This window comes from Amphritea pacifica (assembly GCF_016924145.1).
Lineage (GTDB): Bacteria > Pseudomonadota > Gammaproteobacteria > Pseudomonadales > Balneatricaceae > Amphritea > Amphritea pacifica.
The window spans coordinates 1-56,140 of the sequence record NZ_JAFFZO010000011.1; the positions used below are offsets into that span (position 1 = coordinate 1).

General features: G+C 53.2%; 58 protein-coding genes (1 of these 58 cut by a window edge). 31 read left to right on the top strand and 27 right to left on the bottom strand.

Going from position 1 to position 56,140, the window contains the following annotated elements; translation table 11 throughout:
* Positions 1–723 precede the first annotated feature (723 nt).
* Genes nfsA through JW499_RS07455 form a run of 4 tightly spaced genes read right to left on the bottom strand, consistent with a single transcriptional unit; the run spans position 724 to position 4,488 of the window.
* On the bottom strand, positions 724–1,461 hold the full coding sequence (nfsA, locus tag JW499_RS07440) for an oxygen-insensitive NADPH nitroreductase (protein ID WP_205210013.1): 738 nt from the start codon (positions 1,459–1,461) through the stop codon (positions 724–726).
* Between the two features lie 3 nt (positions 1,462–1,464).
* Positions 1,465–2,067, bottom strand: coding sequence for an alpha-ketoglutarate-dependent dioxygenase AlkB family protein (locus JW499_RS07445; protein ID WP_205210014.1), 603 nt, complete (start codon positions 2,065–2,067; stop codon positions 1,465–1,467).
* Entirely contained in the window at positions 2,064–2,948 is an 885-nt protein-coding gene (locus JW499_RS07450) for a ribose-phosphate diphosphokinase (protein WP_205210015.1), read from the bottom strand. Before JW499_RS07450 ends, JW499_RS07445 begins: the two co-directional genes overlap by 4 nt.
* Positions 2,929–4,488, bottom strand: coding sequence for a thymidine phosphorylase family protein (locus JW499_RS07455; protein ID WP_205210016.1), 1,560 nt, complete (start codon positions 4,486–4,488; stop codon positions 2,929–2,931). The genes JW499_RS07450 and JW499_RS07455 overlap by 20 nt, the downstream gene beginning before the upstream one ends.
* Before the next feature lie 223 nt (positions 4,489–4,711).
* Here JW499_RS07455 and purU point away from each other — a divergent pair, with 223 nt between their 5' ends.
* From purU to JW499_RS07475, 4 genes are all read left to right on the top strand, one after another.
* Positions 4,712–5,566: a formyltetrahydrofolate deformylase gene (gene purU / locus JW499_RS07460; RefSeq protein ID WP_205210120.1), complete on the top strand. Its 855-nt coding sequence runs from the start codon at positions 4,712–4,714 to the stop codon at positions 5,564–5,566.
* Positions 5,567–5,747: 181 nt separating this feature from the next.
* Complete coding sequence (locus JW499_RS07465) at positions 5,748–6,155, top strand: CBS domain-containing protein (RefSeq protein WP_205210017.1); 408 nt, start codon at positions 5,748–5,750, stop codon at positions 6,153–6,155.
* A 191-nt stretch (positions 6,156–6,346) separates the two neighbouring features.
* Positions 6,347–7,252, top strand: coding sequence for a DnaT-like ssDNA-binding domain-containing protein (locus JW499_RS07470; protein ID WP_205210018.1), 906 nt, complete (start codon positions 6,347–6,349; stop codon positions 7,250–7,252).
* Positions 7,170–7,970, top strand: a complete 801-nt coding sequence (locus tag JW499_RS07475) for a replication protein P (protein WP_232846277.1) — start codon at positions 7,170–7,172, stop codon at positions 7,968–7,970. The genes JW499_RS07470 and JW499_RS07475 overlap by 83 nt, the downstream gene beginning before the upstream one ends.
* 50 nt (positions 7,971–8,020) lie before the next feature.
* Here the strand turns inward: JW499_RS07475 and JW499_RS07480 are convergent, their stop codons facing one another.
* Positions 8,021–9,706: a sensor domain-containing protein gene (locus tag JW499_RS07480; RefSeq protein ID WP_205210019.1), complete on the bottom strand. Its 1,686-nt coding sequence runs from the start codon at positions 9,704–9,706 to the stop codon at positions 8,021–8,023.
* 285 nt (positions 9,707–9,991) lie between these two features.
* Between JW499_RS07480 and JW499_RS07485 the strand changes: the two genes are divergently transcribed.
* The 3 genes from JW499_RS07485 to JW499_RS07495 all read left to right on the top strand — a co-directional run bounded on the left by JW499_RS07485 (position 9,992) and on the right by JW499_RS07495 (position 11,321).
* Positions 9,992–10,294: a hypothetical protein gene (locus JW499_RS07485; protein ID WP_205210020.1), complete on the top strand. Its 303-nt coding sequence runs from the start codon at positions 9,992–9,994 to the stop codon at positions 10,292–10,294.
* Positions 10,295–10,384: 90 nt separating this feature from the next.
* Positions 10,385–10,771 (top strand): VOC family protein, encoded by a 387-nt coding sequence (locus JW499_RS07490; RefSeq protein ID WP_205210021.1) that lies wholly within the window; start codon positions 10,385–10,387, stop codon positions 10,769–10,771.
* Between the two features lie 55 nt (positions 10,772–10,826).
* The gene (locus JW499_RS07495; protein WP_205210022.1) at positions 10,827–11,321 is read left to right on the top strand and encodes a hypothetical protein; all 495 of its coding nucleotides are present in this window, start codon (positions 10,827–10,829) and stop codon (positions 11,319–11,321) included.
* A gap of 76 nt (positions 11,322–11,397) precedes the next feature.
* Here the strand turns inward: JW499_RS07495 and JW499_RS07500 are convergent, their stop codons facing one another.
* A complete protein-coding gene (locus tag JW499_RS07500; protein ID WP_205210023.1) occupies positions 11,398–12,468 on the bottom strand; it encodes a DUF3549 family protein in 1,071 nt (356 codons plus the stop codon).
* Between the two features lie 280 nt (positions 12,469–12,748).
* On the opposite strand from JW499_RS07500, the gene JW499_RS07505 reads away from it, so the two are divergent.
* From JW499_RS07505 to JW499_RS07520, 4 genes are read left to right on the top strand one after another with little or no spacing between them, the layout of a single operon-like run.
* A complete protein-coding gene (locus JW499_RS07505) occupies positions 12,749–13,450 on the top strand; it encodes a DUF1538 family protein (protein ID WP_205210122.1) in 702 nt (233 codons plus the stop codon).
* The gene (locus JW499_RS07510; protein ID WP_205210024.1) at positions 13,450–14,256 is read left to right on the top strand and encodes a DUF1538 domain-containing protein; all 807 of its coding nucleotides are present in this window, start codon (positions 13,450–13,452) and stop codon (positions 14,254–14,256) included. Before JW499_RS07505 ends, JW499_RS07510 begins: the two co-directional genes overlap by 1 nt.
* 9 nt (positions 14,257–14,265) lie before the next feature.
* The gene (locus JW499_RS07515; protein ID WP_205210025.1) at positions 14,266–14,616 is read left to right on the top strand and encodes a P-II family nitrogen regulator; all 351 of its coding nucleotides are present in this window, start codon (positions 14,266–14,268) and stop codon (positions 14,614–14,616) included.
* Positions 14,613–15,014, top strand: a complete 402-nt coding sequence (locus JW499_RS07520) for a CBS domain-containing protein (RefSeq protein ID WP_205210026.1) — start codon at positions 14,613–14,615, stop codon at positions 15,012–15,014. Before JW499_RS07515 ends, JW499_RS07520 begins: the two co-directional genes overlap by 4 nt.
* A gap of 27 nt (positions 15,015–15,041) precedes the next feature.
* Here JW499_RS07520 and JW499_RS07525 read toward each other — a convergent pair whose 3' ends face one another.
* The gene (locus JW499_RS07525) at positions 15,042–15,368 is read right to left on the bottom strand and encodes a YqcC family protein (protein WP_205210027.1); all 327 of its coding nucleotides are present in this window, start codon (positions 15,366–15,368) and stop codon (positions 15,042–15,044) included.
* Positions 15,368–16,720, bottom strand: a complete 1,353-nt coding sequence (locus tag JW499_RS07530) for a class II 3-deoxy-7-phosphoheptulonate synthase (RefSeq protein WP_091357498.1) — start codon at positions 16,718–16,720, stop codon at positions 15,368–15,370. The genes JW499_RS07525 and JW499_RS07530 overlap by 1 nt, the downstream gene beginning before the upstream one ends.
* Positions 16,721–16,953: 233 nt before the next feature.
* Between JW499_RS07530 and JW499_RS07535 the strand changes: the two genes are divergently transcribed.
* Positions 16,954–17,298, top strand: coding sequence for a carboxymuconolactone decarboxylase family protein (locus tag JW499_RS07535; protein WP_332874022.1), 345 nt, complete (start codon positions 16,954–16,956; stop codon positions 17,296–17,298).
* Positions 17,299–17,305: 7 nt separating this feature from the next.
* On the opposite strand, the gene JW499_RS07540 is transcribed toward JW499_RS07535, so the two are convergent.
* The 4 genes from JW499_RS07540 to JW499_RS07555 form a co-directional block, all read right to left on the bottom strand.
* Positions 17,306–17,755: a DUF6942 family protein gene (locus JW499_RS07540; protein ID WP_205210030.1), complete on the bottom strand. Its 450-nt coding sequence runs from the start codon at positions 17,753–17,755 to the stop codon at positions 17,306–17,308.
* Entirely contained in the window at positions 17,755–18,669 is a 915-nt protein-coding gene (locus JW499_RS07545; protein WP_205210031.1) for a LysR family transcriptional regulator, read from the bottom strand. Before JW499_RS07545 ends, JW499_RS07540 begins: the two co-directional genes overlap by 1 nt.
* A 125-nt stretch (positions 18,670–18,794) precedes the next feature.
* Positions 18,795–19,712, bottom strand: coding sequence for an ornithine carbamoyltransferase (gene argF / locus JW499_RS07550; RefSeq protein WP_205210032.1), 918 nt, complete (start codon positions 19,710–19,712; stop codon positions 18,795–18,797).
* A gap of 42 nt (positions 19,713–19,754) precedes the next feature.
* Positions 19,755–20,939: an aspartate aminotransferase family protein gene (locus JW499_RS07555; RefSeq protein WP_205210033.1), complete on the bottom strand. Its 1,185-nt coding sequence runs from the start codon at positions 20,937–20,939 to the stop codon at positions 19,755–19,757.
* A gap of 315 nt (positions 20,940–21,254) precedes the next feature.
* Between JW499_RS07555 and grxD the strand changes: the two genes are divergently transcribed.
* Both grxD and JW499_RS07565 read left to right on the top strand, forming a co-directional pair.
* On the top strand, positions 21,255–21,590 hold the full coding sequence (gene grxD / locus JW499_RS07560) for a Grx4 family monothiol glutaredoxin (protein WP_091357483.1): 336 nt from the start codon (positions 21,255–21,257) through the stop codon (positions 21,588–21,590).
* A 192-nt stretch (positions 21,591–21,782) separates the two neighbouring features.
* On the top strand, positions 21,783–22,385 hold the full coding sequence (locus JW499_RS07565; protein WP_205210034.1) for a peroxiredoxin: 603 nt from the start codon (positions 21,783–21,785) through the stop codon (positions 22,383–22,385).
* A 54-nt stretch (positions 22,386–22,439) separates the two neighbouring features.
* On the opposite strand, the gene JW499_RS07570 is transcribed toward JW499_RS07565, so the two are convergent.
* Positions 22,440–23,096 (bottom strand): GGDEF domain-containing protein, encoded by a 657-nt coding sequence (locus JW499_RS07570; protein WP_205210035.1) that lies wholly within the window; start codon positions 23,094–23,096, stop codon positions 22,440–22,442.
* A gap of 134 nt (positions 23,097–23,230) precedes the next feature.
* Here JW499_RS07570 and JW499_RS07575 point away from each other — a divergent pair, with 134 nt between their 5' ends.
* Both JW499_RS07575 and JW499_RS07580 read left to right on the top strand, forming a co-directional pair.
* Positions 23,231–24,673: an ATP-binding protein gene (locus tag JW499_RS07575; protein ID WP_205210036.1), complete on the top strand. Its 1,443-nt coding sequence runs from the start codon at positions 23,231–23,233 to the stop codon at positions 24,671–24,673.
* A 61-nt stretch (positions 24,674–24,734) separates the two neighbouring features.
* Complete coding sequence (locus JW499_RS07580; protein ID WP_332874023.1) at positions 24,735–25,418, top strand: response regulator; 684 nt, start codon at positions 24,735–24,737, stop codon at positions 25,416–25,418.
* On the opposite strand, the gene JW499_RS07585 is transcribed toward JW499_RS07580, so the two are convergent.
* The 3 genes from JW499_RS07585 to rnt form a co-directional block, all read right to left on the bottom strand.
* The gene (locus JW499_RS07585) at positions 25,419–26,945 is read right to left on the bottom strand and encodes an Lcl domain-containing protein (RefSeq protein WP_205210038.1); all 1,527 of its coding nucleotides are present in this window, start codon (positions 26,943–26,945) and stop codon (positions 25,419–25,421) included. It lies immediately after the preceding gene.
* A gap of 67 nt (positions 26,946–27,012) precedes the next feature.
* Entirely contained in the window at positions 27,013–27,441 is a 429-nt protein-coding gene (locus JW499_RS07590) for a hypothetical protein (protein ID WP_205210132.1), read from the bottom strand.
* A 170-nt stretch (positions 27,442–27,611) separates the two neighbouring features.
* Entirely contained in the window at positions 27,612–28,238 is a 627-nt protein-coding gene (gene rnt, locus JW499_RS07595) for a ribonuclease T (RefSeq protein WP_205210123.1), read from the bottom strand.
* Positions 28,239–28,386: 148 nt separating this feature from the next.
* Here rnt and JW499_RS07600 point away from each other — a divergent pair, with 148 nt between their 5' ends.
* From JW499_RS07600 to JW499_RS07610, 3 genes are all read left to right on the top strand, one after another.
* The gene (locus JW499_RS07600; protein WP_332874416.1) at positions 28,387–29,319 is read left to right on the top strand and encodes an OmpA family protein; all 933 of its coding nucleotides are present in this window, start codon (positions 28,387–28,389) and stop codon (positions 29,317–29,319) included.
* A gap of 144 nt (positions 29,320–29,463) precedes the next feature.
* Complete coding sequence (locus tag JW499_RS07605; RefSeq protein ID WP_091357461.1) at positions 29,464–30,690, top strand: argininosuccinate synthase; 1,227 nt, start codon at positions 29,464–29,466, stop codon at positions 30,688–30,690.
* Positions 30,691–30,811: 121 nt separating this feature from the next.
* Entirely contained in the window at positions 30,812–32,410 is a 1,599-nt protein-coding gene (locus JW499_RS07610) for a tetratricopeptide repeat protein (RefSeq protein WP_205210039.1), read from the top strand.
* A gap of 46 nt (positions 32,411–32,456) precedes the next feature.
* On the opposite strand, the gene JW499_RS07615 is transcribed toward JW499_RS07610, so the two are convergent.
* Positions 32,457–32,819: a hypothetical protein gene (locus JW499_RS07615; protein ID WP_205210040.1), complete on the bottom strand. Its 363-nt coding sequence runs from the start codon at positions 32,817–32,819 to the stop codon at positions 32,457–32,459.
* Positions 32,820–33,082: 263 nt separating this feature from the next.
* Between JW499_RS07615 and JW499_RS07620 the strand changes: the two genes are divergently transcribed.
* From JW499_RS07620 to JW499_RS07650, 7 genes are read left to right on the top strand one after another with little or no spacing between them, the layout of a single operon-like run.
* Complete coding sequence (locus JW499_RS07620) at positions 33,083–34,120, top strand: hydroxymethylglutaryl-CoA reductase (RefSeq protein ID WP_205210041.1); 1,038 nt, start codon at positions 33,083–33,085, stop codon at positions 34,118–34,120.
* Positions 34,120–35,151, top strand: coding sequence for a type 2 isopentenyl-diphosphate Delta-isomerase (gene fni / locus JW499_RS07625; protein WP_205210042.1), 1,032 nt, complete (start codon positions 34,120–34,122; stop codon positions 35,149–35,151). The genes JW499_RS07620 and fni overlap by 1 nt, the downstream gene beginning before the upstream one ends.
* Before the next feature lie 15 nt (positions 35,152–35,166).
* Complete coding sequence (locus JW499_RS07630; protein ID WP_091357446.1) at positions 35,167–36,333, top strand: hydroxymethylglutaryl-CoA synthase; 1,167 nt, start codon at positions 35,167–35,169, stop codon at positions 36,331–36,333.
* A 27-nt stretch (positions 36,334–36,360) separates the two neighbouring features.
* Positions 36,361–37,362 carry a mevalonate kinase family protein gene (locus JW499_RS07635; RefSeq protein ID WP_205210043.1) on the top strand — a complete coding sequence of 334 codons (1,002 nt, stop codon included), beginning with the start codon at positions 36,361–36,363 and terminating at the stop codon, positions 37,360–37,362.
* Positions 37,352–38,293 carry a mevalonate kinase family protein gene (locus JW499_RS07640; protein WP_232846278.1) on the top strand — a complete coding sequence of 314 codons (942 nt, stop codon included), beginning with the start codon at positions 37,352–37,354 and terminating at the stop codon, positions 38,291–38,293. Before JW499_RS07635 ends, JW499_RS07640 begins: the two co-directional genes overlap by 11 nt.
* The gene (gene mvaD, locus JW499_RS07645; RefSeq protein WP_332874417.1) at positions 38,280–39,287 is read left to right on the top strand and encodes a diphosphomevalonate decarboxylase; all 1,008 of its coding nucleotides are present in this window, start codon (positions 38,280–38,282) and stop codon (positions 39,285–39,287) included. Before JW499_RS07640 ends, mvaD begins: the two co-directional genes overlap by 14 nt.
* Before the next feature lie 4 nt (positions 39,288–39,291).
* Positions 39,292–41,685, top strand: coding sequence for a DNA polymerase II (locus tag JW499_RS07650; RefSeq protein ID WP_205210044.1), 2,394 nt, complete (start codon positions 39,292–39,294; stop codon positions 41,683–41,685).
* 2 nt (positions 41,686–41,687) lie between these two features.
* On the opposite strand, the gene JW499_RS07655 is transcribed toward JW499_RS07650, so the two are convergent.
* The 8 genes from JW499_RS07655 to JW499_RS07690 all read right to left on the bottom strand — a co-directional run bounded on the left by JW499_RS07655 (position 41,688) and on the right by JW499_RS07690 (position 49,426).
* Positions 41,688–42,686 (bottom strand): extracellular solute-binding protein, encoded by a 999-nt coding sequence (locus JW499_RS07655; protein WP_205210045.1) that lies wholly within the window; start codon positions 42,684–42,686, stop codon positions 41,688–41,690.
* A gap of 29 nt (positions 42,687–42,715) precedes the next feature.
* Positions 42,716–43,402, bottom strand: coding sequence for a Fe2+-dependent dioxygenase (locus tag JW499_RS07660; RefSeq protein ID WP_205210046.1), 687 nt, complete (start codon positions 43,400–43,402; stop codon positions 42,716–42,718).
* Between the two features lie 10 nt (positions 43,403–43,412).
* The gene (locus JW499_RS07665; protein ID WP_205210047.1) at positions 43,413–44,531 is read right to left on the bottom strand and encodes an alpha-hydroxy acid oxidase; all 1,119 of its coding nucleotides are present in this window, start codon (positions 44,529–44,531) and stop codon (positions 43,413–43,415) included.
* A 66-nt stretch (positions 44,532–44,597) separates the two neighbouring features.
* Positions 44,598–46,955 carry a TonB-dependent receptor gene (locus JW499_RS07670; RefSeq protein WP_205210048.1) on the bottom strand — a complete coding sequence of 786 codons (2,358 nt, stop codon included), beginning with the start codon at positions 46,953–46,955 and terminating at the stop codon, positions 44,598–44,600.
* A gap of 9 nt (positions 46,956–46,964) precedes the next feature.
* On the bottom strand, positions 46,965–47,780 hold the full coding sequence (locus JW499_RS07675; protein WP_205210049.1) for an energy transducer TonB: 816 nt from the start codon (positions 47,778–47,780) through the stop codon (positions 46,965–46,967).
* On the bottom strand, positions 47,777–48,184 hold the full coding sequence (locus JW499_RS07680; protein WP_205210050.1) for an ExbD/TolR family protein: 408 nt from the start codon (positions 48,182–48,184) through the stop codon (positions 47,777–47,779). Before JW499_RS07680 ends, JW499_RS07675 begins: the two co-directional genes overlap by 4 nt.
* Complete coding sequence (locus tag JW499_RS07685) at positions 48,181–48,579, bottom strand: ExbD/TolR family protein (protein ID WP_205210051.1); 399 nt, start codon at positions 48,577–48,579, stop codon at positions 48,181–48,183. The genes JW499_RS07680 and JW499_RS07685 overlap by 4 nt, the downstream gene beginning before the upstream one ends.
* Positions 48,569–49,426, bottom strand: coding sequence for a MotA/TolQ/ExbB proton channel family protein (locus tag JW499_RS07690; RefSeq protein ID WP_232846279.1), 858 nt, complete (start codon positions 49,424–49,426; stop codon positions 48,569–48,571). The genes JW499_RS07685 and JW499_RS07690 overlap by 11 nt, the downstream gene beginning before the upstream one ends.
* A gap of 355 nt (positions 49,427–49,781) precedes the next feature.
* Between JW499_RS07690 and JW499_RS07695 the strand changes: the two genes are divergently transcribed.
* Positions 49,782–50,915: a 2-aminoethylphosphonate--pyruvate transaminase gene (locus tag JW499_RS07695; RefSeq protein ID WP_205210052.1), complete on the top strand. Its 1,134-nt coding sequence runs from the start codon at positions 49,782–49,784 to the stop codon at positions 50,913–50,915.
* A 39-nt stretch (positions 50,916–50,954) separates the two neighbouring features.
* Positions 50,955–51,794 carry a phosphonoacetaldehyde hydrolase gene (gene phnX / locus JW499_RS07700; protein WP_205210053.1) on the top strand — a complete coding sequence of 280 codons (840 nt, stop codon included), beginning with the start codon at positions 50,955–50,957 and terminating at the stop codon, positions 51,792–51,794.
* Positions 51,795–51,962: 168 nt separating this feature from the next.
* Here the strand turns inward: phnX and JW499_RS07705 are convergent, their stop codons facing one another.
* On the bottom strand, positions 51,963–52,673 hold the full coding sequence (locus JW499_RS07705) for a DUF4386 domain-containing protein (protein ID WP_205210054.1): 711 nt from the start codon (positions 52,671–52,673) through the stop codon (positions 51,963–51,965).
* A gap of 128 nt (positions 52,674–52,801) precedes the next feature.
* Here JW499_RS07705 and JW499_RS07710 point away from each other — a divergent pair, with 128 nt between their 5' ends.
* Complete coding sequence (locus tag JW499_RS07710) at positions 52,802–53,698, top strand: LysR family transcriptional regulator (RefSeq protein ID WP_205210055.1); 897 nt, start codon at positions 52,802–52,804, stop codon at positions 53,696–53,698.
* A gap of 281 nt (positions 53,699–53,979) precedes the next feature.
* A complete protein-coding gene (locus tag JW499_RS07715) occupies positions 53,980–54,363 on the top strand; it encodes a hypothetical protein (protein ID WP_205210056.1) in 384 nt (127 codons plus the stop codon).
* 50 nt (positions 54,364–54,413) lie between these two features.
* Here the strand turns inward: JW499_RS07715 and chrA are convergent, their stop codons facing one another.
* Positions 54,414–55,604, bottom strand: coding sequence for a chromate efflux transporter (gene chrA / locus JW499_RS07720; RefSeq protein ID WP_416135402.1), 1,191 nt, complete (start codon positions 55,602–55,604; stop codon positions 54,414–54,416).
* Between the two features lie 289 nt (positions 55,605–55,893).
* Between chrA and JW499_RS07725 the strand changes: the two genes are divergently transcribed.
* Positions 55,894–56,140 carry the 5' portion of a ketosteroid isomerase-related protein gene (locus JW499_RS07725; protein WP_205210057.1) on the top strand. The gene runs 161 nt beyond the window's last position, so the window shows 247 of its 408 coding nt (coding positions 1–247); the start codon lies at positions 55,894–55,896; its stop codon lies beyond the right edge, outside the window.

A 56,140-nucleotide genomic window follows, 5' to 3' on the forward strand; every position in this document is an offset into this window, starting at 1 on the left:
GTGAGATCAGGCATTAAGTGGCAGTATATGCCTGAAATCGAGGCTGTATTGCGTTGAAACATTATACAGAGCGTGTTTGAACTGGAGGAATAATCATTATTACTTCCAGGCAAAACGTTAAAACGAACAGGTGAAGGCTGCGGTAGATGGATATTATTATGTCAAAATGTCTAATCCGACAGTCTCGTTATGCGCACAAGGTTTTGGGGTTGGGGTTCTCTAGCGTTAAAAGAAAAACCTGATAACGTTATGTGTGTAAAAAATAGTAAGGGATAATTTATGCGGAAAAGTCAGCTTGTATTTTTGCCTATAATATTTGTTGGAATTCTTGGTGTGATTGGAATTTTTGAAGATATATCAATATTCATAGGTCACGAGCAGTGGGAATTGAACAAAATTTACCTTAAGTATTATACTGCCACTCTGGGCGTAATAAGTTATACAACTGTTCAATATATAAACAACAAGAATAGTAAAAACACATAACAAAGCCAGCCAGCGTCGCTCCCGTTGGTCGCTGGACCTCGTTACAATCGGCCGTTGCTGGAGGCGTTATTTTGGGGCCGCGTACCTAAACGTACACCCGCCCAATACTTTTTCTGGCAAGTCACGAAGTGGCGTCTGGCAACTAGCGAGCTGCGAAGCAGCGTTCTGTTTTTTCCAAGCGGCGCAGCCGCGTTCTAGCCACTGGCCGCTGCAAAACCAGGGCTTAGCAGGCCCTAATTACTTCAATAAAAATCCCCGGTCTTTGAGGTACTGCAACATATGCGGCCGCGCTTCTTTCACCAGCATGCCGGACATCTGTTCGCTCCAGGTCATCTCTTTATTGCCGCCGGTACGGGTTTGGTAGTATTCCCGTACGGCTTGGTCATACTCGGCGATAGTTTCCTGATCGCCACTGTCGCTATAACTGTCCTGTTTCAGCACCACCTCGACCGGCAGGCGGGGTTTCACTTCCGGGTTCTGATCCGGATAACCGAGACAGAGGCCGAACACCGGGTAGACCAGCTCAGGTAGTTCAAGCAGTTCTGAAACCCGGGCGATCTGGTTGCGGATGCCACCGATGTAGACGATGCCTAAACCAAGGGATTCCGCAGCAACCGTGAGGTTCTGGGCAAACAGGGCAACATCCACCGTGGCGGTAATAAACTGTTCTGTGAAGCCAGAATTGATCTCGGCGTCGTTCATTTCGCAGGCGAGTTTGTTGCGCTGCATATCGGCACAGAACACCAGAAAAACAGGGGCCTCAGCGACATAGGCCTGCCCTCCGGCACATTCCGCCAGTTGATTGCGCTTGTCCTGATCATTCACCTGAATCACCGTGCAGGCCTGAATGAAACTGGAGGTTGCAGCGGCTTGCCCCGCCTGTACCAGGGTTTTTACGGTTTCCTGGGGAATAGGCTGATCGGTAAATTTGCGGATTGATCGGTGACTGTTGAGTAACTCTATAACGGGGTTCATCGGTTATTCCATCTGGGTATCTGTGGTGAAGGTCTGCCGGAAGGTCAGATTGATCCGTCCCTCCAGGTGTTTGCTGGTTTTAGGCACGCTGTGATGCCAGTAATGCTGTAACTGACCTGCCATTATCAGCAGAGAGCCACTGTTGAGCAAGAGCTCTTGCTGAGAGATGCTTTTGTCAAACCGGTGGCGCAGCAGAAAACGGCGGCTCTGACCGAGACTCAGGGAGGCGATCACCGGGTTGCTGCCCAGTTCCGGTTCGTCATCACTGTGCCATCCCATGCTGTCCTGTCCGCCACGGTAATAGTTGATCAGCACGCTGTTAAAGCTGTGTTTAGCGGCGGCTTCTACGCGCTGTTTCAGCGCATGGATCAGTGGGTGCCAGGGTTCGGTTTGCAGGCTCAGACCTGAGTAACGATAGTGGATGCCCGGTTCTCCCTGAAAACACTGCAGGCGGGGAATACTCACCATCTGGCCAAACATTCTGATCCGCGCTTGCTGCCAGTTGAGTTGCTGTTCAAGTGAATCGAACAGCGTGCGGGCTTCGTTGTCGGCAATAAACTTCGGGTCCAGCGTTAACTCCCCCTGAGGTATAGGGATCTCAGTCATTCCGCCAGTAGTTCCCGGGTCGCGGCGGCGATAGCGGTGGCTATTTCAATCTGACTGCTGGGATGGGGGATGCAGCGACTGGTGATCACATCGGCGACTCCTAAAAGTTGCCGGTAGGCATCACCGGCGAAAATGCCGTGCACGGCTATGCAGGTGGCTTTGGGCATTCCGGCATGTTGCAGATGGGCGATGGTTTCCAGCATGGTCCGGCCACTGGAGATGATGTCATCGACCAATACCGGCGTATGGTGTCGCCAGCGTTCTACCTCTGGCAGCGTGACCTCTACGTCGAAGTCCCCGCGCCGGGTTTTACTGAGCACCTGAAACGGTGCATCGGCCAGCTCAGCTACGCTGGACACCCACTGCTCGCTTTCGCTGTCAGGCCCGATCAGCAACGGTTGGCGGATATTATTCTTGATCCAGTCGGCAATCAGTGGGGCGGCGTGAACCACCCGTGACGGGATGCTGTATATCTCATCCAGGGAGTCGTAACGGTGCAGATGGGGATCGACAGTGACCATAAAATCGACGCTTTCAGAGATCAGTCTGGCAAACGGACGTGAGCTGACGCACTCACCCTCATGAAACTGCTTATCCTGCCGCATATAGGCCAGATAGGGGGTAATTAAACCAATCTTCAGGGCACCCATCTGACGCAGGGTATAGCTGAGCAGCAGAAGCCTGAGTATCTTGTTATCAGGCTGGTAGAGGTTGCAAAAGATCATCACGTTGCGGTCTTTACAGTCGGTCAGCACCCGCAGATAGGTCTCATCATCGGGAAAGCGACGCAGTTCTGTTTCGCCTTTCTGGGCATCCAGTTGATTGAGGAGCTGAGCCTCCAGCTGTGGGTCAGATTCCAGATTAATCAGTAGGGTTTTCATCAATGTTCTCCTCTGCTGATCCCTCATCCGTGTTCAGGCAGATAATATCGGGATGGCTTTCCAGATAGTCGACCGCGTAGTTGAGCTCGCCGGAGCTTTCCGCATGGATGGTTAGCAGAGGTTCATGGGGATAAACCTGCTGCCCCAGTTTGACATGGATCTCTAAGCCGGCGGTTGGATCGACTGGTGCTCCGGCCAGTTTAGCAACCTGTGCCAGGCGACGGTTATCAACCTGGGTTACGGTTCCCTTTTTGTCAGCCATCAGTTTGAACAGGTAAGGGGCTTCATCGGGCTGCTTCATGCCGCCCTGAGCGTCACAGATTGCGCAGAACTTTTTCCACGCCAGACCGCTTTCCAGAATGGTGGTCGCCTTTTCTATGCCCTCGCCGGGTGCAACGACTCCGGCCATCTCAAGCATCGTGCCGGACATCGTCAGGGCTCTTTGTTTGAGGTCCTGCGGGGCATCGGTGTCGTTCTGCAACACCGCCAGAACATCCTTGGCCTCGAGAGCTGGCCCTATACCGTTGCCTACGGGTTGGCTGCCATCGGTAAAGAGTATCTGAATCTTAATCCCCAGTTGTTCACCGACTTTCTGAAACGAGGCGGCCAGCTTATCGGCCGCTTTCTGCGAGCGCACTTTAGCGGTGGGACCCACAGGAATGTCGATCAGTACATGGGTGGCACCTGCGGCTATTTTTTTCGATAGCACTGAAGCGATCAGTTGTCCTTCACTGTCGATATCCAAGGCTCGTTCAACCTGAATCAGAATATCATCAGAGGGGCTCAGCCGTACCGAGCCGCCCCAGGCCAGGCAGGCACCTTCCTGTTTCACGACCTGTTTCATCTGTTCCAGTGTCAGACTGACTTCGGTCATCGTTTCCATGGTGTCAGCGGTGCCGGCGGGGGAGGTGATCGCCCGGGATGATGTTTTTGGCATAGTCAGGCCACTGGCGGCCAGAATGGATACGACGATGGGAGTGGTGCGGTTGCCGGGCAATCCTCCCACACAGTGTTTGTCGATCACCATCGGTTGCCCCCAGTCTATGCGGCTGCCAGAGTCTATCATCGCCTGGGTCAGAGCGATGATCTCAGCATCATCGAGCTTATCGTCGCCGCAGGCGGTGATAAAGGCAGCGATATGTACATCGGCATAACGACCATCAACGATATCGTTAATGATCTCCTGAAACTGTTGTTTGCTGAGGGAGTGACCATACACCTTTGCCCGTACATGGGACAGGGACTGCACCGGGCGAGGGTGAGTCAACCAGACGTTGTCATCGGTATTCAGTTGTAATCTCAGCCAGGCCGATTCGGAAAAACCGATCTGTCCCCGGCGTAACATCTCGCCGGTTATGATGTTGAGGGTGGCGATAATCTTGCAATGTTCAGTATGCACCAGCACCCGTGACAGGGCTGAGAACCCTTCTGAGCGGCATACCGGGCTGTCAGCCCTGAGATAGATTATCGGTTCCTGTCGGGTATCAATACCCAGTCTGCGGGCCTGAAGTGTTGTGGCTCGTTCGGGGGTGGAGATCATCTTTGCTTTGCTCCCTGTCCGGATCTGAGTCCTGTTGTGACTAAATCCTGTCGCCAGATTAAATGGTCTTTTGATCTGTTTATAACAGACAACAGGATGGGCTGTACATGACAGGGCTACTTATTCCGGTGGTTTCACTGGTTGTTAACGAGACAGGTGGCGTGAGTCCGGATAGCTGATAGAATGTCGCTCACTTCAAAAACTGACAGAAAAGTAGGACATGATGGAACGCAGATTCAGACTGATACTGGCTTGCCCGGATCGATTGGGTATTGTGGCGATGGTAAGTAATTTTATCTCCAGTCATGGCGGCTCTATAGCCGATGCTAACCAGCACTCTGACAGTTCCAGTGGCTGGTTCTTCATGCGAGTTGAAATTGTCACTGCGTCTGGGAGCTTTGATCGCGAGCAATTGATTGAGCAGTTCACACCGATCGCTCAGTCATTCAAAATGCAGTGGGAGATTACCGATTCATCGGTGCCCAAGAAAGTCGTACTGATGGCCAGCCGTGATTCTCACTGCCTGGCAGACCTGCTGTACCGCTACCATGAAGGCGAGCTGGATTGTGAGATCCCCTGTGTGATTTCCAACCATGATGATCTGCGTAGCATGGTCGAGTGGCACGGTATCCCATACCACCATGTGCCCGTCGATAAAGAGGATAAACAACCCCACTTTGACCGGGTGCATCAGTTGATAGTCGAGCATGAGGCCGACACGGTTGTTCTGGCTCGCTATATGCAAATTCTGCCCAGCACGGTATGTGACCTGTATCGCCACCGGATTATCAATATCCATCACAGTTTTTTACCCTCTTTTGCCGGCGCAAAGCCCTATCACCAGGCCCACGAGCGCGGTGTTAAACTGATTGGGGCAACCTGCCACTATGTTACCGAGGAGCTGGATGCCGGACCGATAATCGATCAGGATGTGGTACGTGTCAGCCATCGTGATCAGCCACAGGAGATGGTGAGACTGGGTAAGGATGTTGAGAAAACCGTGCTGTCACGGGGCTTGCGCTGGCATCTCGATGATCGGGTATTGGTGCATGGGAATAAGACGGTGGTGTTTAACTGACCGCTGTACTCATTCTGGGGCTGGCGAGTGATATTCGCCTAATTGATAGATCTCGGACAGTGTTTTGTTACTGACAGCTGGGCTAAGATAAAGCCGATCAAAGAGCTTGTAATAAAACTTTACAATAAAGCGCCGGCAGGACCGGCCGATAGGTTACTGATGTCCGCCTGGAGGATACTCGATGTTGCGATCTGTTAAAGCCAGCGATTATATGGCTGAAAAGCTGATTACATTTACGCCGGAAACTGATCTGTTTGAAGCGATAAATCTGCTGCTGAAATACCGGATTACCGGAGCCCCGGTGATTGGTAAACAGGGGGAGTTGGTTGGATTGCTGTCCGAGGCTGACTGTCTTAAAGCGATTCTGACCCTGACCTACCACGAAGAAGAGATGGGCGGAAAGGTGGGCGATTACATGTCACCGGAGGTGTACACGATCTCTCATGACGCCGACATCATCTCGGTGGCCGAAGAGTTTATTATTAATAAAAGACGTCGCTTGCCGGTGATAAAAAATGGTAAACTGATCGGCCAGATCAGTCGCCGTGATGTGTTGCGTGCAGTCGAGCAGTTTGCTCAGGACGGCTGATCTCAGTTGTAGACCGTCTTTCCGCTGCGCTGAGTATCAATTGCGGATGGGGCATCCCTTCTGCACTGGCTCAGCCAGTCTGATACATGGGTAGGTTAAGCCTGACCGGGCTTATTTAACGGCTTACCTGTAGCGCCGGGATGACAGTCTGTTTTTCTTTTTACTTTCTGCGTTTGATGTATGGAATCATTATGAGCTTCCGCTTTCCGGAAAAACCCGTACTGTTTTATCCTTCGCTGGCACGTACGGCAGGCTCTGATGAGGCGATCCTTCTGGCGATATACCACGATTATATACAGATGCATGGGTTGCCGGACAAATCCGGGCTTCCGTCTGCTGTGCTAAGCCGCGCAGAGTGGTTGTCACTTGCCGGTTTCTGGGATGAAGAGAAGCTGGCGATGGTCACCAGCAGCCTGGTATCCCAGGGCTATATTCAGGCTTCCTTTGGTCACGGCCGGGCGATTAAACTGGTGTTGCAGACCCCGATAGATCAGCACTCTGCAGCCTCATCGTCTCCAGTGTTCCCCGATGAGCCGCCTGCACCACCGGTGACGGTGCAGGAACTACCAGTGGTTGAGCAGCCGCCGGAACGCAGTGAGATCAGTCGCCGGGTACATCAGGCTCAGATTCGCCGGCCGGGACCTGCGCCCACCTTTGGTGGCAGTATCGGCTGGTCGAAAAGCCGTCAGGTGACCCCCAGTCGTGAGACTACGGCAGAGAATGACTTTGCCAGTCGGCTGAATGAGATCGAACAAAAAAACCAGAAACTGCATACTATGTTTCTGGGCTGGCGACCCTCGCAGATGTTGCTGGATATGTTGCCCCGGCATAGCATTCCGCAACCCTTTGCAGAAGGGCTGCTGGATGAGTTTATACTTTACTGGCTGGATAAAGATCGTAAAGAATCCAACTGGGATCAGAAATTCCTTGCCTGGGTTAAGCGGGAATGGGTTAATCAACAAACACGTGATGCCCGCAAACAGCGGGCAGAAGAAGCAAATAAAGGTGTAAACCATGAAAACACCCGCCCAGATAATCGGGAAAAGCGCCAGCGGGTTACCGCAGCCATCATGGACATCAAGGACACCGACTGGTGACGCTGAAGCGGCTGCTGAATCCGCAGCCATCAGCAACGAAACCAAAACCCTGATCAATATGCTGTTCGCCCGTTTTATGGCGATCTATGGGCATAAATTTAAAAGTTGTTTTGAAACTCAGGACGAGATCCGTATCGCCAAGCGCGAATGGGCGCTGAGTATGCAGGGGTATAGCGAAGCGGAGCTGGTGTCGGCGATCAATCGTTGTAAAGAGACCCTGGCGTGGATGCCCACCATCTCAGAATTTATCACCATCCTTAATGAGCAGAGTGGCGATTTCGGCCTGCCTCCGGCGAAGATCGCCTATGAGGAGGTGTGCCGTTATGCCGATCATCCGACCCAGCATGAGTGGACTCATGTGGCGCTTTATCATGCAGGAAAAGCGACCGGCTGGTTCCGTCTCAGATCTGAAGAGGAGGATCGGGTGTTTCCCGATTTCCGCTATAACTATCAGGTGATCTGTCGCCGGGTGCGGGCAGGGGAGGATCTCTCTATCGAGGTGCCTGTTGCGCTGGAAGACAAGAGTGACAACACCCTGGTTGAGTTTATTCAGCGCTGGGGTGAACAGCAGCAGCTGAGTCCTGAACAGGCCAGCACTCTGCTGTTTTATCTGACCAAGCCCGCCGGCAGCGATGTGCGGGAGCGCTTTAAACAGGCCAGCCAGCAACGGGCTGAAAGCTGGGGGCTGAGTGTTAAGTTGCCGGATGATTATCAGTAAATCAGGGACGAGTATTGCTGTCAGACCGGGATAACCGGTTCAGTCTCAGATCAGTCAGCCGTCGCGGTAGTTCCGTGGATAAAGTACTGGTTACGTCCCTTCGCTTTGGCTTCATACATCGCCTGATCGGCATAGCGAAGAAGCTGGCTCTTATGGTTGCGGTATTGGGGATATAGGCAGACACCAATGCTGGCCGAAACGCAGATAGTTTCGCCGATGGGAAGGGTGAAGGGCTGGGCGATCGAAGTCAGTATCCTGTCCAGGGCGTGTTGTAGATCCACTTCCGAAGTCAATTGTGTCAGCGTCAGTGCAAACTCATCACCCCCCATCCGGGCCGCAGTATCTCCGGCGCGAATGCAATCTTTTAAGCGGTTCGCGGCTTCGATCAGGAGCAGGTCTCCAGCCCGGTGACCGTAGTTGTCATTAACCGGTTTAAAAGAATCGAGATCAAGAAAACAGACCGCGACTGAGGTCTTATCACGATCGGCGACAGCCAGTGTCTGGTTTAGCCGGTCTGCGAACAGAACCCGGTTGGGTAACTCTGTCAGGGCATCATAATAGGCCAGATGCTCGATCTCTTTAAAATGTTGTAGCTGGGCGGTGATATCTGAGTGCAGACCGATATAACAGTCAACCTTACCCTCCTCATCGGTGAGGACGCTGATGCAGGTCCGACAGGCAAAAATTGAACCGTCCTTGCGGCGATTCCAGATATCCCCCTGCCAGTATCGGTTGTCATTTATTGATTGCCACAATGACTGGAAAAATGAGGCATCATGATGACCCGACTTGAGAAAATTCGGCGTTCGTCTAATGATCTCATCACGGGAATAGCCTGACAGCTGACAGAATGCCTGATTCACCTCGATAATCGTGCCTTTGCTATCGGTGATCATCACACCTTCGCTGATATTCTGGAAAACACTGGCGGCAATTTTTAACTCTTCCTGAGCTTTGTGTTGAGCGGTGACATCTCTGCTGATACCGAACAGACCGACAACATCAACACCATTTTCATCAAATACCGGCCATTTACTGGTGCTGACCCAGCCTTTTTCGCCCTGTTCGTCGTAGTAGGGATCGACCCGGTTGAGTAGTGCAACGCCCTCTCTGAAGATAGGTTGCTCTTCCTCGTAATAGATTTTTGCGGTATCCGGCGGAAAGACTTCCAGGTCGTGCTTACCGACCATATCTTGCCAGTGGCTGTGGCCGGTGATGTCGGCAAGTGTTTGGCTGCAGAATTGAAAGCGGCTGTTCCGGTCCTTGAAATAGACAAAATCGGAGGTGTTGTTCAGCAGCGTAATAAAGTTACGGTTTAATTCTTTCAGCTCCTTTTCTGCCGCACGACGTTCGGTGATGTCATGGATAATGGAATAGAGTAACTGTTTGTCGTCGATCTCCAGCTGCCCGGAATGGACCTCCACATCGCGCAGGCTGCCATCAGCCAGTTTATGAATAAAAAAGAAGTGATCCCGTTTCTGGGTTGCAGCCTTGTGCATTTCAGCTTTGATCTCAATATCTGAGAGCTGGTTGATCGCGTTGATGTTAAGGGATGTGAGTTGTTGGTGCGGATAACCGTAATAGTCGCAGGCTGACTGGTTGGCATCAACAATAGCCCCATCGACGGGGTCAATTAACAGCATTGGAATTTTCGAGTTGCTGAATAGAACCCGATAGAGATTATCTGCCTCTTTTCTGTTGTTCTGCTTCTGTGCTTTGGTTGTTTTTATGACCACACAACATACCTTCATTAGACCTGGAGATGCACGTCTGACCAGACAGCAGATTCTGCTTTATTGTGTTAAATGTTTGAATAATATTCAACTGCTGCGTTTCCGGAAGGTGCGAGCGACTTATGGAAACCGGGCGGTAGCCGGGATTGGCGCGGCAATTTTCAGCCGTTATTGCTAGTCGGCTAATCGAGGTTCTGGTTAAATGGCTGATTCAGGTCGTTTTAAAGCTGTTTTTAACAGGGCAGGGCTTCAGCCGTTAACGCGGTAAATATTTCAGGACATTAGGACATGGAAACAGTCAGAGTGATCGTGGCAACCATCCTCTTCGTTATGGGTGTTGTATTACTTGTATCTATTGCGATTGACCCGTTTAGCTGGTTTGCACTGGTTGCGGCAGTTATCTGTCTGTATCTGGCTTTTTTGATATGGCCTGGTCAGGCGCGCGGACAACGGGAGCCTGGTCACCCATTGCTTGATATTCTGGAATTTATTATAGAGCTCCCATTCGATATTTTTGTCTGGTTATTTAAAGGATTGAAGACTCTGTTTCAGGGTAAGAATGGCGGTATCGATATTGATATTGGTCTGTGAATAATCGCAGGAAATGTACATCAGTCTGCACCTCAAATGTGCAGCGAAAGAAACATATTATTATTTATCTAATAAAAAGGAATTGCCGTGATGTTCAGCCATGTAATGCTTGGTGCAAATGATATTGAAAAATCCAGGGGGTTTTATGATGCGATACTCGGTGTGCTTGGTCATAAGCCTGGGGTGTTTGATGATAAAGGCCGTTGTTTTTACCTCAGTGACAGAGGCGTTTTTGCGCTGACCAGACCGATCAATGGTGAAACGGCAACCCACGGCAACGGTATGACCATCGGTTTCGTTGCCAGCTCGCCTGAGTTGGTTGATGCCTGGCACGCCGCGGGCGTGGCCGCCGGAGGCCAGACCTGTGAAGAGCCTCCGGGTGTCAGAAGTAGTGGCGGGAGGACGCTGTATCTGGCTTATTTACGCGATCCGTCCGGCAATAAGATCTGTGCAACGCATTATATGTCGGTGGCTTAAGCCGTGCTTGTCTTCACTGAATTGCACTGTTTGTTACGCTGGGGTCTCGGGTGATATGAGCCGCTATGGGCTAGCAGTCGTGTTCAGCTTAGCTGCGCTGGGTGTTGTTCCCGCCTATGCCGGGTCTGTAGAACAGGCCCGGGTGGCAGATGTCCAGATGTCAGAAGCTCAGACGAATACGGTTTGGCAGAACCGGGTCAGGTTTGTTAACTCATCGACCCATAACGTCTATGGGCACTACAGCGCGGGCAGTGATAACGGTACGGTGGGGGTTCTTACTGCCGGCAGCAGCGTTGTCCTGGATGCGGTTGCATTTTCCCCAAAGGTCGTCGTTCAGGTTGAGTTTCGTTGTGATAAGGCGGACCAGTTTAGCTGCGCTGATGGCCGGGTGGATCTCACCGGTTTCTACCCTCGTGGTGATTCTGGCAGTGTGACGACGGTGTTCACTTTCGTCAAAATGGGGGAGATCAGATTAAGCTTTGAGACTGCCGGTGCACAGGGAGACCCTGCTGCTCACCGAGAGATAGTGATTGGCAACATCAGCCGCTAATGAAAAGATAAGTCACCGATAGAGTGTTTTTCAGTACGCTCCGGGGTTGCCCTCCGGAGCGCTGCGAACGTCTTTTTCACAGGAAACCATCACCAAACATACCGCCAATCGCCCGGCTGAGGGCTTCGCTGCGGTCCGTTGCACGAAACTGCTGTAGTGTCAGTGCCCGCAGGGTGGGGATAAACATCAGGTCAGCCATTACCCGGTTAAAGCACGCCTGGCCGGCATCGTTGACGGCCAGGGTTTCAAGAAACTGTTGCAGCAGCTCAGGGTATTGCAGGCTGGCCCAGCAGCGGCTGGCAAGGGCCGCAATGACTTCGGCCTGCTTGCCATAGGGGCTTTGCAATACCCGGGTCAGCACCGCAATTTTCTGCTCATCTTCAGGGCATTGGGAGATCGCCCGAATCAGAGCACCGATCTGGTTAGCGGAAACCTTCCCCTCGGCAACGCCGTTATCCAGTCGCAGGCGGATCGCTTCGCTGAGTGATGTACTGGGCTGAATATGTTCGATAAAGGTACAGCAGGCTTCCAGAGGTGTATCCGGTAACTGGCTGAATATCTCCGCCAGTTTGTCTTCATTGTTACCCTGCTGATGGCGAATGACATAGTCGGCGATGCCCTGATAACCCAGACTGTCCCAGTGATTCAGGTCGGCTTTACCGTGAAAATACTGCTTTGCCCCATCATAAAAGCTGGATGCGGGCTGTCGGGTTGTCAGGGTGGCGGTGGCGTGAAATGCTGCCATCTTCTCCTGATCCGGGGTAAAGCTAAAGGGGTTATCTTTAAGAGCATCCCGGTATTCGGTGGCATCGGTTGGCTGGTCCAGCGGGCCTTTTCCCATACTGTTTGTCAGGTTCTGCAGCAGCCGGTTAAGGAAATCATCCCGCGCCGCCTGTACCAGAAACCCCTGCTCATCTAATGGCAGTTTGAGAAACCAGACAACATTCTCGCTGGCCTGCTTAGGGTTCCACATCAGAATAGCGATCCAGGCCTGATGCAGAAAGGGTTTAGGGAAGGGGATCTGCCCCAGCTCGACCTTGCGGAAGGTGTCAGGAGAAAGCTTACTGATGCAACGGCCCATATCAAAGATGCGGAACTGGGCTTCAGTTTGCCGGATAAAGTCGGTCAGTGTGTCAAAATGTGCCATCGGGATGCCTGGTTGGGGAACAACGGCGGCTATTTTAACAGTGCCGGGCAGCCAGATACAGCGATGCTGGAACCACGTCGTCCGGTGATCCGCGCGACACATCATATTGAGCGCTAAAGTGCTGTAGCTTAACGGTTAATTTTTATATGATCGGATGGCGGGTAAGCGTTTTCTGTTCCGTACTACCTGGTGATACAGCACCAGGTCGGTGTTACGAATAGGATCTGTCGGTTATAAGGGAGCGCAATTGAGTAATGTGTTTATCGCCCTCGGGCGTTCAATGGCTGGAAGTTTACGTGATCTTTTACCGATCGTCCTGGTGATCGCGTTCTTTCAACTGGTGGTGTTGCAGCAACCGGTGCCGGATCTGGTGGGCCTGCTGACCGGACTGTTGTGTGTGGTGGCGGGCCTGACCTTTTTCATCTACGGTCTGGAGATGGGCTTATTCCCCATTGGTCAGGTGCTGGCGAACGCTTTCGCCCGTAAGGGCAGTTTGTTCTGGTTGCTGCTATTTTCGTTCTCGTTGGGGTTTGGCACCACCGTGGCCGAACCGGCGCTGATCGCAGTTGCTGCCGAAGCGGCCAGCGTTGCCGCAGAAGGCGGTATGATTGAATCCACCGATTCGGCCAGGTCCGGTTACGCTTCAGGATTACGCTATACCGTGGCATTTTCTGTCGGTCTGGCAATTGTGGTGGGGGTTATCCGGATTCTGAAGGGCTGGCCGATCCACTATATGATCGCTATTGGTTATGTGCTGGTGGTAATCATGACCGGCTTTGCTCCCCGTGAAATTATTGGCATTGCTTATGACTCGGGCGGTGTGACCACCTCGACGATTACTGTTCCCCTGGTGACGGCATTAGGTGTTGGGCTGGCCTCTGCGATTGAAGGGCGTAACCCGATGATCGATGGCTTTGGTCTGATTGCGTTTGCCTCTCTGACTCCGATGATCTTCGTCATGGCATATGGAATGGTGGTCTGATGGAGACCCTGACGCAGCTGTTGTCAATCTTGCTGGCCACCATCAGGGATGTGTTGCCGATTATCGCTATTGTCTTTGGCTTTCAACTGCTGGTGATTCGTCGCCCCATCCCCCACCTGAAACGGGTACTGTTCGGTTTTATCTATGTGATCGTGGGGTTAGCGCTGTTTTTACTTGGTCTGGATAAAGCACTGTTTCCCATCGGTGAGCTGATGGCGCAACAGCTTACCGATCCGGCGTTTATCCGTGGCACGGTGGCGACCACCGGAGAGGCCCTGCACTGGTCCGATTATTACTGGGTGTATATTTTTGCTTTTGCCATCGGCGCCAGTACGACCATTGCCGAGCCTTCGCTGATTGCGGTGGCGATTAAGGCCAATGAGGTGTCGGGCGGTGCAATCGGTGTGTGGGGGCTGCGTCTTGCGGTCGCCCTGGGGGTTGCTATCGGTATCAGCCTGGGGACCTGGCGGATTGTCACCGGTTATCCGATCCACTGGTTTATTATCAGCGGTTATATTGTTGTCGTCATTCAGACGTTTTTTGCGCCCAAGCTGATCGTCCCGCTGGCCTATGATTCCGGCGGGGTGACCACCTCAACCGTGACTGTGCCGCTGGTGGCAGCGCTGGGGCTGGGGCTGGCCAGTACTGTCCCCGGGCGCAGCGCTTTGATTGATGGTTTTGGCCTGATCGCATTTGCCAGCCTGTTTCCGATGATAACGGTGATGGGTTATGCGCAGATAACAGAAATGGTTGCCCGCCGTGACAGGTGTCGCCGGGAACGTGCAAAGATGGTTAAACAGGAATAGGACGGGGCTATGCACTTCAAGCTGTTATTAGTATTTGTTGAAGATTCCAAAACCGATCAGGTGATGAAGGCTGCCCGTGAGGCGGGGGCAACGGGTGCCACGGTGATTAATAATGCCCGCGGTGAAGGGGTAACGAAAACGAAGACCTTTTTTGGTCTGTCTCTGGAAACCCAGCGGGATGTGTTGCTGTTCATTGTTGAGGAGCATCTGAGCCGGAAAATACTGGAAACTATTTCCGAAGTGGCTGATTTTGACGATAAACCCGGCCAGGGCATCGCGATTCAGCTGGATGTGGAGGATGCTGTGGGCGTGGCCCACCAGATTCAAACCCTGACAAATGTCGTCGAGGATGAGCTATGAGAGAGCGCAAAGTAATCCGGGTGCAGGATGTAATGACCAATGATTTTGCTATGGTCGATGGCCTGATCACTATTAAAGCCGCGATTGAGATATACAAAGCCAGGCAGGTGACGGCGCTGTTGGTGAATAAGCGCCACGATGATGATGAGTACGGTATTCTGCTGCTTTCTGATATTGCCAAGAAGGTTCTGGCGCAGGATAGAGCGCCGGAACGGATCAATGTTTATGAGGTGATGACCAAGCCGGTAATCGGTGTCGATCCGCAGATGGATGTACGTTACTGCGCCCGCTTGTTTGATAATTTTGGCCTGGCGATGGCGCCGGTACTGAAGAGTGGTGAAGTGGTAGGTGTGGTTGGTTATAACCAGATCGTACTGGATGGCCTGCTGACCGACTGAATCTGCGGTCGCAGGTAATACCAACGGCTAGTGACGGGTCGAGAGAAGCTGGTCGAGTGCAGTGAAGTAGTCGATCAGCTTACTGCTTTTTATACCGCTGGCGGTGACGGCTTCTGCCGCCATCGGTGTCATATCACTGCTCTGGGGAAGTGGCTGTTGCCGGGCCATCATCTGCCGCAAGCGTGGCACCATGATCCACTGCACCCACTGCCAGAAGCTCAGGGTATCGATGCAGAACGGTTGCCAGCTTTGCAGTGCTGAATCCGCCGGCGGTGTCGCGGACCAGAGTGACCAGGCCCGCATCTCCGCTTCTATCCTGACTAACAGCTGCTCCAGTTCTGCATAGTGCTGCATTAACGCTGGCGAGCCTGCTTCAGGGTATCGGCAATCAGGAACGCCAGTTCCAGCGCCTGATCGGCATTCAGACGGGGATCACAATGGGTGTGATAACGGTCTGCCAGACCCTCTTCAGTAATCTGGTAAGCGCCGCCGACACACTCCGTCACATTCTGACCGGTCATCTCAAAGTGTACCCCGCCGGCATAGGTGCCTTCGGCGCGATGGACTTCAAAGAAGCCCTTCATCTCTTTCAGAATGCTGTTGACGCTGCGGGTCTTGTAGCCGCTGCTGGCTTTGATGGTATTACCGTGCATCGGGTCTGAACTCCAGACCACCTCACGTCCCTCCGCTTTCACCCTGCGCACCAGTTCAGGCAGGATCTCGGTGATATTGTCAGCGCCCATACGGCTGATCAGGGTCAGCCGGCCTGGCTGATTATCCGGGTTGAGGGCGTCGATCAGTCTGATCAGCTCATCCGGTTTCATGCTTGGGCCCACTTTGACTCCGACCGGGTTTTCAACCCCACGCAGAAACTCGATATGCGCACCGTCCAGCTGCCGGGTCCGGTCGCCGATCCAGAGCATATGTGCAGAACAGTCATACCAGCGATTGGTCAGACTGTCCTGACGGGTCAGGGCTTGTTCATAATTGAGCAGCAGCGCCTCGTGGGAGGTGTAAACCGTGGTTTCCCTCAGTTGAGGAACGCTGTCACTGCTGATACCGCAGGCTTCCATAAAGGCCAGGGTGTCGTCGATCTGATCAGCCAGATGCTGATACTTTTCGCCCAACGGACTCTGTTGCACAAAGCCCTGATTCCACTGATGAACCTTATGCAGATCGGCAAAACCGCCCTGTGCAAAGGCGCGCATCAGGTTGAGTGTCGAAGTAGCCTGATGGTAAGCGCGGATCAGTCGCTGAGGGTCTGGTTGACGAGCCGCAGCTTCAAAGGAGATGTCGTTAATGATATCTCCACGGTAACTGGGCAGCTCAACGCCATCAATCACTTCAGTGCCCGCGGAGCGGGGTTTGGCATACTGACCCGCGATGCGGGCAACCTTAACCACCGGGCAGCTGCCGGCAAAGGTCATCACTACCGCCATCTGTAGCAGTACTTTGAAGGTGTCACGGATATTGGTGGCACTGAACTCGGCAAAGCTTTCAGCGCAATCTCCACCCTGTAACAGGAAGGCTTTGCCGGCTGTCACGTCAGCCAGCTGTTGATGCAGGGAGCGTACTTCACCGGCAAATACCAGCGGTGGCATCTTTGCCAGTTCTGTTTCCACCTGGCGGACCGCTTCGCTATCCGGGTATTCAGGTTGCTGTAGAATAGGGTTGTTTTTCCAGCTGTCTGGAGACCAGTTTTCCATCAATACATACCGAGTTGAAAGGAGGCTATTTTTAGGGCTTCAATAAAAGAGGGATAGTTTAACGTTGTTCGTCGGTTCAGGTAAGGCCTGTAGGTTGAAATAGCCGTTATTCGTCGCTGTGACCGGGATATCTGGCACAATAGTGTTTAATATAGGTTCAGGAAAAGTTCTATAAAAATAACCGGGTTGATAGTGATCTTATGTCAGAGCAGGATAAGCAAAACGGATTGAAGGTGCGCACTGAGGTCATGGGTGAAACATTTGTCGCCCGTGCCCAGGCTAATACAACAGAGCTGACCGCTCCCTTACAGGAGTGGATTAATGAGCATGCCTGGGGATCAACCTGGCAGCGGCCGGGATTGCCACGTTCAACCCGCAGTCTGGTGACCATTGCGATGCTGGCGGCACTGAAAGCGCCCGCGGAACTGAAAGGCCATGTCCGTGGTGCGCTGAATAATGGTTGTACCCCACAGGAGATTCAGGAGGTGTTGCTACACTCCGTTGTCTATTGTGGTGCGCCTGCCGCTCAGGAGGCGTTCCGGGCTGCTCAGGAGGTGCTGGATGAGTGGCAGGGCTGATCTTATCTTATCCCCCGGATCTGAATGCCTGAATAACCGGTCTTAACTGATCAATCAGGGCGTTGGGAAACTGCCGGTAATCCGGGTAGGGGGTGAGAATAATATTCTCTTGCCGGAATAATCTGCCACTCGCTTCCATCGGCGTAAAGTGTTGCAGATCTAATCCCAGCCGCAGCCAGCTGGCTTTGCCGGCAACAATATGCAACTGATGCCCGGTGAGCAACTGATCGCCGAAAACGATCGCCTCGTGTTGCCTCAGCAACTGCTCGTCGCGATAGTCACGCCATGTTGATTCAGTGGTTTGCAGTTTGGCCAGAATAATCAGTATTTTACGCCAGTGATTGCCGTTTAACTCACATAGTCGCGAGTAGCTAAGAGGGGTCCCGGTATCAATGATGGGCGGTGTTGGCAGATAGAGCAGGGTAGTGGCGCTTTCTGTGTCTCCGAGTGCACGCATCAGGCAGATTTAATACCACTCAGATTACGGAAGGTGATCTCTTTGGCGGTGTTAAGGAAATCCACCATAAAGTCTGAATCTTTCTGATCTTCCCGAATCGCTGCGTAAAGGGTGCACCAGACCCCTTTTTCGCCCAGTGGACGGGAAGTGATATATTCCTGTTCAATATACTGGTGGATAGCCCAGTTAGGCAACGCGGATACTCCGCGGCCACTGGCGACTAACTGCATAATCATCACCGTCAGCTCTGAGGTGCGCACCTCTTCTGGCTCAATGCCAGCAGGGTCCAGGAAGTGTTTGAAAACATCCAGGCGATGTTGTTCAACCGGGTAGGTAATCAGGGTTTGATGCTCCAGATCCTGCGGCTGAATCGCCCGGCGCGCTACCAACTGATGCTGCTTACTCATGGCCAGCACCGATTCGTAGGTAAATAGCGGTATATAGGCTATCCCCGTACGCTCTTCCGGGTCGGCAGTGACCACCAGATCGATATCACCCCGAGCCAGTGCAGGTAGAGGCTGAAAGCTGAAGCCGGTGGTCAGATCCATCTCCACTTCGGGCCAGTTCTGGCGAAAGTGGTCGATGGTTGGCATCAGCCAGTCAAAGCAGCTGTGACACTCGATGCAGATATTCAGGCGTCCCGCTTCCCCACCGGCCAGTCTTGCGATATCTCGCTCCGCGTTACGGATCATCGGCAGTACTTCATCGGCCAGGGTCAGGATTCTCTGGCCTGCGCTGGTGAAACAGATCGGCTTGGTTTTGCGAATAAACAGTGAGCAGTCGAGGCGGTCTTCGAGGTCTTTGATCTGATGGGAGAGGGCGGATTGGGTCAGATGGATACGTTCGGCAGCTTCAACTAAACTGCCTGAATCTCTTAGCGCAGAAAGAGTTTTCAGGTGTCGAAGTTCGATCATGCTGGAATGCCTCAATTTTTATTCTGTGAACCAGAGTATAGTATGAATTTAACTCATGCGGCATCTTTGTATGATATAAGGCCCGCAGAGGGCGGGCCTGGGCTTTCCAGCGATCTGCAAGGCTGCTAGCGGGCTTTAGGTTTAACCAGCAGAAACTCCAGCAGCGCTTTTTGAGCGTGTAAACGGTTTTCAGCTTCGTCAAACACAACAGAACGAGGGTCGTCCATCATCTCCGCGCTGACCTCTTCGCCCCGGTGAGCAGGCAAACAGTGCATAAATATCGCATCGGGTTCGGCAAGATCCATGAGTTGAGGCGTTACCTGATAACCTCTGAACTCTCTTTCGCGCTCTTTCTGCTCATCTTCCTGGCCCATAGAGGCCCACACATCGGTAACCACCAGATGACTGCCATGTACCGCTTCTTCAGGGGTACGGAAGATCGAAACCCGGTCACCGTTGGCCGCCAGCAGATCGGCATTCGGGTCAAATCCTTCCGGGCAGGCCACCTGCAGCTTAAAATCGAACTGGCGGGCGGCATTAATATAGGAGTTGCACATATTGTTGCCATCGCCGATCCAACTGACGGTTTTCCCTTTGATATCACCGCGGTGTTCCAGGAAGGTCTGCATATCCGCCAGCAACTGGCAGGGGTGGTAATCATCGGTCAGTGCGTTGATCACCGGTACCCGGGAGTGCTGGGCAAACGTCGTGACTGTCTCGTGCTCAAAAGTGCGGATCATAACAACATCGCACATGCTGGAGATAACCCGGGCACTGTCCTCGATCGGCTCACCACGGCCCAGTTGAGTGTCCCGTGAGGAAAGAAACAGAGCGTGTCCACCCAGATGCGCCATACCCGCCTCAAAAGAGACCCGGGTACGGGTTGATGATTTTTCAAAGATCATCGCCATTACCTGGTTTGACAGCGGTTCGTAGATCTCGCCGTTGTTACGTATCTGTTTCAGTTCAATAGCACGCCTGATCAGCGTGTTCAGCTCATCCGGTGTCAGGTCCAGCAGTGTCAGAAAATGTCTTGTTGTCATAATTAAGAAGGCCGGACAGGTCAGGCCTTAGCTCAGATTCAGTTATTCGTCAGCCATATAGACTTTAATGATACGGGACACGGTGTTGACCAGCAGCTCCGCTTCAGTATCGCTCATAATCAGCGGGGGCAGCATGCGCACAACCTTACCACCGCCGGTCACATTAAGGAGTACACCCTTAACCTTAGACAGCACCGCCAGTTCTGTACCGGCTTCGGTCAGCTCTATTGCCAGCATCAGACCTTTGTTGCGAATCTCTTTGACATAGGCAGCTCCACCGATCTGAGCACGAAAGCCATCGGCAATCTTGTTGCCCAGCTCCGCTGCACGCTGATCCAGCTTCTCTTCAGTAATGGTATTTACAACGGCCAGCGCAGCGGCACAGCAGAGTGGATTGCCACCGTAGGTTGAACCATGGTTACCCGGCCCGAACACAGTCGCCGCTTTGCCGCTGGCGAGGCAGGCACCTATAGGTACACCATTCCCAAGACCTTTAGCGGTGGTGACGACGTCCGGCAGGATACCGTTCTGCTGATAGGAGAAATAGGTGCCGGTACGGCCGTTACCGGTCTGGACTTCATCCAGCATCAGTAACATATCATGAGCATCGCAGATATCCCGCAGCTGATTCAGATAATTCTCCGCCGGAATGATAATGCCGCCTTCGCCCTGAATAGGTTCGACCAGGATAGCCACGACATCTGCGTTGTTACTGATAATGTTTTTGACCGCGTCAACATCATTATAGGGGGCACGGACAAAGCCTCCGACCAGAGGTTCAAAGCCTGCCTGAGCCGAACGGTTGCCGGTGGCACTCAGAGTGGCCATGGTGCGACCGTGGAATGAACCTTCCATCACGATGATGGTGGGTTTTTCAATCCCCTTGGTATGGCCGAATTTGCGCGCTATTTTGATAGCGGCTTCATTCGCTTCAGCTCCTGAATTACCAAAGAATACGTTATCCATACCGGATATCTGGGTCAGACGTTCCGCCAGACGCTCCTGGTTGGTGATGGTGTACAGGTTAGAAGTGTGGATCAGTTGACTGGCCTGCTCACTGATCGCTGTAGTGACAGCAGGATGAGCATGGCCGAGACCGCATACAGCAATACCGCTGAGAGCATCCAGATATTTGTTGCCATCTGTATCAAACAGCCAGCAGCCCTGTCCGTGGTCAAATGCGACGGAAAGGCGCGAGTAAGTATTCATAACGGGCTGTGTAGACATCTAAGTCCCTCTGTTAGTCCCTCTATGTAACGCAAAACGGCAGCGATAATCAGGCTGCCGAACGGAAAACCAGCCATTCTATGTACTTGCCTTAGAATAAGCAAGATGCTGCATAGAACTTGAGATCCAGTATAGTTGACCCCATATAGTTTCAAATGCAGTTTTTCTAATCAGAGTTTATTATAGTCGCGAGGATTAAAGCTGATTTTTTTTCGCGCTATACCCGAGTAAACTAATCGGGTTTATGCTAGGATTTCTTCATCAATAAAGATTAATGCCAGAGCTCTGGCGACCCGTTAAAGTATAGGTAGATTTATGAGCGTTATAGACACGATAAAAGAGCAAATTGAATCCAACGATATCCTCTTATATATGAAGGGTACGCCACGTTTTCCTCAGTGCGGTTTCTCTTCCCGTGCTTCTGAAGCAGTGATGTCCTGCGGCGCTCGTTTTGCGTTTGTTAACATTTTGGAGAGTCCTGAAATTCGTGCAGAACTGCCAAAATATGCAAACTGGCCAACCTTCCCACAGCTGTGGATTAAAGGTGAGCTGATCGGTGGTTGTGACATCATCGCTGAGATGGCCGCCAGCGGAGAGCTGAAAGAGCTGATCGATTCTGTTGCTGTTGCTGATGATTCAGCGGAAGGCTGACAGAGATCCGTTTTAGTCAGATGAATATTTCTCTCTGAAAGGCTCTGATAGATGAAGTTTATCGGTTGCATAGTTGACTTTAATTAGTGTTATAAAGTGACTGCAATTAAGCTATCAGCACTTATTACATCTTGTGTACAACGTGCTGTTTGCACAATCGTTTAACGCTTTACTTAACAATGGAGATAAAAAATGGGCGTATTAGTAGGTAAGCAGGCTCCTGATTTCACCGCACCAGCGGTTCTGGGTAACGGTGATATTGTTGATGCTTTCACCCTGTCTGAAGCGACTAAAGGTAAGAAGGCTGTCGTGTTCTTCTACCCACTTGATTTCACATTTGTTTGTCCATCTGAACTGCTGGCTTTTGATCACCGTATTGAAGAGTTCAAAAAGCGTAACGTTGAAGTGATCGGTGTTTCTATCGACTCTCACTTCTCTCACAACGCTTGGCGTAACACCCCGGTTAACGAAGGCGGTATCGGCCCGGTTAACTACACGCTGGTTGCCGATATGACTCACAGCATCTGTAAGTCTTACGATGTTGAGTCTGAAGGTGGCGTTGCTTTCCGTGGTTCTTTCCTGATCGACGAAGATGGTCTGGTACGTCACCAGGTGGTTAACGATCTGCCACTGGGTCGTAACGTCGACGAAATGCTGCGTATGGTTGATGCTCTGGCATTCCACCAGACTCACGGTGAAGTATGTCCGGCTGGCTGGAACGAAGGCGACAAAGGTATGGACGCATCTCCTGCCGGTGTAGCAGCCTACCTGAGCGAGAACGCTGACAAGCTGTAAGCGTGTCACCGTTATAAGCTAAGAAAAACGCGCCCCGGGCGCGTTTTTTTTGTTTCAGCCCATGCTGCTTATGCGGTTCTTGCCGTGTTTTTTAGCATGGTAGAGCGCCCGGTCCGCGCGGTTAAATAACTCATCTGCATCACTGTTGGGGGTAAATTCAGCGATCCCGCAGGAGAGGGTGACATGGATAACCCCCCGGCTGGTGGCGATGGCTAGCTCGGCGATCCTGCTCCGCAGGCTTTCCGCAATGTTGCAGGCCTGACTCAGCGGGCAGTCCGGAATGACGGAGACAAACTCTTCACCCCCAAAGCGGGCAGTGAAGTCGCAGCTGCGTACCTGATTATGCAGTTCTTGCGCGCAGGCAATCAGGATCTGATCGCCAATCTGATGGCCAAACCGGTCATTGATCTGCTTGAAGTTATCGATATCCCACACCAATAAAGAGAACGGTCTGTCACTACGGTTGCTGTGATTGATCTCCGCTTCAAGGCGCTGCTCATAGGCGCGTCGATTTGCAATTCCGGTAAGGCTATCCCGGCAGGCGCGGTTTTTTTCACTCTCGAGCGCGTGTTTCAACGCCTCGTTTTCAGCGATAAGCTGTCTGTTTTGTTGTTTCAGGTTATCCAGACTATCCCCACCACCGAATTTGCCTTTGTTCAGCAATGTGTGAATCAGAAGAGCAAGATCTGTAATTTGCGCTGCCAGTAACATGGTTGTCTCCCAAAACTTCTTGATATGGGTAGTCTAGTGATCAAAAAAGGAGGAACATTGTGAAAAATGTGGAAAAAATGTGAAGATTGCTCCCCGCTCTGGCTTCGTCATTTACATCGGATCATACTCTGCCAATGCGAATAGGAATTACAGGTAAAATGGTGCTGGTCTTGCTGGCAGCCAGCGTTCTGCTGGTGGCCGCGATGGCTGTGGCGATGCGTCTGAGCTTTCAGAAAGGGTTTGATGAATACCTTTCGGAAATCGAAATGGGGCGTCTGGATCAGACGGTTGAGGATCTCGTTAACGCATATCGCCGGGAGGGCAACTGGGATTTCATCGAAGGCAATCATCGTCTGTGGATGACCTTTATGCCGAGCAGCAGTGATGCCTCAGAGAGCGACGGCGATGCTGTAGTTGCAGCAGCGTCATCCTCCCGGGCACCGCAGCCTTATACTGCCAGACCTGCCCTGCTCGCACCGGGTGATAAAACCGGTATCAGTACCCGCTTACGATTGTTGAATGCTGATAAGCAGCGTCTGATCGGACCGCCTGACACCAGCGGTCGGGCTGTTGTTCGTCCCGTGGAGCTGGATGGTGAGCTGATTGGGTGGTTGAGCCTGACGCCTCAGGCGGTTCCGGCCTCCCGACTTGATAAAGCGTTTAGAGATGAACAGTTAAATGCTATTTATCCGATTGGGCTGGGAGCATTACTGTTAGCGCTGCTGGTAGGGGTACCGATGGGGCGTTCGCTGTTGCGTCCCGTCAAGGAGGTCGCCCGGGGGGCCCATGTGCTGGCAAAAGGCGAGTTTGATATCCGCCTTGATATCCATTCCAGAGATGAGCTGGGGCAGTTGGCTCAGGATTTTAATATGCTGGCCGAGGCACTGCAGCGCAATGAGTTGTTGCGGCGCCGGGGCATGGCGGATATCTCCCATGAGCTACGAACCCCGCTGGCGCTTCTGCGCGGTGAAATTGAAGCGATGCAGGACGGTATTCGTCCGGTCGACCAGCCTCAGCTCGGTAAGCTGCATGACGCGAATATGCAGTTGAGTCACCTGGTTGATGATCTGTATGATCTGGCACTGACCGATGCTGGTGCACTGAGCTATAAAAAACAGCTGTTTAACCTGGCTGATACTCTGCATGGCGCGGTTGCCGCAGCCGAACACTCGTTTAGTCAATGCCAGCTCAGTCTGACGCTGACCGTGCCAGAGTCTCTCACGGTATTGGGGGATCCCCGCAGGCTGAGACAGGTGATGGATAATCTGCTGAAAAATAGTCGTCGTTATACCGATGCGGGGGGGCAGACCGTTGTTTCCGTCAGCAGTGTGTCGGGTAAAGCTGTGATCAGAGTCGAGGATAGTGCGCCGACGGTCGATACGCAGATGCTGGAGCGCTTATTTGATCGCTTTTACCGGGTGGATGAGTCGAGGAACCGGGCCAGCGGTGGGGCCGGGCTGGGGTTGGCGATCTGCCGTAACATCGTTGACGCTCATCAGGGGGAGATCTCTGCTGCGGTGTCTGAGCTGGGCGGGCTGGCGGTTGAGGTGGTGATTCCGCTGGCAGATGAACCCTGAAACGGGTTGGGGACCTCGCCCTGACACCGGGGCTGATGCATTAATCACAGGAAGGTTTGAAGTGAAACAGCATATTCTTATTGTTGAAGATGAGACGGGTTTAGCAGAGCTGCTGCGGGATTATCTGCTGATGGCTGACTATGACGTCGATATCCTCTATGAGGGGGGCAGTGCGGTGGAGTGGGTTCGCCAGCATAATCCGGCGTTGTTGCTGCTGGATCTGATGTTACCCGGCAAAGATGGTATGGCGATCTGTCGGGAGGTGCGACAGTTTTCCCAGGTTCCTATCATTATGACCACCGCGCGGGTGGAGGAGATCGATCGCCTGCTAGGACTGGAATTAGGCGCAGACGACTATGTCTGTAAGCCTTACAGTCCGCGGGAGGTGGTCGCGCGGGTGCGCTCGGTGCTGAGGAGAGCCGGAGGGCAGGTAGCCGGAAGCATGGCGCAATTAACGGGGATAACGCTCGATGAAGACGCGTTTAAAGCAACCGTTAACGGGACTAATCTGGATCTCACGCCGGTTGAATTCCGGCTTCTTAATACCTTTATGGCGCAGCCCGGACGGGTATTTGCCCGTGGGCATCTGCTGGACAACCTCTACGATGATCAACGGGTTGTCAGTGATCGCACCATCGATACCCATATTAAGAACCTGCGCAAGAAACTCGAAGCCCAGCTTCCGGATCAGGAGGTTATCCAGTCGGTATATGGTGTGGGCTATAAGTTAGAGATTCCGGGATGATTACTGCCTTCGTCGCAACATTGGCGGAGGTGGCGGGGCTTCATCTGCAGAGAGATAGCCATCATGGTTTTTGTCATGGACGTCAAAACGGTCCGGTGGGCCGTCGAACTCCTGTCGGGATACCCGGTTATCGTGATCGTGGTCCAGTCGTTTAACAAAGTGACTGGAAAAATCCTGATCAGATAGGGGTGGTGGCTGACGATCGTTTTGCATCTGCCGGGCAGAATCAATACTGGCCTGCACGCTGAAGTTATTCAGATTGATATTATAGGGGTAGCGGTTTCTGCTGATCTGAGTTGAGGGCTGAGTTTGAGTGGCGCTGCCGCCCCGTACCACCCGGACATAGTTGTATACTCTGACAGCGTCTCCCTGCGGGCCCTGGCCCATCTCAGCCTGGCCTGTTTTCGGGTCGCTGCGTTGTGCCCCTGCACCGTGGACATCCATAATTTCATTGTGTATCTGGCCCATGGCGCGGCCAAACGAAATATAAGCTGCATGATCTCCCGGTCGCGGTCCATCCAGATGGGTGGTTGAGGTCCAGTATGCCGGATAATCCCTCTCTCCCTTCTCATTGGTTATCGGGGTTGATTCAAATAGCGGATCGATCGCCGCGGTGCCGGTACTGTCCGGTGCCCGGTTGTAATCAACAATATATTGCAGCTCTTTGGCATTAGGCAGCCGCCAGTCGGAATGACCGCCCAGGTTGAGCTGGGCAGCATACTTAAGGGCCTCTTTCCAGGTCATCCCCCTGCCACTATCGGTCTTTGCCCAGGTCAGCCCTGTGCTGATATCGGTGATGGTGTTGTTACCGTTATCGACAAAGTTGTTGTCACCATACGCCTGGCCCCGAACATAACGAACATAAAAGCGTTTTCGGGGGTGCTGGGTGCCGGCGGGCTGATAGCCATAACCCTTGATGCGACCATCGGCAAAATTCACTCCAAACAGGGTGTCCATGTTGTCCATGGTGGTTGAGGTGTAGCGGGTTCGGGTTAACCATTGGGCATCAATATAGCGCTCATCCGCTGCGCCGTAGAGAAAGTCAAAGTAATCGGTATTGATAAACGGTACCGCATTGGCCGGAATGGTCTCCTCAATACCGGATGTTTTCCGACCGGAGAAACCGGTGTAACCGCGAAAATCGATCAGCGAGTAGAGCTCTTTAATGTTGGGAACCCGCCAGTCAGTAAAGCCCGCGAGATGCATCTTCCTAGCCTCCTCTTGCGCTTCAGTCAGACTGAGCTTGTGCGAGGAAACAGCTTTTGACCAGATCAGCCCGGTATTCAGATCGGTCACTGTACCATCATGATTATCGCTATAAGCCGGAGCATTACCGGCGTATTGCGCATCCTGGCCGAAGAACTCAGTACCCGCTTCAGGGCATTGAATCGCGCGGGAGTCATTGTAGCAGCGATTCTGACCGGTATCGGGTATTCGGGTGACAGAGTCCGCCTGGCTCAGAACCGGGAGCAGGGCTGCGATCAGGGTCAGTACAGGTCGTGTTGTTCTTTGCGCTATCAATATCATGATGAATATCATTCTTGTTTTAAATCAGAGAAAGTATTTTATAGGGTTAGCAGGCTGTTATGCCAGATCAACCGGCATAGCCACCGCTCCAGATAATATCCTCTTTGCGACGTCCCTGCTGTTGCCGTCGGTCAGGGTGCCCGGGAGCAAAGCGTATCTCCGTCCTGCGGTCTTCACGGACTCTGCGCTCGCCAGTCCTGCGGTTGTGAATCAGTTTGATGTCACAAAGGCAGGTGGTTTTGTCACAGGCGGCCAGAGGGAGGCGAACCTGATCCTGCAGGCTGAATGTAATCTTGCTCAGGGCGTGCGCAGCCATGCAGCAATCTGCTTCCGGAATCAGTAGCTTGCCGCGAAACGCTGTTGTTTTTTCCGCTTTCTGAGGCATGTTCAGGGCGGTCGGCCGGCTCTGGGGCGCATTGGCGCTGGCTTTTACACGGTAGAGAATGGTCAGGGTAATGAGCGCCAGGGCGCAGATGATAATAAGCGAATATGCCATAGTCGGTTCCCCTCTGAATCGAAAGCGAGTGAATTTCGTAAGCTTCGGGAAAAGTTTAAGCGGACAAAGTGGAGCGAATATGGGGGAAAAAAGGAGAAAATGTGAAGATGAGAGGCTCAGGCAAAAGGAGCTTCAGGCTGGGGGTGATACACACAGCCTGAAGCGGTCTGTTATTCCTGTTCGTAGATATCGTTGACCATCTGCCAGCCGCCCAGCTCTTTCCAACGGTTGACGATAGTGCAGAACAGTTCTGCGGTTTTCGTTGTGTCATAGAGTGCCGAGTGAGCCTGATGACCATCGAAATCAATCCCGGCCAGATCACAGGCCCGGGCCAGAACCGTATGGCCCACCGCTAATCCCGCCAGGGTGGCAGTGTCAAAGGTTGAGAAGGGGTGAAAAGGGTTGCGCTTGATATCGCAGCGGTTGACGGCGGCGCTAACAAAACCGTGATCGAAAGAGGCGTTGTGGCCAACCAGTATAGCGCGTTTGCAGTTATGCGATTTTACCGCTTTACGGATGGGCTTGAAGATTTTTTCCAGCGCTTCCTCTTCAGGGATCGCGCCCCTCAGTGGGTTAAAGGGGTCGATGCCGGTAAAGTCGAGGGCCGATTTCTCAAGATTGGCTCCCTCAAAAGGCTCGACGTTGAATTCATAGCTCTGATCGATCATCAGATTGCCGTCATCGTCCATGGTCAGCGTGACGGCTGCGATCTCCAGTAAAGCGTCTGTCTGAGCATTAAAGCCGGCGGTTTCCACGTCGATCACAACGGGAAGATAGCCCCGGAAACGGTTTGACATCGGGTGCTGGTACTGAGCGCTTCTGTTCAATGCATATCCTTAATGGCTGATTCAGACAGCCAGATTTGTAATTAACCGGGCTTAAGTGTAAAGAGTTGCTCTGGTTTTCACAAATAACTCTGTACGGTTTCTGTGTGAGACTGGCAACGTGGTAGAATCTAAAGGTTTTCTGGCCTGTGCCGATACAGGGAGACTGGCACGCTCCTCAATTTTACTTGGATTCCGGTCGTTTATGCGTATCGTTGTACTGTTGCTTTTATTAACTGTTTCGATTCCGGGCTTCGCGGTAGGCTATTCAGCATCCATTGAACAATCCCGCTGGGATCTGGAAGCGTCAAAATTCAGTTGTCGCCTGTCCCAGAAGATCCCGCTGTTTGGTGAGGGGGAGTTTAATCAGGAAGCCGGAGAGACGGTGCGTTTTACCCTCAAGCCACTGCAGGGGCATGGTCTGAAAGGGCAGGTACAGATAATGGAAGGGGCTTCGCCATGGCAACCGGGTATTGCTACCCGCGAGATTGGGCAGGTTAAGTTTGCCGCCGATGGTACTATCCCGGTACCGACCAGTTATTCTCAACAGATGCTGGCGAGTTTGTTTCGCGGACGGATGCCGACCTTTCTGGCGCAGAACTGGGCGGAAACCGGAGAAACGGTGCGTATCGGTCTCTCTGCGGCTAACTTTCCGCCGGCTTACCAGGCCTATGCTGACTGCATCTCCGACCTGCTGCCGGTGAATTACCGGCAGATCGCCAGAACGGCTGTTCTGTTCCCCTCTGCTCAGTGGCAGTTGTCGGACTCCACCAAAGCGCGTCTTGATCTGATTGCGATCTACGTCAACAACGATGATTCAGTGAAGTCGATCTATGTTGACGGTCACTCCGATTCACAGGGGCGCCGGTTGGCTAACCGGGATCTGTCGAAGAAACGGGCGGAAGCGGTGACCGCTTATCTGGAGAAGAAGGGTGTCAGCCCTGAGCGAATAACCACCCGCTATCATGGTGAACGTTACCCTGTGGCACAGAAAAATGATCGCCTGACCCGTGAGCGTAGTCGCCGGGTAACTATCCGTTTAGACCGTAATTAACCCTGACCGCTACAGAGTGAGGGTAGCGTTTACCCCCCTGTTACTCTGGCGTAATCGTGATACAATTGCGCCCTTTCCTATTTTAGGTATCCGGTAGAGACTATGGTGCTCTCTACGGGCTGATTTTGCGTTTGGAGCCTCTCTATGTCCGACATTAAAAAGGTTGTGCTGGCCTATTCCGGCGGCCTTGATACATCTGTAATCGTGCGTTGGTTACAGGAAACTTATAATTGTGAAGTGGTAACCTTTACGGCTGACCTGGGTCAGGGTGAAGAGGTTGAACCGGCTCGTGCCAAAGCCGAAGCGCTGGGCGTCAAAGAGATCTACATCGAAGATCTGCGCGAAGAGTTTGTGCGTGATTTCGTTTTTCCGATGTTCCGTGCCAATACTATTTATGAAGGTGAGTACCTGCTGGGTACCTCTATCGCCCGTCCGCTGATCGCTAAACGTCTGATCGAAATCGCCAATGAAACCGGTGCTGATGCGATCTCCCACGGTGCAACCGGTAAAGGTAATGATCAGGTGCGGTTTGAGCTGGGGGCATATGCCCTGAAACCAGGCGTGAAGGTTATTGCGCCATGGCGTGAGTGGGATCTGACTTCCCGCGAAACCCTGATGAACTACTGTAAAGAGCACAATATCCCGGTTGATTTCTCCAGCAATAAGAAGAAATCTCCCTACTCTATGGATGCCAACCTGCTGCACATCTCCTATGAGGGTGACATTCTGGAAGACCCATGGGCTGAAGCTGAAGCCGATATGTGGCGCTGGTCTGTTTCCCCAGAGGAAGCACCGGATCAGCCAACCTATCTGGAGCTGACCTACGAGAAGGGTGATATCGTTGCTATCGATGGCAAGCCGATGAGCCCGGCAACCGTGCTTGAATACCTGAACAAGGTGGGTGGCGAAAACGGCGTGGGCCGTCTGGATATCGTTGAAAACCGTTTTGTTGGTATGAAGTCCCGTGGTTGTTATGAAACCCCGGGGGGCACGATTATGCTGCGGGCGCACCGGGCGATCGAATCGATTACTCTGGACCGTGAAGTTGCCCATCTGAAAGATGAGCTGATGCCCCGTTATGCCAAGACTATCTACAACGGCTTCTGGTGGTCAGAAGAGCGGAAAATGATGCAGCAGATGATTGACTTCTCGCAGCGTAATGTAAACGGTGATGTTCGCCTTAAACTTTACAAAGGCAATGTTATTGTTGTTGGTCGTCGTTCCGAAAACAGTCTTTTCGACGAGAGTATTGCAACTTTTGAGGATGATGCAGGCTCTTACGATCAGAAAGATGCGGCTGGTTTTATTAAGCTGAATGCGCTGCGTATGCGTATTGCGGCCAGTAAAGGACGTGATCTGCTCAACGGTTGATTCTGAAAACTGTAAAAAGCCCCGGTATGTACCCATATCGGGGCTTTTTTGTCTCTGGAGTGCTTTGATAATTATCTGATTTATATGATACTTTGAAAAATTCCATTCTGATGTAGGGCCTATGGAAATCAGCTACTCGGATAAAAAAGTTCTGATTGTTGATAACCGCCTGGAAGATCTTGCTGAACTCAAGATAATCCTGGGGAGCATGGGCGTGGCTGACATTCAGGTCGCCTCATCTGTAAATATGGCTTTGGTACTGTTGCGTGAGATGCACTATGACATCTGCTTTGTTCTGTTTGATCTGGGTAAGAATCATAAGAACGGCCTGCAGCTGATTCAGGAAGCCTCGGCGGAAGGGATTCGCCAGTTTTCCACAGTTTTTTCCCTGATCGTAGACCCCGAGCGCTCTAAGTTGCTGTTCGGTTCCCTCGATAATTCGCCTGATACCTATATATCCAAGCCCTATTCCGAGCCCAAAGTGCGTGTTCGCTTAGAAAAGATTATGCGGGTTAAACAGGTGATACAGCCCCTGGATGAGTTACTGGATCAGGGAGAGCTACAAAAGGCTCTGTTGATGTGCGACAAACTGAGTCAGAGTTACCCAGCGCTAAAGCTGTATATTCATCGGATTCGGGGCATCATTCTGCTTGAAGAGGGTGCTTATAGCAAAGCGGAAAAGTTGTTTGAGTCTATTGTGGCGCAACGTGTTCAGCCCTGGGCCCGGGTCGGGCAGGGGGTAGCGCTATGTCACTTGGGGGATTATCTGAATGCCCGCCAGATTCTGCAACAGGTGATTGATGAGTCCTACTTTTGCGTCGAGGCCTATACCTGGCTGGCACGCACCTACCGCGCCCTTGGTGAGCGGGGGGAAGCGATCAGTTTGTTGCGTAAAGCGGTGATGCTGCAACCCACGGTTCCCGAACTGCAGGGAGCGCTGGGTAGTCTTGCCGCCCAGAATCAGGAATGGAATATTGCCGTGGAGGCCTACAGCAATGCGATTCGTCATGCCCGGCAAAGTTGTTTTCAGTCGGATGACTATTACTTCAGTCTGGTGTCCGCACTACTGGCCCGCAGTAGTTTTGACCGGGATGTAGAGGAGTATGCTATTCGCACCCTTGAAGATGCTGTATTGGCGTTTCCCGGTGAGCCTATCGTGCAGTTTAAGTCGCGCCTGATGGTTGCCCAGGTCTACCGTCGGGCGGGTGCTCAGGGACGAGCGAATCTGGCAGCCCGTAATGCTTTTGATCTGTTCTGCGAGCTTGAACTGACCGAGCAGGCTGAGTGGGTGGAGCCCTTTCTTGAGGGGATGGAGGGCACCTCTATGGAAACAGAAGCGCAGACGATGAAGCAACATGTTAACCGTGACAGTGCCGCCCTGGAGTGGGGGAAGCTGAATATTCAGGGGATGCTGTGCTACCGAAAGAAAGACTACCAGAAAGCACTCAGTTTCTTTGTCCAGGCGGATAGCATTCTGCCCAATAATCCAAGCCTGACTCTGAATCTGGTGCAGGCTGCGCTTGAGCAGGCCCGCCATCCCGGAAATCAACGGGACGAGCTGTTGCTGCAGTGTGATAATGCGCTCTACAGTATCAACTATGGCGCCCTGGGCTTGCGTCAGCAGAAACGTTATCTGTCGTTGTCAGATCGCTGTGCCGATATGGTCAGGTCGATGGCGGAAGTTAAACGCGAAATTCAAGAGGGGGCTGACGCGTCCTGAGAGCTGCCTGGTCCCCGTCTGTTTCAGCCGTCCGGCTATTTATACTTCAGAATAAGATGGTGTCGTCGTCACCGAGAATGGAGTTTTCTATGACCGGCTTATCATTGTCATCGACGTGGTAAGCGGAACGGGCCAGTTTACGCGTCAGTAGCTTCTGTTGTGCTGCCTCTGGCAGGTCGGTGAACAGAATGGTTTGTTTTGATATCAGCAGGTCGATCAGATCTTCAATGATACGGCTGACTTCTAAGTCAGACTTCTCGAGCAGTTCTTGCGGGCTTTCGGTTTCATTATTGCTGGAAAGGAAACTGATTACATCCGGGTCGGTAATGTCCGCTACCGTTGAGTTCTCAACAGGGTGTGCTGACAGAGAGGTGATCTGTCCCTGTTCATTTCTGACTGCATAAAGCATAGGCCCGGGTTCCGCTGGTCTGATAGATGAAATTACGCTAAGTATGGCGGGCCTTATTTCATCGGGTCAAGTCCGTGCTGGCAATTTGGGTACAAATTCGCGGCTGACCTGCGTCATGACCCAGGGGCGCGCCAGTGGTCCTTTGATTGCATAATGGGGAGGGGCTATATAAAATCCCCACACTAAACGAGCTTCCTGAAGGGTTGCAGTGCAGGTCATACTCATATGATTGCAGCAGCCCTTTTTTATTGTACCGAGAGATTATGAAATCCCATAAAGTCCAGCAAGCACCGATTCCGATGCGTACCGTCGGGCCGATAAAGATCAGTGGACATATCCTGAACGAAAAAGTGTCAGTCCCTCTGGCAACCTATGAAACGCCCCTCTGGCCTTCGGTTGGCCGGGGTGCGAGGATTTCAGCACTGACCGACGAGGGGATAAAAACCACCGTTGTCGATGAGCGGATGAGCCGTTCCATTCTGCTGGAAGCAGAGGATGCCTTAGAGGCATATAAAGCTCTGGAGTCGATCAAATCCCGTAAGGATGACCTGAACCAGGTGGTGGCAACCACCAGCCGGTTTGCCAAACTGATCGAGATGAACAGCCAGATCGTAGCCAATCTGATCTATCTGCGTCTGGAGTTTACCACCGGGGATGCCTCGGGCCATAACATGGTGACCAATGCGGCAGATAAGCTGATTCCGTGGATTCTGAGTGAATATCCTCAGCTGCGCTACTCTTCAATCTCGGCAAACTACTGTTCCGATAAAAAAGCCACCGCTGTCAACGGTATTCTTGGCCGGGGAAAATACGTTATCAGTGAGATCCTGATACCCCGGGCGCTTTGTGAACGGCGGCTTAAGACCACTCCGGAGAAGGTGGTCGACCTGAATATCAAGAAAAATCTTATCGGTACGATGGTGGCGGGCGGCTTGCGCAGCGCCAATGCCCATTATGCTAATATGTTACTGGCGTTTTATCTGGCCACCGGGCAGGATGCGGCCAATATTATCGAAGGCTCGCAGGGGATTGTGCATGCCGAGGTACGCAATGGGGATCTGTATTTCTCCTGCACACTGCCAAATCTGATTGTCGGCAGCGTTGGCAATGGCAAAGGGATCGATTTTGTTGAGCAGAATCTCGCTGCTCTTGGCTGTAAAGAGTCCCGGGAGCCGGGTGAAAATGCCCGCCGACTGGCTGCTATCTGCGCTGCTACAGTGCTCTGTGGTGAGCTGTCCCTGATGGCCGCTCAGACGAATCCGGGTGAGTTGATGGAATCCCATCTGAAAATGGAACGCTGATGTCTGATCAGACGAACGACCGAAAAATTGAGCATATCCGGGCGATCGAAAACGACCCCAGGACCGATCGTGACGGACGATTTTTTGATCAGATCCAGCTATGTCATCGGGGACTGCCTGAGCTGGCGCTGGATCAGATTGACCCCTCGGTTGAGTTTCTGGGTAAAAAGCTCAGCTTTCCGTTGCTGATCTCTTCGATGACCGGTGGCGACCACGCATTGATTAAAACCATTAACCGCAATCTTGCCGAAGCCGCTGAGCGCACCGGTGTGGCGCTGGCGGTGGGTTCTCAGCGGGTGATGTTTACTCAGCCAGCGGCGCGGGACAGCTTTGATCTGCGCGCCTATGCGCCGAATACCGTTTTGCTGGGTAATGTTGGTGCGGTTCAGCTGAACTATGGCTTTTCCCTCGAACAGTGCCAGCAGGCGGTCGATCTTCTGCAGGCGGATGGTCTCTATCTGCACCTGAATCCGCTGCAGGAAGCGGTACAGCCGGAGGGGGATACTGACTTCTTTGGGCTGCAGGAAAAAATTGCCGCGGTGGCCGCAGGACTGTCGCAGCCGGTACTGCTGAAAGAGGTGGGGGCGGGGCTCTCGCCTCTGGATATAGAAGAGGGTCTTGCCGCGGGTATAAAGTGGTTTGATCTGGCCGGCACAGGCGGGACATCATGGAGCCGTATCGAGCATCATCGCAGTGCTGCCAGTGACGATGATCTGGGACTTTGTTTCCAGGATTGGGGTATTCCGACGCCGCAGGCGCTGAAACTGGCGCAACCGTATCAAAATAGTGCAGGTTTCATCGCCAGTGGTGGTCTCAGGGATGGGATTGATATGGTTAAATCTGTTATACTCGGCGCCTCGCTCTGCGGCATGGCCGCACCGTTCCTGAAACCGGCAATGGAATCCGTCGATTCAGTGGTCAGGGTAATAGAGCAACGCCGGCGTGAATTCACTACAGCTATGTTTTTGCTGGGCGCGCCGGATGTGAACAGTTTATTTATGAATCGGGCTCTCATTCTGGGCGAGCGTTGAGGATTTTAAGTACGTATGTCCGTCGGTATTGATGAAATCAGCTTTTACACCTCCAACTATTTTCTGGATCTGAAAAACCTGGCGATGGTCCAGGAGATCGATCCTGACAAGTATTATCAGGGGATTGGGCAGGAAAAAATGGGAATGCCTGCTCCGGATGAAGATGTGGTGACGATGGCTGCCAATGCTGCTCTGCCTCTGGTTGAGCGGGTCGGGACTGATGCGATCAGCACCGTCATGTTTGCCACCGAGACCGGTATCGACCAGTCGAAGTCTGCGGGTGTCTATGTCCACCGTTTACTGGGGTTGACATCCCGGTGTCGCGTGGTTGAGCTGAAACAGGCCTGCTACAGTGCCACCGCCGCGATTCAGATGGCCTGCGCTCTGGTTGCCCGTCAGCCAGAAAAAAAGGTGTTGGTGATTGCGTCTGATGTGGCGCGATATGATCTGGGAACCTCCGGCGAGGCGACTCAGGGATGCGGTGCGGTTGCCATGTTGATTGCAGCCAGTCCCCGTCTGGTGGAGCTTGATCCTGAGGTGGGTAACCACACCGAAGATGTGATGGACTTCTGGCGTCCCAACTACCGTTCTACCGCACTGGTGGATGGTAAATATTCCACCAAGATCTATCTGCAATCGCTGAAGCATGCCTGGGAGCATTTCTGCGAAGTCAGTTCGCTGGCCTTTAATGATTTCCAGCACTTCTGCTATCACCTGCCGTTTACCCGGATGGCTCAGAAAGCGCACAAGCATCTGGCGCGGATCAATCGCAGCGCTTTGTCTCCCGAACTGCTGGATCTGCAGGTTGAAGACACACTGCTGTATAACCGTATTATCGGCAACAGCTATACTGCGTCCATGTATATCGGCCTGGCTTCACTGCTGGAAAACTGCAAACAGAATCTGGCGGGCAAACGGGTGGGCTTTTTCAGTTATGGTTCCGGTTCGGTCGCCGAGTTTTTCTCTGGAAAAATTGTCGCTGGCTATGAGAAATATCTGCACGGCGACAGACACCAGACGATGCTTGAGGCCCGTAGTGAAGTGTCCTACGAAGAGTATCTGGAGCTGTATAACGATACCGACCCGGTGGATGGCGGAGTACATACCAAGACCGAAGGTACCACCGGACGTTTCCGTCTGGTGGGGATCTCTCATCATAAGCGTGAATATATCGCCTGCTAAGGGCGCTTCAGTTAAGGGCTCTGTTTCATGAAGGCGTGTGCCCCCGGTAAGCTGATTCTCAGTGGAGAACACTCGGCAGTCTATGGGGCACCGGCTATCGCCCTGGCGGTTAACCGCTATATCCATTGCCACAGTTCGCCCGCTGCCATTGATGGTCTGAGTCTGAGTTTGCCCGAAGCGGGCTGGCAGACGCAGATCAGCTGGCCTGAGCTGCGCCAACTGGCGGAACATTTGAATCAGCGTTTTACACAGTTTGAGCAGGGCCTGCTAGGAGCCGGAGAAATTCTCGAAGCTCCCCATCAGCTTGCGCTGTATGCGCTCAGTCAATGCCTTAATAATGATGATCCTGCTGGCGGTGTAACGCTGGAGATCCGTTCTCAATTGCCGCTGGGGTCGGGGATGGGGTCCTCTGCCGCACTGGGTGCTGCTGTAACGGTCCTGGGGCAGACGCTTTTCTCACAACCCCTTACAACCGCTCAACTGTTTCAGCGGGTACGATACTGCGAACGCCTCTGCCATGGGCGGGGTGGGCTGATCGATGCGGCTACCGTCTCATACGGCGGTATGGTGCAGGTGGCTGCTGGTCAGGTTGAGCAACTGCCGGTCCGGCTGGGTGAGGGCTGGTACTATATTCATACCGGCATACCACGGGTGGGTACCGGGGAGTGTGTTGATGTTGTTCGCCGCCGCTTTGGTGAATCGGACCTGTGGCAGGCGTTTGCCGAACTTACCCGGCAACTGAGTACGACCATTGTTAAAGGCGATGATCCACGGCAACTGATGCGGGAAAATCACCGTCTGCTGACCGCGATCGGGGTGGTCCCTGAGCCGGTACAACAGTTTATTCAGACGCTGGAAAACCTGGGCGGAGCGGCCAAAGTGAGTGGTGCCGGTGCGGTATCCGGTGATTCGGCCGGAGCACTGATCGCCTACCTGCCAGGCGGCGACCTGACATCGCTTTGTCAGCAAAGCGGCTATAGTTTTATGGCGATAGAGGAAGATAGCGAGGGAGCCAGACTTGAAGATTAAGGTGACGGCACCGGGCAGCCTGATGCTGATGGGGGAGCACGCCGTACTCTTTGGTCAGCGGGCGCTGGCCTGTGCTGTGGATAAACGTATCACTGTCACCCTGACCCCCAGAGGGGACCGCATCGTGACAATCGATTCGGCCCTGGCGCAATACCGTTCAGACCTGGATTCACTTAGCGCCGAAGCTGAACTCAGCTTTGTTCTGACCGCTATCGAGCGCCAGGCCGCCGTGCTTCCTGGCGGTTTTGATCTGCTCATTCAGACAGAGTTTTCCCACACCGTTGGGCTGGGTTCTTCAGCCGCCGTCACTGCTGCGGTGGTGTCGGCGTTACAGGCTTTCGCCGGTAAACCGTGCAGCGATCCGCTAATACTCTTTAAGGAAGCCCTGGCCGTGGTGCATCAGGTGCAGGATGGCCGGGGGTCCGGCACCGACCTGGTGGCTGCTGTTTATGGAGGTGTGGTGGGGTACACCGTGGCATCACCCGGTACCGAGCCGCAGATTCGGGCACTGGGGGGGATCCCCCCGATCAGTCTGTTCTATGTCGGTTACAAGATGAAAACCCCGGATGTACTGAAACGGGTTGAAGAGTTTGCGGCGCAGGCGCCACAGCTGTATACCGGACTGTACCAGTTGATGGGGCAGACCGCAGAGCAGGCGGAGCTGGCAGTCGACAGAGCTGACTGGCCGCAGCTGGGCCGGTTAATGAATATCTATCAGGGGCTGATGGATGCGCTGGGGGTGAATGACCGCAACCTGGCGGAGATTATCTATAGCCTGCGCAGCTCTCCTGAGGTGCTGGGGGCGAAAATTTCAGGATCAGGATTGGGGGACTGTGTACTGGCACTAGGCGATCCATCCGACTATGGTTTGACTTACGAACAAATACCTGTGGCGGTGTCTGCGGAGGGGGTGACGGTTGAATATCTCTAAACCGATGAACAAAGAGAGTGTGATTAACGCCTATCTGCCGACAACGGTTACGCCGGTGGCTGATAGCAGCGACACGCAGTTTGCCCCCAGTAATATTGCGTTGTGTAAATACTGGGGCAAGCGGGATGTTGAGCTGAACCTGCCGGTAAACAGTAGTCTGTCGGTCTCGCTGGCGCATCTGGGCAGCCGGACAAAAGTTTCCGTGAGCGATAGCGATCAGGTCTGGCTCAACGGAGCTCAAGTGGCTGCCGGGGATAAGTTTGCCCGTAAGGTGATCGCTTTTATCGATCTGTTCCGTCGCGGCACTGATCACTGCGTCAGAGTCGAAACCGAGAACAATATCCCCACCGCTGCCGGGCTGGCATCATCCGCTTCCGGCTTTGCCGCGCTGATGTTGGCTATCGACCAGTTCTACGGATTAAATCTGGAGCCTTCAGTGCTGTCCGCCTTTGCCCGGATGGGCAGTGGCAGCGCCAGCCGTTCGCTCTATGAGGGGTTTGTGGAGTGGCAGATGGGAATTCGCGAAGATGGCATGGATAGTTTTGCGCTGCCATTAGATGTCCGCTGGCCGCAACTGCGAATTGGTCTGCTAAAGGTAGACACTGGGGAGAAAGCAGTCGATTCCCGTGCCGGCATGAACCGCACGGTGGACACCGCCCATCTGTATCAGAGCTGGCCCTTGCAGGCCGCGGCTGATCTGGAACGTCTGCACCAGGCGATTGCTGACCAGAGTTTTACCTGCCTGGGGGAGACCGCTGAACAGAACGCTCTGTCAATGCACGCCACCATGATCGCCTCCTGGCCTCCGCTGCTCTACTGGAAACCGGACTCTGTTGCTGCCATGCAGACGGTCTGGCAGGCCCGTGCTGAAGGGCTGGAGCTTTATTTCACTATGGATGCCGGTCCCAATCTTAAGCTGCTGTTTACCGCCGACGCTGAAACCGCAGTGAATCAGCGCTTTCCCGGTCTGGAAGTGATCAGACCGTTTGGCTGACACGGTGCAACAGCCAAGCGCCGCTGCCGGCACAGCGCGTGAGGGGTTTATTCTCACCCGGCAACAGTTTGATACCCCGCACGGGATCAGCTTTCAGTTCTGGTTAAAATCTGGCGATAGTGTTTTTCCCGTCACCGTGCCGGGTCAGGAGGGGGTGTTTTTTGTCCTTGAAGAGGATGTTCCCCGCATTGAGTCACTGCTTAGCAGTCATTTTAAAAACCAGCCAGACTTGCACAACCACTGGCGGTTACAGTCCCTGCCGCTTAAGGATCTGCAGCAACGTCCTGTCTATGGTCTCTACAGTCATTCGCTAACGATCTACCGTCAGTTGACCGATCTGCTGCAAACCTACGCTATCCCGATGATTGAGGAGGATATCCGCCCCGTCGACCGGTTTCTGATGGAACGGTTTATTCAGGACAGCGCCCGGGTACGTTTCAACGACGAGACGGCAAAGCTACAACCGACTGAGCTTGAGCCCCGTTTAACCATGCTGTCGGTGGACATCGAAACCACCATGCGCGCGGACCGGATCTTCTCCATCGGCCTCTACTCCGATCAGTTGAGTAAGGTGCTGATTGTTGGCGATGGCCCGAACGAGCCCTGGCTGGAATATGTTAACGATGAGCGGGCACTGTTACAGGCGTTTGTCCGCGAGGTGGAGCATTGTGACCCGGATATCTTTATCGGCTGGAATGTGGTCGGTTTCGATTTCAGGGTGTTGCAGGAACGGGCTAAGCGATTGCAGGTGCAGTTGAATCTGGGCCGGGATGGCAGCCGCATTCAGGTGATCGAATCGGCCAATGGGAAGTGGTTCTGCCGTATCGCCGGGAGGGTGGTGCTGGACGGCATCGATACTCTGAAAGGCGCTACCTGGCAGTTTGAAAGTTTCTCCCTCGAGTATGTCTCTAATCAGTTGCTGGATCGCGGCAAACTGCTGGGACAACAGATGGATGAGGGGCTCAACCGGGGCGAAGAGATTCAGCAGGTCTACCGGGAAAATCCCCGCCAACTGGCGGAATATAATCTGGAAGACTGCAAGCTGGTGTGGGATATCTTCGAACACGCCCAGTTGTTGCATTATCTGATTGAGCGCAGCCGCCTGACCGGCTTGCCGCTGGATAAAGTGGGTGGTTCGGCGGCCGCGTTTGATAACCAGTATCTGCCCCGCCTGCACCGTAAAGGTTATGTGGCGCCGGTGTATGCCTCCGGTGAGTCGCAGATGGGAGCCCCGGGGGGCTATGTGATGGAGTCCCGCCCGGGGCTCTATCATCAGGTGCTGGTGCTGGATTTTAAAAGCCTGTACCCAAGTATTATCCGCACCTTTATGATCGATCCCTATGCACTGGCAGAAGGCACCGGTACAGAGTGTCCGCCGGAGGATCTGGTGCCGGGTTTTAACCACGCGATCTTTACCCGTAAAGAGGCGATTTTGCCTGGCATTATTGAACGCCTGTGGCAGGCGCGGGACCGGGCAAAAGCGGAAAAAAATGCGCCCCTTTCTCAGGCGATCAAGATTATCATGAACAGCTTCTACGGGGTGCTGGGCTCCAATGTGTGTCGTTTCTTTGATCAGCGTCTGGCGGGTTCAATCACCCTGCGCGGCCATGAGATCCTCACCCGCACCAAAGCGAAGATCGAGCAGCAGTTTGGCTACACCGTCATCTATGGTGACACCGATTCGGTGTTTGTCTGGCTGGGGGATGAGTTTCCGGTAGAACAGGCAGCCAGCGAGGGTAAGCGGCTGGAGCAGTTTCTTAACCAGTGGTGGCAGGAGGAGGTGCAGCAGCGTTTTGGTTTACCCTGCCATCTGGAGCTGGAGTATGAAACCCACTACCGTCGTTTCCTGATGCCTACTATGCGCCATTCAGAGAAGGGCACCAAGAAGCGTTATGCGGGAATCCGTCTGTTTGATGATGGCCGGGAGGAGCTGGTTTTTAAAGGGCTGGAATCCGTTCGCTCCGACTGGACGCCGCTGGCACGGCGGGTACAGCGGGAGTTGTATCGCCTGATCTTCAGTGAGCAGCCCTATAGCGACTATCTGAAACAGATCGTTAACCAACTGAAAGCGGGTGAGCTGGATAATGAGCTGGTATACCGTAAACGGCTGCGTCGGCCATTGGATGAGTACACCAAAAACCGGCCGCCCCATGTACAGGCGGCGCAGAAAGCTCAGGACCGGTTTACCCGGGAGGGAAAGAAGCGGCCCTTCAGCGCCGGGATGTACATTGAGTATCTGATGACCGTGAATGGCCCGGAACCGCGGATGTTTGCCCGCTCACCCATTGACTATCAGCACTATCTTGATCGTCAGTTGACACCGGTGGCCGACAGCATCCTGATGTTTCTGGGCGATAGTTTTGCAGCGTTGTATGTCCCGCAGATCGATCTGTTTTAATGCTAACGGTATCCCGCCTGCTGTAACAGCAGGATAGCCCGTTCCCGGTTGGCTCCGCTGGCGGACAGATTGGCCGGGTCTTCGGTAAAGCGGCCCCGACGGCCGATTTCGCGCACCGGATAGACCTGGCTGTTTACCGGGTACTCCAGACTCAGCCTGGCATACAGCGCCTGCGCCGGTTTTGTGGTCAGCCATTCCAGCAGGTCGATAGCCTGTTCTCTGTGGGGGGCATGGGCGGTGACCGCTGCACCGGTGATATCCACATGGACGCCGCTGCTATCCTGATCGGCCCAGAACAGTTTTAAAGGGGTGTCAGGGTGTTCATGCTGATACCGGGCAAAGTAGTAGGCGTTGACGATACTGACATCACAGATCTGTTGTTCCATCGCCGGAAATATCTGTGCATCCTCTTCGAAAGGGCGTACCGCCAGGTTATTGACCCAACCCTGCAGCATGGCCAGGGTTTTCTGTTCCCCCTCCCGGTTAATCAGCATCGCCACCAGCGACTGGGTGTAGGGTTGTTGTGATGTCCGCAGGCAGAGGTTGCCCAGCCAGCGTTTATCCGCCAGCTCAGCATAGCCCTTCAATTCGGCTTTGTTCAGACTGGCACTGTTGTAGATCAGTGTCTGAGTGCGTTTGGCAAAGCCAAACCAATGGTTGTCAGGAGATCGCAGATGTCCCGGAACATTGTCCTCCAGCATGGCCGAGGCTACCGGCGCTGTCAGACCTTTATGCGCTGCCAGCCAGAGACTGGCGGCACCGGTGGTTAATAGCAGATCTGCCTGGCTGTTGCTTCCTTCTGCTTCCAGACGGGCGAGCAGGGTGCTGGCGGGCGCCACCAGATAGCTCACCGCGGTACCGGTTTCGCGGGAGTATTGATCAAAAAGCGGTTTGAGATAGCTGGCATTTTTTGTCGAATACACCCGTAATTCAGCTGCCTGTACCGGGGAAAACAGTGTTGATGTCAGTATCAGGCTGAGTGCGCACAACAGATATTTCATGGATCGTTCACCTTTACAGTAAAACAGCGTCAGGAGGGGGTTGCCCACTGACGCAGCAGGTTGTGGTAAAGACCGCTTAAGCGGACCGTTTCGGGGTGGACTGCTCCCAGTTCGGTGGTGAGTACCTGTACTGAGTTGTCCAGATTGAACAGCATTTCGCGCTGCTGAATATCTCTGACCATGCTCTGAATCCAGAAGAACGAGGCTATCCGGACACCTTTTGATACCGGAGATACCGAGTGCAGGCTGGTGGATGGATAGAGCACCATATCGCCGGCCGGAAGTTTGACCCTTTGAGGCCCATACTGTGTCTCTATGGTCAGCTCACCGCCCTCATATTCATCCGGCTCCGTCAGAAACAGGGTGGCAGACAGGTCTGTGCGTAATGTCAGGTGGGTTGTGGGGATCTGCATCAGCGCCCCATCGATATGTGCACCATAGGTCTCATTTTCGCTGTAGCGGTTAAATTTGGGAGGGTAGATCCGGTCGGGCAGGGCCGCAGAGATAAAGGCCGGATGGCAGGACAGGGTCTTGAGAATATGGTTCCCCAGGCTGATGGCGGGTTCCTGACTATCGTCCAGTTGCTGGTTATGCTTTACGTTTCTGGCGAGCGAACCAGCGGTTTTAACGCCGCTCTGCCAGTCTGCACGGTCAAGGTGCTCTCTGAACTGTTGCAGTTCGTTGGCCTGTAAGACATTGGTAATTGTGATCAGCATGTGAGCCTCCTTAAAAGGGTTTATGCAGTTCTGTGGCCCTGATATCGGCAAGGGTGGCGCAACCGCTCATCGCCATGCAGAGTTCCAGCTCTTCGCGCAGCAGTTTGATCATGTGGGCGACACCTAATGCCCCCGCGACGCTGAGGGCATAGAGTTGCAGGCGACCGATCAGTACCGCATCTGCGCCCAGGGCGATCGCTTTAAAAACATCACTGCCGCTGCGGATACCACTGTCGAATAACAGCGGGTACTGATCACCCACCGTCGCGCGTATAGCCGGTAGTACTGAGAGGCTGGCCGGCGCGCCGTCCAGGGTGCGTCCACCGTGGTTGGAGACGATGATCCCGGCAGCACCTGATTGTTGCAGTAGCCCGGCATCCTCAGGATGCAGTACGCCTTTGATAATTACTGGTACCGGGCTTTCATCGATCAGTTGCTGCAATTGTTGCAGTGTGGGGGCGTTTTCCCGACGGCTGCTAAATATCCGGCTTTCACAGCTGCTGTGATGCCGGGGTGTGTCAGAGCCCGGGTCAATCAGGTTGGCTGCTTTAACCGTTTCGGGACGCTTAAACCCCGCCCTGACTGCACGGAGACTGGGGGCCTGTATCGCCGCATCGAGGGTGACTACAATGGCCTGATATCCGGCCGCAATGGCCCGCTGGATCAACGCATTGGTGTTTTCCTGACGGGGTTGAAAATAGAGTTGGAACCAGCGTTCAGCGGTGCTTCTTTGCGCAATCTGTTCCAGAGTTACCGAGGAGAGTGTACTGGCCAGCATGCAGGTATCAGTTGATTTCGCCGCATAGGCGGTGGCCAGCTCCCCCTGCGGGTGCACCAGCGTCTGATAGGCAACCGGCGCCAGCAATAGAGGGTGCCGGAGCTGTTTGCCAAACAGTTGTATTGCGGTAGTGGCGTTTTCGGGGGCGGGCATTACTCTCGGGGTAATCGCCCAGCGATGAAATGCTGTTTCGTTGTTGTGCAGGGTTATATCCTGGCCGCTGCCACCGCTGATAAAGGCCAGAATATCCGCCGGGATAAACCTTTGCGCCAGTGATACATAGTCTCTGGCGCAGGCAATCTCTGCCGGAATGTAGTCCAGAGGTGAATGATGGGGTGTATGAGTGTTCATTGTTTGCCTGAGTTCTGAATGCAGGGCAGCCGTTATGGCTGCCCTGTAATGGGTTTCATCAACGGTTCAGAAGCTGTACTCCATGGTGAGTTGTGCGTTCCGTTTGTCGCCGATGTAGGTAAATGAACCCGAACGATAAGCGGCCAGATAGTAATCTTTGTTGAACAGGTTGCCGACATTGAGACGGAACTTCAGATCGCGATTGACCTGATAACTGGCGAAGGCATCAAATACCGTATACTCCGGTACGCCAAGGTCTTCATTGGCAGCGGTATCCGGCTGGCCAGTATAGCGGGCGCTTTCATAGGTGGCTGAGCCTCCCAGAGCAAAGGCGGGGGTTGCCTGGTATTTCAGCAGCAGTGAAGCTGATCTATCGGCAAAGTTGGCCAGGGTTTTTCCGACATTATCGGCGTTGACCGATTCCAGCACTTCGGCGTTCATAACCGCCAGCCCGGCCTGAATACTGAGACGTTCGGTCAGATTACCTGCCAGCCCCAGCTCAATGCCTTCAACCCGGTTTTTTCCGGTGTTTAAAGAGCCTTCAGTACTGTAAGAGTCGCCGGTAGGCTGTTCCATAACATCATTTTTCGTAATCCGGAACAGTGCAGCTGTCGCCAGTAAACGGTCATCCTGCAAACGCCATTTAGTACCCAGCTCCCAGCTTTGGGTGCGTTCCGGATCACCCAGCTGCGGGTCACTGGCATCAACGCAGATCCCGCCATAGCCGCAGCTGGTGCCGACATCGGATTCACCGCCATTCAGGTTGGTTGCCGTCGAGAAACTGGCGTAGATGTTGGCGCGTGGGGTGATGTCATAACTGGCCCCTATATGGCCATTCCAGTAGCCGCCTTTATCGGTGAAGTCATGCGGAGCACTGGGCTGGGGGCCGCTACGCCCGTCAGGATCGAAATTGGCGGTGGTTTTATAGTCATAGTAGTCGTGACGGATACCGCCAAACAGGGTCCATCTATCGGTCAGATCAACGGTATCCATCAATGACAGGGAGAGGGTTTCAACATTCCAGTCGGAATCCGCATCGCCGCGGGTAATATCGCGTTGCATCAGATGGTTGACCCCGGCTACGGTGTTGCCGTCGGCATCAGTGATACAGTAACTTTCGCCCACACCACTCCTGCCAACAGTGAAACAGTTGGCGGAACCAGATGATGATGTATTGTAGACACCGTTGAGCACACTCTGATGACTGTATTCTGCGCCGATTACCAGCTCATGATCCAGTCCGCCGATCTCCTGTGTTGTCAGCAGGTTCAGCTGGTTGGCGAAGTATTCAACTTCCTGCCAGCCCTGATGGGTACTCAGGCTTGCAGAGGTATATCCATTGGTATCATTAGTGGCATCGGTCATGGTTGAATAGGCGGTTGTACCCCTGGCACCGGTGGTGATATAACCATTATCTGTGGTGCCATAACGGGTCAGGTTGACGATACGGGTTTGAGGGTTGATCTCATACCCCATTCGAACAGTGAATGTATCCACCTGTGACTCGAGGAAGTCCTCATCCTGCACATAGGCGGGTATGTTTCTGACCACTTTACCGCTGGAACGGTCGATATAGGTGCCAAGATCCGGACTGTCGGTACCTTCGAAGTGATAATAGTCGGCGGTCATTTCCAACTGATCGGTAAACTGATGAGACAGTGACAGTGCCGCGCCGATCCGCTCTCTGTCGGCAGGTGATCGTTCCGGAACATCCTCCTGCGCATGCAGAATATTGGCGCGCAGTGCGGTGTCGTAATCGATAACCTGGTTGGTGTCGAGGGTCAGCCGGTGGTAGTTATCGGTGCCGATACCGGCCGACAGTTTGGTAAAGTCATATTCGGTGCTGGCTCGTTTCGTCGCGGAGTTGACAGCACCACCGGTGGTTCCCCGACCGGCAAAAGAGGAGCTGGGCCCTTTGCTGATTTCCACCTGTTCTACGGCAAAACTCTCCCGTACGGTCATCCCCGGATCTCGCAGACCATCGATAAAGATATCGCTGCGGGCTTCGTGGCCCCGAATGATATAGCGATCACCGAAGGCGTTACCGTTTTCTCCGGTCCCCAGAGTAATACCCGGCTGTCCATCAAGAATCTCCCGCAGATCGCTCCGGCCAGAGTCTGATATCTCAGCGGCGGTCAGCACGGTAATGGTCTGCGGCGTTTCGGCCAGTGAACGGGTTCTGCGTGGGTCGGATACACGGTCTGCCAGATAGGGAGCACCGGGCACTGCATACGGGTTGGTATCCGGTGTCAGCGATTCTTCAATCTTCAGTTTATCCAGCGCGATGCTGGTTTCATCCGCCGTTGCTACGCTGGCCATTAACGCACCTGAAATTGCCAGTGCCAGAGTACCGGGGGCAAAGCCCGCCGTTCTGTTTTTCCTTAGGGTGTGTGCTGGCGTAGAAACCATCGTTATGTTGTCCATCGGTGTTCCTTAAAACAGTTTTCGTGTTGGATTAAGTGAAAATTCAACCGGAAGGGTCAGTTCTAAATGATCGCTGCTGAGTTCATCGGGTACCGCGGCAAAGGGGCTGGCGCGAACCAGCATCTCTACGGCCTCCTGATCCAGACGAGCGTCACCGGAGCTATTAACCACTTCAGCGGATTCAACCCTGCCGCTTTTCCGGATAATGAATTTCACGAGAACTACCCCGGTGACGCCATCCTTTCTGGCGCTGCGGGGATAGCGTTTGAAGCGTGCGATTCTGGCCATGACCCGGGTCAGATAGCTCTGCCGGGCGGCGGGATTGCCACCTGTTTCTGCACGTTCCCCCACACCTGTTGCTCTTGTCGCTGACTGAGAGGGCCGCTGCTCTGACTCAGGAGTTGCTTCAGAACGGTCCGGCACCGACTCGGGTACTGTTTGTTGTTTTTGTGCTGGCTTCGGCTCAGTTTTTGGCACAGGCTTCGGCACTGATTTTGGTTCAGGTTTTGGTTCGGGTTTTGGTTCGGGTTTTGGTTCGGGTTTTGGTTCGGGTTCGGGTTTGGCTTGCGGTGTCGGTTGTTGCCGGGGTTCCTCTTTAGTGATCTGTTCCGGTCGTTGCGCGTCTTCGGTGCTCTGTTTCGTGTTGTTGCTTTGCTCAGGTGTTGCCATAAAACTGCCTGCAAGCCCGACACTCACCTGCAGACCTTCCTGTCCTTCTGCGATGGCGCCCTCAGTCGCCATCGGCACCACCCAGATCAGCAGGACACCCAGATGCACAACGGTGGCGGCTGTAATACTGAAGATCATCTGTCGGCGGGTGATCATAGGGTGTGCTCTGTGGCTATCTGAAGCGTCTTAATGCCATGTTTCTGAACCGCCAGAATAATGGGGTCCAGCGCAGAGGAGGGCAGATCACGATGGATATGGCAGAGCACCACGGTTTGTGGAGAAAGCCCCAGTCCCGCCATAGTGGATTGCAGATCTCCGTCGATGCTATGACCGTTGATCCGGTAGTCACCGGAGGCGGAGACTTTAATTTCCAGTTCACCGGGGTTGAGTTCACTGTCACTGCTGGAGGCGGGAATGCGCAGTTGCTCATCCCTGGTTTCGATATGGCCTGCCAGCATGAAAAAAATCAGTAACAGAAAGACGATGTTGATTGCCGGAATCATGCTGTTATCCAGATTACTTCGTTGTGAGACACGTTGCCCTGTCGCGACAATTTTCATTCAGACACCGATGGGCTCAGATTAAGTTGTACGATCCCCGCCGCTCGCAGGTTATCGATTATATGGATCGTCTGCTGAACCCTGACTGCGGAGTGTGCAGTCAGCGTGACGGCTCCACCTGCATTGGCGATGGCGCTGAGTTGTTGCGAAAACGCGATTGAATCCACGGTGTAAATCGTGCCGTTCAGGTCAGCCCTGTTGTCAGTGAGTAGCAGCAACCGGTTAACCTCTGGCAGCAGGCTCTGGGTGCCGGGTGAGGTGGCTTTAAGTTCCAGTTGCCGGGTTTTGTTAAACGTGGAAGACAGCATAAAAAACAGCAGCAGGATAAACACGACATCGATCAATGGCGTCAGGCTGATGCTCTGTGAGGCCCGCGGTGTTATCTCAAGCAGCACGACTATGCTCCCGCAGCGACACGGTCTTTGCTTCACTCTGCACTAATGGGCAGGTGAACACCTGTGTGACAGAGTCGTTGATCAACATGGCGCAGCGTTCGGCCTTGCGTTCTAAAACGCTATGCGCTGTTGCTACCGGAATAGCGACTGCCAGCCCAACGGCGGTGGTTAGCAGTGCCTGCCAGATCCCTCCGGACAAAACGGCGGGGTTGACATTGCTGCCAGCCGCTTCCATCTGCTGAAAGGCCACAATCATTCCGAGCACCGTACCCATCAGACCCAGCAGGGGACTGAGGCTGGCGATCACTTCCAGTGGCCGGAGCAAGGCCCTGAGCTGGTTAACCAGATGGCTGGCCTGTCGGGACAGCTCTTCCTGCAGTAAGTGGGGGTCCTGTTGCTGTGTAATACCCTGCATCGCATAGCGGATAATGCCCGATACCGGTCGTTGTGAGTGGAGTGCTTGGATGGCTCCTGCCGGGTCATGGCTGCGCCACTTACTCAGACTTACGGCGATGTCGCGACAGCTTTCCGGTTTAATAACGGCAAACTGCCAGAGCTTGATAAAGATAATGCTGAGGGAGAACACCGAGAGTGCTATCAGTATCCAGACCACCGGCCCACCAATCTCAATCATCCTGACAAGCTGATCAGCACTGGCGCTTAAACTATCACTGTCGATTAGCTGTCGGGACAGGTCATTAGCATTGATGCTATCAACAGGTGCTGAATGGATCACTGGTTGTTGCGGGATGCCGACCATCCCCGGGTCGGTCGACTGAGCGTTTGGGGCGGGATGTAGCTCTGATGGTGGGCTCTGTTCAAAAGTGAGGTTGTCTGAGGTTTTCATTATAAACCTTAATCTTAATGCTACTGAGAATGATTCGCATTATAATTATATGGAGTTTAATGTTTCAAGCGCTTTTGTGAAAAATATTCATATTGGAAGTGCAGCAATGTCGCCAAGACAGGCAGACGAGTCTGATTCAGGGGAGGCCATGTGGATGGCACAGTGGCGATCCATACCGGTTTTAAATGTGCCTAAAAATAGGTAATCTGTCTCTATCGTCCTATAAATTGTGATGATGTGTATAAGTTTTACCCATGGTGTTTCACTAAAACTTCACTGTGATGTGCTGATCAATCTCCGATAATAACGCCCGTTGAAAACCTTCAGAGAGTGCTCTGATGTTGCGGGAGTGAATATGAATCAACCACAAAAGAATCCTCAGCCCTGGCTGCTAACCCCTGGCCCCATCAACACCAGCATGGCCGTTAAACAGGCGATGTTGCACGACTGGGGCTCCTGGGACGGTGACTTTCGGGCGCTGACCAAAGCGGTCTGTGATCAGTTGATAAGCTTTGTTGATGATCAGGATGCCTTTGTCTGTGTGCCGGTGCAGGGCAGTGGCACCTTTGCTGTAGAAGCAACGCTGGGCACTCTGATCCCCCGGCAGGGTAAAGCGCTGGTGCTGGTTAATGGCGCTTATGGTCAGCGGATGACGAAAATTCTCGACTATATGGCCCGTGACTATGTTGTTCTGGATAAAGGCGATTATGAACCGCCGCGGGGTGCCGAAGTGGCCGCTATTCTTGAGCAGGACCGGGGGATAACCCATGTGCTGCTGGTTCACTGTGAAACCAGTTCGGGCATTCTCAACCCTGTCGCGGAGATCGCTGAAGTGGTTGAGCGACATGGCCGGGGACTGATCATCGACTCGATGAGTGCCTTTGGCGCGATCGACATCCACAGCAGCCGGGTTCGCTTTGATGCTCTTATCTCCTCCGCCAATAAATGTTTTGAAGGGGTGCCGGGGTTTGGTTTCGCGCTGATCCGAAAAACAGTGCTGCAGCACTGTGCCACCCATGCGCACTCCCTGAGTATGGACCTGTACGATCAGTGGCAGTATCTGGAGAAAACCGGCCAGTGGCGCTTTACCCCGCCAACCCACGTGGTGGCGGCCTTTATTCAGGCGCTAAAAGAGCACCAGGAGGAGGGCGGTGTCGCCGGACGTTTTGCCCGCTATCGGCGTAATCAGCAACGGCTGGTGGCCGGGATGCGCCAGCTTGGATTTAAAACGCTGCTGGCGGATGAATGGTTATCCCCTATCATTGTCACTTTCTTCGCACCGGGGTATGCAAATTTTAACTTTCAGCGTTTCTACGATCTGCTAAAAGCCCGCAACTACATTATCTATCCGGGCAAGCTGACTCAGGCAGAGAGTTTCCGGCTGGGCTGCATTGGCCAGCTGTTTGACGGGCAGATCGATGGTCTGCTGGAAGCGGTGTCTGCGGTGCTCGATGAGATGCAGATCACGGATGGTAATCCAAATCCTTAACTGATATTGGCGGGTCGAAATGACTGCCGGGAGAGAACAATGCACCGTTACGAAGGTCAATATAGCGGAACAGACGTAAGGTCTTTGCAAGCGATTATTATGGATTGGGCTGGCACCACCGTCGATTTTGGTTCGATGGCGCCGATTCGTGCTTTTCAGGGGTTGTTTGCCAGTCAGGGGGTGGCCATCTCTGAAACTGAAGCCCGGGGACCGATGGGCACCGAGAAGCGGGAACATATCCGCCAGCTTTGCAACCACCCGCGCATCCGCACGGCCTGGCTTGAGGCGAGGGGCGAAATACCGACGGAAGACGATATCGACCGACTGTATAACGAGTTTGTACCTTTGCAGATCGCCGCCATTGCCGAAACCGCGGTACTGATTCCCGGGCTGACGGAGGTTGTCGCCTGGGCTGAAACGAACGGCATCATGATCGGAGCCAATACCGGCTATGCCGATATTATGATTGAGGGCCTGTTGGCGCGTGCCGCGGCGCAGGGTTATTCACCACAATCGAATGTCTGCGCTACACAGGTGCCCAAAGGTCGTCCCTATCCCTATATGGCGATGATGAACGCGATTGAACTGGGGGTGGAAAAACTCGCCGCCTGCGTCAAGATCGACGATACCCTTACCGGTATAGATGAAGGCCTGAACGCCGGTATGTGGACGGTCGGCGTGGCGGTCAGCGGCAACGAAGTGGGTATGAGTCTGGAGCAGTGGAGTGCACTCAGTGAAGACAAGCAGGAGGCGTTGCGTACTAAAGCCTATGACCGCTTCAAACAGGCCGGTGCCCACTATGTAATCGACAGCATCGCCGATCTGATTCCGGTGCTGGAAGATATCGAAATCCGTCTGGCGGCGGGAGAAAAGCCTTAAAGCAGAACGCAGCTGCGCTGCTTGCGAGAACGTAGTCTTCGACTCCTGCTAGTGGTTAGACGGAAAACTACGTTTTCCTTGCCAGAAAAAGCAAAAAGAGCGCGGATTGGCGCTCTTTTTCGTTTATCAGCACCTTCTCGGGCAACACTGGCTCGGAGCAAAACATATCTATTCAGAACCCTGATTGAAATCTGAAACGATTCGCTTTTCGGCCCGATACGCCTTCCATAGCAGCGATAGCGGCAGTAGCACTTCCCCGGGGAAAGTATATTGGGCGATCAGATAACGGTCAGTGGCAAGCGCGAAAAAGGTGATCGTGTCGAGGCAGTAGCCGATCCCAGCAATGATCAGTAATACGCCAATCACTCTGGGAAGAAAACCGCAGCGGTACACCAGATAGCCCATCGGCATTAACCACAGTCCCCAGAAGATATGCGCGATCATGATACCCTGCCGGTGTAACTCCAGCAGGAACAGGGTAAGCGCATCCAGTTGTTGTGGGTTGAATACTTCGCGGAGCAGGTCGGACTCAGATAGCAACAGCGCGGTGATATGGCTGAGTTCATTGAGTAGCGCAATGGGGATGGTGACCAGTGTGAACAGCACCATAAACCGGGCAGCGATCACGCCATAAGGGCGCAGCAGATAATAGAGTGCGATCACCAGAAACAGCTGGGTAAGCTGAATCGCGAAAGCACAGAGAATGCTCAGCCGTATTGTGGTTGCGTGATCGGTAAGATTCGCGAGCGTTGCGCTGTTATCGCCGGCAACCGTAATAAGCTCCGGGATATACATAATGCCAAATACCCCCATCGGAATCAGCAGCAGATAGAGGCAGCCTGCCAGACGAGCCAGACGGATTTCGTTTACGGTGTTCATTGTCATGATCCAATTTAAGGGAATATTTAATGTCGGGATCAGTTTATCTGCGTATTTATGCAGACTAAATCGGCAAAAAACGCCTACTATGTATGCATATTCGTATAGGTTGTTGTAGAGGGAACGGTGTGGACTGGAAAACAGTGAATTTTGACTGGAACAGAGCACGGGCATTTCTGGTCACCGTGGAAGAGGGGTCTTTGTCAGCGGGGGCGCGTGCCCTTGGGCTGACGCAGCCGACCCTGGGAAGACAGGTGGCGGCGCTGGAGTCTGAGTTAGGCGTTACACTGTTTGAACGGGTGGGGCAGGGACTGAAACTGACGGACGCCGGGCTCGGGCTGGTAGCTCATGTGCAGGCGATGGGCGAGGCTGCCAGCCGCTTATCACTGGCGGCATCGGGTCAGTCGCAAACCCTGCAGGGCACGGTGACCGTCGCCGTGAGCGAACTCGAAGCGGTGTTTCTGCTGCCTGAGGTGATCGAACGTGTACGTAGCGAGTTGCCGGGTATCACGCTGAATCTGCAGGTGTCCCATGAGGTGGCTAATCTGAAACAGCGGGAGGCGGATATCGCCCTGCGAAGTTTTCGTCCCACGCAACCGGATCTGATTGTGCGCAAATTGCGGGAAGACCCGATCTGGCTATACGGCACAGCGAAATACCTGGCACCCTATAGCGGCGTTACCTCTGTCCATCAGTTAAACAATATCCAGATCATCGGTTTTGAACAGAACCACCGGTTACAGGAGTTGCTCAACAGCACCGGTCATGGCTGGTCGCTTTCCGCTGAGAACATCAGGGTGACAACCCTGTCACAACTGCTGCAATGGGAGTTGGTGAAACGGCACCTGGGGTTAGGATTGTTTCCTCAGCCAATCGGTGACCGGGAACCCGCGTTCGTACGCGCATTTGAATCCTTCGGGCCGCCGATGGTGTTGCCCCTGTGGCTGGTCTGTCACCGTGAACTGCATACCAGCCTGCGGGTCAGAAAGGTGTTTGATCAGTTAGCCGAGATGCTGTCCAGCTGAGATGTCTGAGATTCATTACAGTTGTGTTAATCGTTACAGCGCTAATCACTGCGAATTTATTCACATCTTCCCCAGAACAAAATCAAGTGCGGCAACGCCGGCTAAGAACATGTAATTACTCGATATTTAGCATTTGCACAAAAGATAGATTTTTATATATCTTCTTTTAATTTAAGTAATTAACAGAACATTAATAATAAGTCATAAGATAATTGTTGCACTGCAGCATAGCGCGCTGTACCATCACCCCATCGACTAAAATCCTAATATAGGTATACATCATGTTCCAGACTATTCCTGCTGCTGACTTCTCTGCTTTTGGCGCTCCTGTTCAGAAGCTGATCGAACTAAACACAGCGACCTTTACTATGGCATTCGAAGCTCAGAAAGCTGCGATTGAACAACAGATTGCTCAGGCTCAGGCTGATTTCAAAGCCTTCGCTGAAATCAAAGATGTTGAAGCTTTCACCTCTTTTGTGACTTACAAATCTGAAGAAGCTAAGGCTAAGCTTGAAGCGCTGCAGGCTGAAGCACTGGCTGCAACTGAAAGCACCAAAGCTTACTTTGCTGAAGTTCAGGCTATCCTGACGGCTGGTCAGAAAGCTGCTGCTCCTGCTCCTGTTGCTAAAGCGCCGGCCAAAGCACCTGCTAAAGCTGCTGAATAATCTAAGCTGTTTTTATAAAGCCTCCATCAGTAATGATGGGGGCTTTTTTGTTATAACTGCGTCTGCAAAATACCGGTCATGATCGCCAGCACCACTAACCCCACAATCGGTAGTTTTAAGGTTCTCAGCAGGAAGAAACCACAGACCATCAGGGCAACGTCGGCAGAGTTGTTGACCGCGGTGATAAAGACCGGTTGATAGAGAGCGCTGAGTAGCAGACCCACAACCGCTGCGTTAACGCCACTGACAGCACCGTTCAGGACGGGCTTTGCGGCCAGTACCTGCCAGTTTTTTAACACCCCCAGAAGCAGCAGAAAACCAGGCAGAAAAATACCGGCAGTGGCAAGCAGGGCTCCCGTGATGGGGACCGGAGGAAGCAACTGATAGCCCAGATAGGTGGCCAGTGTGAACATCGGTCCGGGCACCGCCTGAGCAGCGGCGTAACCGGTGATAAAGTTATCGCTGCTGAGCTGGTCACCGACGATATTTTGCAGCAGTGGCAGCACCACATGACCACCGCCAAATACCAGACTGCCGGCCTGATAAAAGTCAGAAAAGAGCTGAACCGAGGGGCTGAATGGTGCCAGCAGTGGCAGCCCCGTTAACAGAACTACAAAGAGAATCAGCGAAAAATGTACTTGTTTTGCTGCAGTTTTTGCCAACCTGTTGCCAACCCGCTCTGTGCTATCTGATGCTAAATCGACCGGGTGTGGTTTCAACCAGATCAGGCCGACCATTGCCGCCGCCAGCAGCACAGCGATCTGGCTCCATACACCGGGGATGGTCAGCATCACCGAGGCGCAGATCACCGCGATAGCTGCGGTCAGCTTTCGCTGACAGAAGCTTCTGGCCATCCCCAGGGTGGCATCTGCCACGACCACTACTGCCAGCAGTTTAAGGCCATGGATCACACCCTGAAACAGCGCGTTGTCAGTCAGAGAGCTGCTCAGCACTGCCAGCGCCAGCATCAGCAGGACCGATGGCAGCGTAAACCCGGTAAAGGCGGCTAACGCGCCGATCAGTCCGCCGCGGTGATAACCCACGGCAAAGCCCACCTGACTGGAACCGGGGCCGGGCAGAAACTGACTCAGAGCGACCAGTTGAGCGTACTCGGTATCGCTGAGCCAGCTGAGCTTTGTCACAAAGGTGGTGCGAAAATAACCAATATGAGCGGCAGGGCCGCCAAAGCTTATCCAGCCGAGCAGGAAAAACTGTTTAAAGATCGTTAAAGCGTTCATCATATTCCGGATAGATCAGCAAATAAGCAAATAAGCGCCATTATCTGACAGCATTGTTACAGCGATAAGTGGATTGATGTGATCGGCTGATACGCCACTTTTTCGTTTTGGCTGGTTTCCAGGTCGCTGTGAGACAAGGCGCTTTTTGCCAGTGCCAGTAATATGCTTCAGCCAGCGTAATTAAACGGCATACCTCCTTTTAAGTAATTGAATGAGATCGCTTGTGTACTAGAATGGCGCGAGCAGACTTTTTATCAGATCGCTGATCTATGGCGACGTTGGATAGGACACTATGAATCAGGCAACTGTACAACTATTAACCGATTACTACGCAGCATTTAACCGTCAGGATATGGATGGGTTTTTGGCCCTGCTTACCGATGATGTGATTCATGATATCAATCAGGGGGACCGGGAAGTGGGCAAAGCGGCTTTTGCTCAGTTCATGGATCGCATGAATACCCATTACAAAGAGGAGATCGTCAATATCTCCATCACCACCAATGAAGCCGGTGATCGTGCTGCCGCAGAGTTCACCG

Bases quoted from the DNA above. Each gene is read 5' to 3' on its own strand.
- nfsA (WP_205210013.1), bottom strand. From the start codon at position 1,461: ATGAACCCCGTTATAGAGTTACTCAACAGTCACCGATCAATCCGCAAA.
- JW499_RS07445 (WP_205210014.1), bottom strand. From the start codon at position 2,067: ATGACTGAGATCCCTATACCTCAGGGGGAGTTAACGCTGGACCCGAAG.
- JW499_RS07450 (WP_205210015.1), bottom strand. From the start codon at position 2,948: ATGAAAACCCTACTGATTAATCTGGAATCTGACCCACAGCTGGAGGCT.
- JW499_RS07455 (WP_205210016.1), bottom strand. From the start codon at position 4,488: ATGATCTCCACCCCCGAACGAGCCACAACACTTCAGGCCCGCAGACTG.
- purU (WP_205210120.1), top strand. From the start codon at position 4,712: ATGGAACGCAGATTCAGACTGATACTGGCTTGCCCGGATCGATTGGGT.
- JW499_RS07465 (WP_205210017.1), top strand. From the start codon at position 5,748: ATGTTGCGATCTGTTAAAGCCAGCGATTATATGGCTGAAAAGCTGATT.
- JW499_RS07470 (WP_205210018.1), top strand. From the start codon at position 6,347: ATGAGCTTCCGCTTTCCGGAAAAACCCGTACTGTTTTATCCTTCGCTG.
- JW499_RS07475 (WP_232846277.1), top strand. From the start codon at position 7,170: ATGAAAACACCCGCCCAGATAATCGGGAAAAGCGCCAGCGGGTTACCG.
- JW499_RS07485 (WP_205210020.1), top strand. From the start codon at position 9,992: ATGGAAACAGTCAGAGTGATCGTGGCAACCATCCTCTTCGTTATGGGT.
- JW499_RS07490 (WP_205210021.1), top strand. From the start codon at position 10,385: ATGTTCAGCCATGTAATGCTTGGTGCAAATGATATTGAAAAATCCAGG.
- JW499_RS07495 (WP_205210022.1), top strand. From the start codon at position 10,827: ATGAGCCGCTATGGGCTAGCAGTCGTGTTCAGCTTAGCTGCGCTGGGT.
- JW499_RS07500 (WP_205210023.1), bottom strand. From the start codon at position 12,468: ATGGCACATTTTGACACACTGACCGACTTTATCCGGCAAACTGAAGCC.
- JW499_RS07505 (WP_205210122.1), top strand. From the start codon at position 12,749: ATGGCTGGAAGTTTACGTGATCTTTTACCGATCGTCCTGGTGATCGCG.
- JW499_RS07510 (WP_205210024.1), top strand. From the start codon at position 13,450: ATGGAGACCCTGACGCAGCTGTTGTCAATCTTGCTGGCCACCATCAGG.
- JW499_RS07515 (WP_205210025.1), top strand. From the start codon at position 14,266: ATGCACTTCAAGCTGTTATTAGTATTTGTTGAAGATTCCAAAACCGAT.
- JW499_RS07520 (WP_205210026.1), top strand. From the start codon at position 14,613: ATGAGAGAGCGCAAAGTAATCCGGGTGCAGGATGTAATGACCAATGAT.
- JW499_RS07525 (WP_205210027.1), bottom strand. From the start codon at position 15,368: ATGCAGCACTATGCAGAACTGGAGCAGCTGTTAGTCAGGATAGAAGCG.
- JW499_RS07530 (WP_091357498.1), bottom strand. From the start codon at position 16,720: ATGGAAAACTGGTCTCCAGACAGCTGGAAAAACAACCCTATTCTACAG.
- JW499_RS07540 (WP_205210030.1), bottom strand. From the start codon at position 17,755: ATGCGTGCACTCGGAGACACAGAAAGCGCCACTACCCTGCTCTATCTG.
- JW499_RS07545 (WP_205210031.1), bottom strand. From the start codon at position 18,669: ATGATCGAACTTCGACACCTGAAAACTCTTTCTGCGCTAAGAGATTCA.
- argF (WP_205210032.1), bottom strand. From the start codon at position 19,712: ATGACAACAAGACATTTTCTGACACTGCTGGACCTGACACCGGATGAG.
- JW499_RS07555 (WP_205210033.1), bottom strand. From the start codon at position 20,939: ATGTCTACACAGCCCGTTATGAATACTTACTCGCGCCTTTCCGTCGCA.
- grxD (WP_091357483.1), top strand. From the start codon at position 21,255: ATGAGCGTTATAGACACGATAAAAGAGCAAATTGAATCCAACGATATC.
- JW499_RS07565 (WP_205210034.1), top strand. From the start codon at position 21,783: ATGGGCGTATTAGTAGGTAAGCAGGCTCCTGATTTCACCGCACCAGCG.
- JW499_RS07570 (WP_205210035.1), bottom strand. From the start codon at position 23,096: ATGTTACTGGCAGCGCAAATTACAGATCTTGCTCTTCTGATTCACACA.
- JW499_RS07575 (WP_205210036.1), top strand. From the start codon at position 23,231: ATGCGAATAGGAATTACAGGTAAAATGGTGCTGGTCTTGCTGGCAGCC.
- JW499_RS07585 (WP_205210038.1), bottom strand. From the start codon at position 26,945: ATGATATTGATAGCGCAAAGAACAACACGACCTGTACTGACCCTGATC.
- JW499_RS07590 (WP_205210132.1), bottom strand. From the start codon at position 27,441: ATGGCATATTCGCTTATTATCATCTGCGCCCTGGCGCTCATTACCCTG.
- rnt (WP_205210123.1), bottom strand. From the start codon at position 28,238: ATGTCAAACCGTTTCCGGGGCTATCTTCCCGTTGTGATCGACGTGGAA.
- JW499_RS07605 (WP_091357461.1), top strand. From the start codon at position 29,464: ATGTCCGACATTAAAAAGGTTGTGCTGGCCTATTCCGGCGGCCTTGAT.
- JW499_RS07610 (WP_205210039.1), top strand. From the start codon at position 30,812: ATGGAAATCAGCTACTCGGATAAAAAAGTTCTGATTGTTGATAACCGC.
- JW499_RS07615 (WP_205210040.1), bottom strand. From the start codon at position 32,819: ATGCTTTATGCAGTCAGAAATGAACAGGGACAGATCACCTCTCTGTCA.
- JW499_RS07620 (WP_205210041.1), top strand. From the start codon at position 33,083: ATGAAATCCCATAAAGTCCAGCAAGCACCGATTCCGATGCGTACCGTC.
- fni (WP_205210042.1), top strand. From the start codon at position 34,120: ATGTCTGATCAGACGAACGACCGAAAAATTGAGCATATCCGGGCGATC.
- JW499_RS07630 (WP_091357446.1), top strand. From the start codon at position 35,167: ATGTCCGTCGGTATTGATGAAATCAGCTTTTACACCTCCAACTATTTT.
- JW499_RS07635 (WP_205210043.1), top strand. From the start codon at position 36,361: ATGAAGGCGTGTGCCCCCGGTAAGCTGATTCTCAGTGGAGAACACTCG.
- JW499_RS07655 (WP_205210045.1), bottom strand. From the start codon at position 42,686: ATGAAATATCTGTTGTGCGCACTCAGCCTGATACTGACATCAACACTG.
- JW499_RS07660 (WP_205210046.1), bottom strand. From the start codon at position 43,402: ATGCTGATCACAATTACCAATGTCTTACAGGCCAACGAACTGCAACAG.
- JW499_RS07665 (WP_205210047.1), bottom strand. From the start codon at position 44,531: ATGAACACTCATACACCCCATCATTCACCTCTGGACTACATTCCGGCA.
- JW499_RS07670 (WP_205210048.1), bottom strand. From the start codon at position 46,955: ATGGACAACATAACGATGGTTTCTACGCCAGCACACACCCTAAGGAAA.
- JW499_RS07675 (WP_205210049.1), bottom strand. From the start codon at position 47,780: ATGATCACCCGCCGACAGATGATCTTCAGTATTACAGCCGCCACCGTT.
- JW499_RS07680 (WP_205210050.1), bottom strand. From the start codon at position 48,184: ATGAAAATTGTCGCGACAGGGCAACGTGTCTCACAACGAAGTAATCTG.
- JW499_RS07690 (WP_232846279.1), bottom strand. From the start codon at position 49,426: ATGAAAACCTCAGACAACCTCACTTTTGAACAGAGCCCACCATCAGAG.
- JW499_RS07695 (WP_205210052.1), top strand. From the start codon at position 49,782: ATGAATCAACCACAAAAGAATCCTCAGCCCTGGCTGCTAACCCCTGGC.
- phnX (WP_205210053.1), top strand. From the start codon at position 50,955: ATGCACCGTTACGAAGGTCAATATAGCGGAACAGACGTAAGGTCTTTG.
- JW499_RS07705 (WP_205210054.1), bottom strand. From the start codon at position 52,673: ATGAACACCGTAAACGAAATCCGTCTGGCTCGTCTGGCAGGCTGCCTC.
- JW499_RS07715 (WP_205210056.1), top strand. From the start codon at position 53,980: ATGTTCCAGACTATTCCTGCTGCTGACTTCTCTGCTTTTGGCGCTCCT.
- chrA (WP_416135402.1), bottom strand. From the start codon at position 55,604: ATGATGAACGCTTTAACGATCTTTAAACAGTTTTTCCTGCTCGGCTGG.